Here is a 57671-nt window from a genome sequence, read left to right as displayed (position 1 = left end):
TGGCTACCTGAACCCACGCTTGCCAGCATGCACACGAATCGGAGTACACCCATGGAAACGTATTTCTACAATAAAAACATCAACCTCATCGAAGTCCAGCCCGCATTTATCCGCACCGCCATGCGACAGGCCAAGCGTTACCGTTGCGGCATTCGGATCTTGAGCCGGGCGACTGTTACCATCAACCCGACACCCGCGCCGAAACACGCCGTGGTGGATTTTGCCGATTTGGCCGCTTATCCCGAACTGCCGCATTTCCAAATCGGACACGATCTTGAGTCGCCCGAATTCATCAATACGGATGCCCTATACCGATTCGAGCAATTGGAAACCCTGGCAATCGGACAGCCAATCGACATCGACCTCTCTCAACTGCCCGCGCTTAAAGACTTAAGGATGGACTACAACAAAAAATCCGAAATATCGGGCAATGCACCCGTTTGGAACGTTTATACCTATGGTCTTACAAAGGCAAAGACTTAACTGAATTCCAAAACCTGACACGGCTGAAAGATTTATTGCTGATTCGCCCCTCCGTGTGCACATTAAACGGCATCGAAAACCTAACCGCCTTGGAAACAATTGACATCAGCTATGCCCGCAGCCTGAACGATGTATCTGCCCTGTACCGGCTGCAAGAAATACACCAAGTCAAAAACATTGGGCTGCCAGAAAAATTTCATGACGAGGGGTTTTGGCAGCAATAGAAAGTAAAAAAACGGTGGCATAGTAGCTCGGATGATTAGTTTTCAGATAGCCTTAAGCATTTAAAGGGTTACCTGAAAGAAAAACCGCAACACAAAACGAAATTGCAGCGCAGCAAAATAGGTGGCAAGATTTTTGTCCATATTAGGATTCAAAATTCACATTAGCAGTACTCTGCTTGAGTTTTATTAGGATTTTTGGTATACACGAAACGCAGTCCGATCATATTTTTACTGCAGTATCCAACCTTAAGAGAGGTATCCAAAATGCGAGTTTCTCAAAGTGCCCTTGTTGTTTTATCTGCTTTAGCCCTGCTGACTGCCTGCCAGAAAGAACCTGAATTTGCTGGGCCACAAGCGCAGGCTTCTGCCGCCAGCACAACTGTCATGCCCCAAACCGCATCTGATGCATCTAATGCCTCGGCACCTGCCTCCGAGCAGGCATCCGCTGTTTCATCAGCATCATCTACCCTTTCCGCACAGGGCAACAGCCTTTCTTCCCAAGGCAGCAACCTGTCAGCACAAGGCAGCGGTTTGAGCGCTACCGAAACAGGGTTTAATATTAAAATCAATTTGTCGTCGGATGTGCTGTTTGATTTCGACAAAGCCGAACTCAAACCCGAAGCCGATGCCGATCTGCAAAAAGCTGCCGACATCATCCGCCAAAAAGGGCAAGGGGTGATTCTGATTACCGGCCATACCGACAGCAAAGGCTCCGATGCTTACAACCAACGCTTGTCTTTAGCTCGTGCACAGGCAGTAAAAAACTGGTTTGAAGCAAAAGGCTTGCAACAGAATTATCAGCTTGAAGGCCTCGGCGCCACACGCCCCATTGCGCCCAACACCCACCCAGACGGCAGCGACAACCCGGAAGGCCGTGCCCAAAACCGCCGTGTGGAGATTATTGTGAATAAAACCACGCAATTAGGGAATTAAGTTCTCCCCTGCTTTAAGCAATAAGAGGCCGTCTGAAAACAGCTAATCTGTTTCAGACGGCCTTTTTACAGCCTGCGCACATTAAGGCTTATATCGGGTGTGGTAGCCTGGGTTTTCTTCGGGACGCAATTGGTTGGGGAACTGGCGGTCTGTGGTGATATCCACAGCGGTTTGCTGAATCAGCTTATACACTTCGTAGGGATTTTCCACATAACGCAGGGCATTTCTGCCACCGAAGCGGATCGTGCCCCGTTTGAACATGGCTTCCAACACGCCTACATACACCCGCAAATTCTGCACTTCAGGCAGCTCGGCACTGGCAATATCCAGCCCGATCAGCCCGGAAGTGAAATACAGGCGTTTATCGGTGAGCGCATAATCGATGCGGTACCAGTTTAAAAAGCGGTAAACCGGCGAAAAAATTTCGTACCACACCGGAGCCAGATGAAAAAGTATAAAAAATTCACATACGGGAACAAACCGTGCGATGCGGCATTAAACTTGCCGATAAAAAACAAGTCAAACAAGCCCCAGCACAGGGCGAACAGATAAATCAGCGGATTGCCCAATACGTATAAAAAACGGTGCGGCTTGCCCTGCCATAAGATGTTTTCGTTCGGGTCGGTAAAGCATTGAAGCATGTTCCCTCCTGAAGGGTAATGAAGCATGGGTATTGTATCACTCAATCCATACCTTCAATTCCATACTAGCTCACGAAGCCTCACCAAAACTTCCACCCGCATACGGAGGCCGGCCCTCATTTAATCTCATTAAAATCCACTCTTTCAGGTAGCCTTCAGCTGCTAAAGGCTACCTGAAAACAGAATTTCAATGCCATCCAAAAATATGAAACGGCAACGAAATGCCAAAACAGCCGCATAGCCATTCCGACAAATCCGGTTCGCAGGTACAATCCACGTGCTGCGCATCCAATCCAAATACATCCCAAACTTCAGCTTTGTGGAAACTTGCCGCGCTTTGTTTTCAGGTAGCCTCCACTCAGCATAGGCCGCCTCCAACCCATATCAAAGGAACCCCATCATGACCCAAACCATCCTCATCACCGGCTCCACCCGAGGCATCGGCCGTGCGGCCGCTTTGGCCTTGGCGCAAGACGGATTCGACATTGTGGTGCACGGCCGCAGCCGCATGGCGGATGCCGAGGCGGTGGCGGAACAAATCCGTTCGTTAGGGCGGCAGGCACGGGTGCTGCAGTTTGACGTGGCCGACCGCGCCGAATGCCGCCGCGTGCTGGAAGCGGATATTGAAGAGCATGGCGCGTATTACGGCGTGGTGCTGAATGCAGGGCTGACGCGCGACAATGCCTTCCCCGCGCTGGAAGACGAAGATTGGGACCGCGTATTGCGCACCAATCTGGACGGCTTCTACAACGTGCTGCACCCGCTCATCATGCCGATGATCCGCCGCCGCGCGCCAGGGAGGATTGTGTGCATGGCCTCCGTGTCCGGCCTGATCGGCAACCGCGGGCAGGTGAACTACAGCGCGTCGAAGGCGGGGCTGATCGGGGCGGCCAAGGCTTTGGCGGTAGAGCTGGCCAAACGCAAGATTACGGTCAACTGCGTTGCCCCCGGCCTGATCGATACGGAAATTTTGGATGAAAACGTGCCGATGGAGGAAATTTTGAAAGCCATTCCGGCGCAGCGCATGGGGCTGCCTGAAGAAGTGGCGCATGCCGTGCGCTTTTTAATGAGCGAACACGCCGCCTACATCACGCGGCAGGTAATTGCGGTAAACGGAGGATTGTGTTGATGAAAACCAAACGGGTGGTGATTACCGGCGTGGGCGCGGTGTGTGCCTTCGGCCGCGAGTGGCACGAAATCGAAGCCTCTTTCCGCGCAGGCAAAAACGCCGTGCGCCGCATGGAGGCGTGGGATGCCTTCCCCGAGATGGAAACCCGCCTCGGCGCACCGCTGCCTGCCTACGCGCCGCCTGCACATTGGACGCGCAAACAGCTGCGCAGCATGGGCCCCTTGGCGCAATACTGCACCGATGCCGCCGAACAAGCGCTGAAGCAGGCAGGCTTGCTCGGCGACCCCGCCATCCGCAACGGCAGCATGGGTGTGGCTGCCGGCTCTTCCAGCGGTAGCACTGCCGACGTGCTCGACATCGGCCTGCTGCTCGCCCACCAGCCCAACAATTTCAATGCCAACACCTATGTGCGCATGATGCCGCACACCACCGCCGCCAACGTGGCCATCTTCTTCGGCCTCACCGGCCGCCTGATTCCCACCTCCAGCGCCTGCACCTCCGGCAGCCAAGGCATAGGCTACGCCTACGAAGCCATCAAATACGGCAAAATCCCCATGATGCTGGCCGGCGGCGCCGACCAGCTCTGCCCCTCCGAAGCCTACGTGTTCGACAGCCTCTACGCCGCCAGCCGCCGCAACGGCGAGCCCGAACTTACCCCCCGCCCCTACGACACCGCACGCGACGGCCTCGTGCTCGGCGAAGGCGGCTGCATGATGGTGCTGGAAGAATTGGAACACGCCCAAGCACGCGGCGCGCACATCATCGCCGAAATCGTCGGCTACGGTGCCAACTGCGACGGCAGCCACATCACCCGCCCCGAGATGCGCACCATGCAACGCTGCATGGAGCTCGCCCTCGAAGACGCCGCACTGCCGCCCTCTGCCGTCAGCTATGTCAGCGGCCACGGCACGGCCACCGAACAGGGCGACATCGCCGAAACCCAAGCCACCGCCGCCGTGTTCGGCCACGTTCCCATCAGCTCGCAAAAAAGCTACCTCGGCCACACCCTCGGCGCTTGCGGCTCGCTCGAATCCTGGTTTGCCATCGAAATGATGCGCAGCGGCTGGTTCGCCCCCACGCTGAATCTGAACGACATCGACCCCCGCTGCGGCGAAGCCGACTACCTCACCGGCTCCGGCCGCCACATCGACACCGAATACGTGATGAACAATAACTTCGCCTTCGGCGGCGTGAATACGTCGCTGATCTTTAAGCGGTGGTAGCACGGTATTTGAGTCAAGAGGCCACCTGAAACGATTGTGCCTGAGCAGCTGTTTTCAGGTAGCTTTCCCCGCACAAGCCCTAATTTCCGTAAAACCCTGCCAACAAAGTCCCACCGGGGTAAGGATAGGTTAATCAGATGGCGCAAACAGCGACAGTTTCCTAGAATAGCCGCATTTCCCAACAGCTGCCGGAAAGGGCAGGCAGAGCAAAATGAAAAAACCATTGAAATGGACGTTGTGGGCAATGGCTGCGCTGACCGTGGGTGCGGCTGGTTATGCCTTTTTGAATCCAAGCAAGCCGCCAACCACCTATCTCACCGAAGAGGTGAAACGTGCCGACGTGCGCCAAACCGTATCCGCCACCGGCGAAATCTCTGCTGCGCAGCTGGTAGACGTGGGCGCCCAGGCTTCCGGTCAAATCAAGCACTTGTATGTGAAGCTCGGGCAGCATGTGGAAAAAGGCGACCTCATCGCCGAAATCGATTCCACCACCCAGCTCAACACACTGAACACAAACAAGGCCAAGCTGGAAACCTATCAGGCACAGCTCGTATCTGCACGGGTGGCACTGCAAAACGCCGAGCGCAAATACCGCCGCGAGCAGGCCTTGTGGGCGGAAAATGCCACTTCCAAAGAAGAGCTGGAAAGCGCGCAGGGCTCGTATGCCGCCGCCAAGGCGCAGGTGGGCGAGCTGCAATCTTCCATCCGCCAAACCCGCATTGCCATCAACACGGCCGAAGCCGACTTGGGCTACACCCGCATCACCGCGCCGATTTCCGGCACGATGGTTTCAGTGAAAGTGGAAGAAGGGCAAACCGTGAATGCGGCGCAGAGCACACCCGCCATCGGCCAAGTGGCCGATTTGAGCCGCATGCTGAATAAAATGCAGATTGCCGAGGGCGACATAACCCGCGTGAAAGCCGGCCAAACCCTACTGTTCACCACCCTGGCCGACCCCAATAGCGAACGGGAATCCAAGTTGGAGAGCATTGATCCGGGCTTGACTACCATGTCGCAAGGCAGCTACACCACTAGCACCGACACTACCAACACCGCCATCTACTACTACGCCCGCGCCCTCGTACCGAACGAAGACGGTAAGCTTGCCATCGGCATGACCACGCAAAACAACATCGTGATCGGTGAAGCCAAAAACGTGCTCACTGTTCCTGCCACCGCCGTGAAGCAGCGCGGCAGCGAGCGCTATGTGCGCGTGCTGAAAGCGGAAAATCAGGTGGAAGAGCGCACCATTACCGTGGGCATCAGCGATGGCACACTCACCGAAGTGAAATCGGGCGTGACAGAGGGTGAGAAAGTGATCGTGTCGGAGAGCGATGGCACGGTGAAAGAGTGGCAGGGTGGTCCGCCGATGTAATAAGAGGTATCGGACAGCAGATGTGCCTGCAGACTACCCGACACTTTCACCGTACTCCTGTCTTAAGTTAAGGCCACCTGAAACCCTCAACCCAAGCCGTATAGACAATTTAGCTTTGCAGCAACTCCGCGGCGCTCTGTTTCAGCTTCGTTGAAGTTATGCTTTCAGGTGGCTCCTGCCACAACAAAATCCATACGCATATGAACCTAATCGAATGCCGTAATATCAACCGCTATTTTGGTGAAGGCGCCAACCGCGTTCATGTTTTAAAAGACATCAACCTCACCATCCAAAAAGGCGATTTCATCGCCATCATTGGCCAATCTGGCTCCGGTAAATCCACGCTGATGAACATCCTTGGCTGCCTCGACAGCGCCTCTTCCGGTTCGTATCAAATCAATGGTGTGGAAACCGCACAGATGAGCGGTGACGAGCTGGCCGCGCTGCGCCGGCGCAAATTCGGCTTCATCTTCCAGCGCTACAACCTCTTGGGCGCATTGAGCGCGCGCGAAAATGTGGCGCTGCCCGCCGTGTATGCCGGCATGGATCAGAAAGAGCGGTATGAACGTGCCACCCGGCTTCTGGCCGACTTGGGATTGGAAGGCAAGGAAGACAACAAGCCCAACCAGCTCTCCGGAGGCCAACAGCAGCGTGTTTCCATTGCCCGCGCGCTGATGAACGGCGGCGAAATCATCCTGGCCGACGAGCCCACCGGCGCGCTCGATTCGCACAGCGGCGAAATGGTGATGGAAATTATCTGCGGGCTGCACGCCAAAGGCCACACCATTATTTTGGTTACGCACGACCCGAAAATCGCCGCCTTCGCCAACCGCGTGATTGAAATCAAAGACGGCGAAATCATCGCCGACACCAGCAAAAATGCCGAAATCCCACCCAGCAGCGTGGAAAGCCGCACCGAAAAGCAATCTTGGCTGTTTTATAAAGACCAGTTTGTGGAAGCCTTCAAAATGTCGGTGCAGGCCATTATGGCGCACAAAATGCGCTCCCTGCTCACCATGCTCGGCATCATTATCGGCATTGCTTCAGTGGTATCCGTGGTGGCGCTGGGGCGCGGCACGCAGGAGAAAATCCTTTCCGACATCAGCGCTATCGGTACCAACACCATCGGCGTGTATCCCGGCAAAGGCTTCGGCGACCGCCACCGAGGCCGCATCCGCACGCTTACCATTGCCGATGCCGAAGCCATCGGCAAGCAAAGCTATGTCGATAGCGTTACTCCGACGACCACTTCCAGCGCCACCGCCACCTACCGCAACACCAACGTTACCGCCCAGCTCTACGGCGCGGGCGAGCAGTATTTCAACGTACGCGGCATCAAGCTCGATCAAGGCCGGCTGTTTAACCAAGACGACGTGGACACCGCCGCGCAAGTCGTCGTTATCGACCCGAACACCCGCAAACAATTGTTCCCGGAAGGCACCAACCCTATCGGCCAAACCATTTTGTTCGGCAAACGCCCGTTGCGTGTGATCGGCATCAGTGCCGAAGACCAAAGCGGCTTCGGCAGCAACGACAGCCTGCAAATGTGGGCGCCCTACACCACGGTGATGAACCGCATTTCCGGCGAACGCTATATCAGCTCGGTAACCGTAAAAATCCGCGACGATGTGAGCACCTCCGTGGCCGAACAGGGCATCAAAGAGCTGCTGCTGGCGCGGCACGGCAAAGAAGATTTCTTCACCAGCAACAGCGATAGCATCAAGCAGACCATCGAAAAAACCACCGGTGCGATGACTCTGCTGATCTCCTGTATCGCCCTGATTTCATTGGTGGTTGGCGGCATCGGCGTGATGAACATCATGCTGGTGTCGGTAACCGAGCGCACCAAGGAAATCGGCGTACGCATGGCTATCGGCGCGCGGCAGGGCAATATTTTGCAGCAGTTTCTGATTGAAGCCGTGCTCATCTGCCTCATCGGCGGCGCAGCCGGTATTCTGCTTTCATATTTAATCGGCTTGGGCTTCAACGCTCTGGCCAGCGAGTTTGCCATGTCATTCTCCACCTGGTCGATTGTGAGCGCGGTGTGCTGCTCCACCTTCATCGGCGTGCTGTTCGGCTTCATGCCCGCCAAAAACGCTTCCAAGCTCAACCCGATTACCGCCCTGTCGCGCGATTAGAGACCCCCTGGGAGCGTGAGAAGCCACGAAGCTAAAACGCTGCCTGATATTTTCAGGTAGCCTACAACCGGCAACCAAGGCTACCTGAAACCCACCCGACACCCAACCAAGAAACGAGGGTTTATGAACCACACAACCCACCTGCCCATCCGTGCGGCCGCGCTGGCTCTGCTTTTGCTCGCCGGTTGCGCCATCGACCAAACCCCCAACACCCAAATCGGCCTCGCCCAAGCCCGGCGCGAGGGCAGCGTGCAAACCGCCGCCGGCGAAAGCGGCCGCTGCCCCGATCCCGCCGGCTGCGCCTACCAAACCGAAGGCAACTGGTGGCAAAGCTTCGGCGACAGCGGGCTCAACGCCCTGGTGGCGCAGGCCTTGGCCAACAATGTGGATTTGAAGCAGGCCGCCGTCAGCGTGAACAAAGCCCTGTATCAGGCCAACATCCTCGGCGCCAACCTCGTGCCCGAATTCAACGCTTCGCTCGGCGCCAATGCCAACCGCAACCTCGATACCCGCCAAAACAGCCACAGTTACAGCAGCCAGCTCGGCTTAAGCTACGAGCTCGATTTGTGGCGCAAACTCAACGCCGCCGCCTCCGCCCAAGCGTGGGAACAGCGCGCCACCGAGCAAGACTTGGCCGCCACCCGCCTCACCGTAATCAACAATGTGGCCGATGCCTATTTTCAGGTAGCCTATCTCAACGAAGCCATCAAGCTCACCGAAAAAACCATCGAGCAATACAAACAAATCCTGCAAATCGCCCGCAGCAAATACCGCCACGGCCGCGTGGCCGCGATTGAGGTTACCCAGGCCGAGCAATCCCTGCTTGCCGCCGAAAACAGCTTGCTTTCCCTGCAACAGAGCCGCAGCAACACCGAAGCCACCCTGCGCAACCTGCTCAACCTGCGCCCCGGCCAGGCCATGGCCGTGCCGCCCGAATCCTTCCGCCTGCCCGAAGGCGGCAAGCTCGATTTGGATGTGCCCGTCTCCACCCTCGCCGCCCGCCCCGACCTCATCGCCGCCGACTACCGCTTGCAGTCCGCCCTCAAAAGCCAGCAGGCGCAATACCGCAGCTGGTATCCCAGCATCACGCTGAACGCCGCGCTGAGCACCTCGTCCGAACACAGCAAAAACCTGTTCAATGTGCCGATATTGGGCGGCAGCGTCAGCCTCAACCTGCCCTTCCTCAACTGGCGCACCATGCACTGGAAAGACCGCAGCGCCGAAGCCGACTTTGAAAACGCCAAACTCGCCTTCGAAAAAGCCCTCACCACCGCGCTCAACGAAGTCGATACCAACTACCGTCAATACCGCGCCAGCCGCCAAACCCTGGAAAACCAGCGCCGCCGCCACCGGCTCGATGCCGAAAACAGCCGCTACTACCGTGTGCGCTACCAACACGGCCGCAACGAGCTCAAAGATTGGCTTTCCGCGCTGAACACCGAATATTCCGGTGCGCAAAGCCTGCTTGAAGCCCGCTATCAAGCCATGCGTTACGAAAGCATGGTGTATAAAGCCATGGCCGGGCGCTACCGGAAAGCCCCTGCCAAAACGGCACAGCCCGCGCAGTAGGCGGGGTATCAGGATTATCGGCTGAACCACAAAAACCGGGCAGGCACACAGCTGTCCGGTTTTGCTGTTTTCAGGTAGCCTTTGGCCACTGCCACTTTGACGATTGCCCGAAGCCTAATAGGCTGCCTGAAAACCCTATCCCCTCACGGAAGAAAGCAGCAAGCCGCAGGCTTGCATGATCTGGCCGGGAAACCAGCCAAAGGCTACCTGAAAGCGTCAGCGTGGCCAAACCCCACAAAGCAATCTTTTAATCTTTCTCCCGACCGATTTTTTGTAAAATCTGGCAATTTACTTTAAATCTATATAGCTGTTTATTGATTTAAGTCAAATCATCCTTGTTTAAGTGCATTTTTGTACTGAATTTAGGCTTTTCTGTCTAAAACATGGCAAAAATAGCAGCTGGCTCTTGAAAATTTAACGTAATTATTTCCACAAATATGTTAAGCTTATACTGTTTGGTAGTTTAAGACGTTTGTGCCTTATTAATGGTACAACGTCCGATTACCGGATAGGGGGCTGCCGAAGTTGGGCAGTACGGCCTGGCCGGACAGCCGTTTTATTTTTGTTGAATCGGAGTGTTGTTATCATGAACAAACTCAAAAGCTTCCTGATATGGGGTGCTGTGGTGCTGGCTGGCTTGGCCTCCTTTACCACTTTGGCTATCCATCGCGGTGAACAGGTAAGTGCAGTCTGGATGGTAATTGCTGCCGTCTCCGTATATGCTATTGCCTACCGCTTTTATAGCCTCTATATTGCCAAAAACGTAATGCAGCTCGATCCCAACCGGCTCACGCCGGCCGAGCGCCACAACGATGGCTTGGACTATGTGCCGACGCACAAAGGTGTGCTGTTCGGCCATCATTTTGCCGCCATTGCCGGCGCCGGCCCCTTGGTAGGCCCAGTACTAGCCGCGCAGATGGGTTATCTGCCTGGTACGCTGTGGATTATCTTCGGCGTAGTGTTTGCCGGTGCGGTTCAGGACGCGATGGTATTGTTCGTGTCCATGCGCCGCGACGGTAAATCCTTGGGTGATATAGTTAAACAAGAGCTGGGCACCGTGGCTGGCGTGATTGCCTCCATCGGTATTCTGATGATCATGGTGATCATTATGGCCGTGCTGGCGCTGATTGTGGTGAAAGCCTTGATCCACAGCCCGTGGGGTACCTTCACCATCGCCACCACCATCCCGATTGCCCTGTTTATGGGTATCTACACCCGCTATATCCGTCCAGGCAAAATCGGCGAGATTTCCATCGTCGGCTTTATCCTGCTGGTGTTGGCGATTGTGTATGGTAAAAATGTGGCCGAAAGCTCCTTCGGGCATATCTTCGACTTGGAAGGCTTGTCTATCGCCTGGGCGGTAATGATCTATGGTTTTATCGCTTCCGTACTGCCGGTATGGCTGCTGCTCACTCCGCGCGACTACCTTTCCACCTTCTTGAAAATCGGTACCATCATTGCATTGGCCTTGGGCATCATTATTGTTAGCCCGCCGCTGCAAATGCACGCCGTTACCCGCTTTATCGACGGCTCCGGCCCGGTGTTCTCAGGTAGCCTTTTCCCCTTCCTATTCATTACCATCGCCTGCGGTGCGGTATCCGGTTTCCACGCCCTGATTTCTTCCGGCACCACCCCGAAAATGGTGGAAAACGAAGAACACGTGCGTATGATCGGCTACGGCGGCATGATTATGGAAAGCTTTGTGGCTATTATGGCGCTGGCTGCTGCTGCTTCGCTTGATCCTGGTGTGTATTTCGCCATGAACAGCCCGGCTGCCCTCATCGGCACCGATGCTGCCAATGCCGCACACGTGATTACCACCCAGCTGGGCTTCCCGGTAACTGAGGCCACTCTGCTGCATACTGCCAAAGAAGTGGGCGAGCTCACCATCCTGTCCCGTGCAGGCGGCGCGCCGACTCTGGCCGTGGGCATGGCGCACATCATGAGCCGGTTGATTCCCGGCGAAGGCATGATGGCGTTCTGGTATCACTTCGCGCTGCTGTTTGAAGCTCTGTTCATTCTAACTGCAGTGGACGCCGGCACCCGTGTGGCCCGCTTCATGATTCAAGACTTGGGCAGTATCTTCTACAAACCGTTCGGCAACACCGACAGCCTGCCGGCCAACCTGATTGCCACCTTCATAGCCGTGGCTCTGTGGGGCTACTTCCTCTACACCGGGGTAACCGACCCGCTGGGGGGTATTAACTCCCTATGGCCACTGTTCGGTATCGCCAACCAGATGCTAGCAGGCGTGGCCTTGATCCTGTGTACCGTGGTTCTAATTAAGATGAAACGCGACCGCTACATTTGGGTTACTTTGGTACCGTCTATCGGCGTATTAGTGGTAACTTGCTATGCCGGTTGGCAGAAAGTGTTCGATTCCAGCCCGCGCATCAGCTTTATGGCTCACGCTGCCAAATATAAAGCAGCCTTGGCCAACGGCGAAATCCTGGCTCCAGCCAAAACCGCCGAAGAAATGAGCCGCATCGCGTTCAACGACTATGTGAACTCCGGCCTGACCGTGCTGTTCTTGGCTGTGGTGGTAGTTGTGGCTGTTTACGGCTTCCAAGTAGCCATGAAAGCCCGCAAAGTCGGCTGGGCCACCGCCCACGAAATCCCGCCGGTATTCCGTAACGAAACCGCCGGCGCAAACACCGAGTCCGTGAATGAAGCATAAACTGAAACAGCACCTACATCAGGCTTGGAAAACAGCCAAGTTGACCGCCAACCTGATGGTGGGCGTACCGGATTACGCCAACTATGTGGTACGCCAAAGGCGCTATAACCCCAACGCACCGGTGATGACCGAACAGCAGTTTGCAGATTACTGCCGCAAACGCCGCTGTGGCGCCAACGGCGGTCGCTGCTGCTGACTCTAGCTTTAGCGAAACCAAACCGCTTGAAAGGGCATGTCCTTTCAAGCGGTTTTTCTGCATGCTGCGATTGGCGTTCTACGGGCTATGGTAATATGTTGTTATTATTGTTCAAAATATTTTCAAGCCTCTTCGCATTTTGAAAGGGCTGCCTGAAAACACTTTTTGCCTTACTATTGTCCTAGCCTGCAGAGCACATATAGCTGGAGCAACTTGTCACCCATGCAAAAACCACATCAGCCTTGGACATACCGAATGGATTCAAAAAGGCTACCTGAAAACCTCATTATCTACCCTTAAAACCGCACCTCAGGCGGCACTTGGTGTTTGGCGCGGTCGGGAAACTCCAAAAGCTGTGCTGGCTGCCGGTGCCCGAAATAGGCGGCGATAATGCTGTGCGGAAACAGCTGGCGCAGCGTGTTGTAGCCCATGGCTGCGTCGTTGTAGGCCTGGCGGGCGAAGGCGATACGGTTTTCCGTGCTGGTAATTTCCTCGGCCAGCTGGCGCATATTGGCGGCAGCCTGCAAATCTGGATAGGCCTCAAGCTGCACCATCAAGCTGCGCACAGCTTGGGTGAGCAGGGTTTCGGCAGCAGAAAGCTGCGCCACCGCTTCCGCATTTTCCGGCCGCGCACCACCCAGCACGCCAGCGGCCTGATTGCGCGCCTGCGTAACCTGTGTAAAGGTGTCATTTTCGTGTTTCAGGTAGCCTTTGGCGGCAGCCACCAAATTGGGAATCAGGTCATGCCGACGTTGCAGCTGAACGCCGATTTGGGAGAAGGCGTTGCGGTATTGGTTCTGCGAAATCACTAAACGGTTGTACACCATCACGCCCACCACACTCAACGCAGCCGATAAAAGAAGGACAATCCACAACATGAGGCTCTCCTAAGTGTTAAAATTAACATTTCAATATTATCACAAAATTTCGTACGAACAACGATTTGAATGGTTTTCAGGTAGCCTGAACCACAAAATCGCCCTACGCAACCACAGGATAAGCGACCTTGACTGAAAAACTAAATAATGCGGGCTTTAATTACGATTGCTTGGACAAAACAGAAACGCTATTAAAGAAGCCTTGGAAATTGGCTGTCAGCCTAATCAAATTCCTGAATAGATCCCATGATGATGACTATAATCGCTATCGGCGAGGCTCATCCGCATTTAAACGAGCCAGAGCAGACGTTCGAAATGCTCAATAAGGCTCATCAGTCAAGCAAGGCTCACGCATTCAAAGGGCATGATGATGCTTGGGAATTTCATAAACCGTACAACACATAGACCGAATTTCGAGCCTGGAACCCCTGTCAGGCTGCCGGAAAGCTTGATTTTTAGACGGCTTTTGCCTGCCCAACACCACCCGCCGCAAAAATGTACCACGACAAAGAAATCCACAGTCACCACCACAACCCTGCCGCACAAACGCTGCAACTGTTTTTAAAACAACGGAGAAACACTGTTATTCCAAAACGTTGCTTATTTTTAGTTTGAAAACATCCGCCTACAAAATAGATTTTGGATTTGGAAAGTATTACCGTACACCAAATTACGGCAAACAATATTGCCAACTTTCCCACATTGGCGTTTTACCAAACTGCCGACACCCCATACATGTATCTTTCATGGGCTCATCCGCAGGGGATGTAGGTTATATTATCTGTCGCGGCAAGCCATAAGCTATGAGCAAGGTGGACACTTGCTACCCGCACGTTTTGTATTTGGGGCTACCTGAAACCGCATAAGCATAAATGCCCACCCTACAACAATCGGCAATTTGTATCATCTGCCTACACTACACCTGCTTAAACTACAGACATTAAGGAGCCATAATGGAATTATCCGCTGAACAAACTGCCGCCCAACTGCGCTGTCCGCATGATGAAGTGGGAGTGCTGTTCGGGCAGGTGATGAACCTGCGCAACCTGGCCCAAATCATCAGCGCGTTCGCCGCCGCCCGCCTGCGAAACGGCGACAAGATCTTAGAAACCGGCTGCGGCAACGGCGGTCTGCTGGGCTACATCCTGTCGCAGGCGAACGACCTGCACTACACCGGCTTGGAAATTTCGCCATTGATGTGTGAGCAGGCGCAGGCATTCAACGCGCCGTTTATTGCCGCAGGGCAGGCAGATTATTTGCTGTATGACGGCGGCGCGCTGCCCTTTACCGATGCCTCGTTCGATAAAACCGTGTCAGTCAACACCGTCTATTTTGGGGACGATGCGCCGCTCATGTTGTCCGAATTCTGTCGCGTGCTGAAACCCGCCGGCCGACTGTGCCTGAATTTTTGTGAAAAAGAATTCATGTCCAAATTGCCGTTTGCAGCTCACGGCTTCACGTTCTACAACGCCACCGACATCCATGCCCTAACTGACAACCTGCCGTTGCGTTGCTTACTTGAACAGCGCAGCCACGATTGGGCAGTCAGCAAAAGCGGCAAACTGGTACGGCGTGAATTTGTGGATTTGGTATTTGAACGGATGTAGCAGCTGTAGGTCAGATACTTGTATCCGACCTACCGCCTGCAGGCTGCCTGAAACCCCATCTGGAAACCAAATGCAGGCTGCAACCCTGAAACATCCACCCCAAGGACACCCATGACCATCCTCCAAGCCGAAAACCTATCCTTCGCCTTCGGGCATGTCGCCCTGCTCGACAAAGCGTTTTTCCAACTGGCCGCGGGCGACAAAGTCGGGCTTATCGGGCGCAACGGCGCGGGCAAATCCAGCCTGCTGAAAATCCTCGCCGGCGTGCAGAAGCCCGACGACGGCCGGCTCATCCTGCAAAACGGGCTGAAAACCGTGTATGTGCCGCAGGAAAGCTTTTTCGACGGCGCGGCCGCCGTGTTCGACATTGTGTCTGAAGGGCTGGGCAGCCTGCGCGACGTGCTGCGGCGTTACCACGAAATCGGCCGCGAACTGGCCAACAGGCAGAACGACAGCCTAATCAGAGAATTAAACGAACTGCAAAACCAAATCGAAGCGCAAAACGGCTGGCAGTTCGATGCGCTGGTGAGCCAAACCATTGGCGAGCTGGGGCTGCCTGAAAATGAGAAAATCGCCAATTTGTCCGGCGGGCAGAAAAAGCGCGTCGCGCTGGCGCAGGCGTGGGTGCAGAAGCCCGACATCCTGCTGCTGGACGAGCCGACCAACCATTTGGACATCGACGCGATTTTGTGGCTGGAAAACCTGCTGAAAACCTTTGCCAGCAGCCTGATTGTGATTACCCACGACCGCCGCTTTTTGGACAATGTGGCCAACCGCATTGTTGAGCTAGACCGCGGCAGCCTGCGCTCCTATCCCGGCTCGTTCGCCAAATACAGCGAGAAAAAGGCGGAAGAACTGGCCGTGGAAGCCGAACACAACCGCCTGTTCGACAAATTCCACGCGCAGGAAGAGGCGTGGATTCGCAAAGGCATCGAAGCGCGGCGCACGCGCAACGAAGGGCGCGTTAAGCGTTTGGAAGAATTGCGGAAACAACGCGCGGCGCGGCGCGAACGGCAGGGGCAGGTATCGTTCAAGCTCGATTCGGGCGAAAAAAGCGGCAAAATCGTCGCCGAGCTGGAACACGCCTCGTTTGCGTACGACAATAAATTGATTATGAACGATTTTTCCGCCGTGATTCAGCGCGGCGACAAGATTGGATTAATCGGCGCGAACGGCATCGGCAAAACCACGTTTTTAAAGCTGATTTTGGGCGAACTCGCGCCCACCGGAGGCAAAATCCGCCTCGGCAGCAAGCAGGAAGTGGCGTATTTCGACCAATTCCGCAGCGCGCTGAACGAAAACGACACCGTGTTCTACACGCTCGGCCAGGGCAACGATTATGTGGAAATCGGCGGCAAAAAGCGGCACGTGATGGGCTATCTGGAAGACTTCCTGTTCCATCCCGCCCGCGCCCAGTCGCCCGTTTCGTCGCTCTCCGGCGGCGAGCGCAACCGCCTGCTGCTGGCCAAACTGTTCACCCGCCCCGCCAATATTTTGGTGCTGGACGAGCCGACCAACGACTTGGACATCGACACGCAGGAATTGCTGGAAGAACTGCTGCGCGACTACGCCGGCACCGTGTTCCTTGTCAGCCACGACCGCATGTTTTTGGACAACGTGATTACGCAGAGCATTGTATTTGAAGGAGAAGGCCGTCTGAAAGAATACATCGGCGGCTATCAGGACTATGCCGACGCCAAAGCGCGCGAAGAGAAAGTGCAGGCTGCCTCCGCCCCCGCCGCCAAGCCCGAAAGGCCGTCTGAAAAAGACAAGCCCAAGCCCAACCGCACGGCCAAGCTGTCGTACAAAGAACAGCGCGAACTCGACGCCCTGCCCGACGAAATCGCCGCACTGGAAGCCGAACAGGCCGATTTGAACGTCCAACTTTCCGACCCCGAAATCTTCAAAGACTACGAAAAAGCAGGCAGCCTGCAGGCGCGGGCGGAGGAAATTGAAATGCTGCTGCTGGAGAAATTGGAGCGGTGGGAGATGCTGGAAGGGAAGCAGAACGGGGAGAGTTAAGTTTGGCTTCGTTGAAGCTGCGCTTTCAGGTAGCCCTTCCGCCCTTTTGCTACAATCCAGCCTTTCCCACCGCCGCCCAATCATGAAGCTCCTCGCCGTCATTCCCCACTACCGCCACCTCGGCACACTGCCGCAGGTGGTTTCCGCCCTGCGCCATTGCGGTTTACCCGTTTTGGTGGTGGACGATGGCTCGGGCGAAGACTGCCGCGCCGGTTTGGAGGCTTTGCGCGAAGAGGGCGTTCAGGTGGCCTTCCAGCCGGTGAACGGCGGCAAAGGCAGCGCGATGAAATGGGGCTTCAAGCTGGCGGCGGAACAAGGTTTCAGCCACGTTTTGCAGATTGATGCCGATGCGCAGCACAGCTTCGCCGACATCCCGCGTTTTGTCGAAACCGCGCGTGAAAGGCCGCAGGCCGTGGTGTGCGGCCGGCCGGTATACGACGGCGACGTGCCTAAATCGCGCCTCTACGGCCGCAAAATCACCGATTTTTGGAACGTGCTGCACACTTGGTCGTTCGACATCAAAGACGGCATGTGCGGCTTCCGCGTTTATCCGCTGGAGGCCGTTTTGCCCATCCAATACGGCGGCGGCATCATCGGCGAGCGCATGGATTTCGACAACGAAATCCTCATTCGCCTGCATTGGTCGGGCGCGCCCTTCGTGTGGCTGGACACGCCCGTGCGCTACGAAGCGGGTGGCGTATCGCACTTCAACCTGCGCCGCGACAACCTGCTCATCAGCAAAATGCATGCCCGCCTGTTTTGCGGCATGGTTGCCCGCCGCCTCGGCCGCCTTTTCAGACGGCCTCAAGCCGCACAAACCGAACAGGCGCATTGGTCGGCACAGCGCGAACGCGGCCACCGCCTCTTCCTCAAGATTACCGAATGGCTGGTGCGCTACCTGCCCCTGTGGCCGGTGCACGGCATCGCCGCCCTCGTTGCCGCCTATTTCTACCTCACTTCCGCCGCCCAACGCCGCAGCGTGCGCCAATATCAAGGCTACCTGAAAACCAGTTTCCCCACCGTACCGCTGCCCGCGTGTTTCTCCGTATACCGCCAATTCGCCGCCTTCGGCCAAGCCGTGGCCGACCGCTTTGCCGTGTGGCAGCATAAAATTACCGTGCCCGACCTCGTGGTGGAAGACCCCGACAACCTGTATGCCGATATAGACAACCACAACGTACGCGGCCAAATCCTCATCTGCTCGCATCTGGGCAACATCGAAGTGTGCCGCGCCCTCGTCTCCCACCACCAAGGCTTCAAACTCAACGTGCTCGTGCACAACGCCCACGCCGAAGATTTCAACCGCGCCCTCAAAGCCGCCGGTGCCAGCGATTTGCAGCTGATTCAGGTAGCCGAGCTCGACGCCGCCAAAATGCTCCAACTCTCGCAAAAACTCGACGCCGGAGAATGGCTCGCCATCGCCGCCGACCGCACCCCCGTGCGCGGCAACAAAACCGTGCCGGTAAACTTCCTCGGCCACACCGCCCGCCTGCCGCAAGGCCCCTGGCTGCTCGCCGGCCTGCTGCATGCATCCACCAACACCGTCTTCGCGTTAAAAGAACACGGCCGCTACCACCTCTGCCTCAAACGCTTCCGGCCCGCCCCTGGCTGGACAGCCGCCACCCGCAAACAAGTGATCGAAAACATGGCTCAACAGTACGCCGACGTCTTGGCCGCCCACGCCGCGCGCGCCCCCCTGCAATGGTTCAACTTCTACGACTTCTGGAGTAATGCCCCACATGGCTAAACACATCTACTGCCGCCACCACACCGAGATCGAAGTTCCCTTTTTCGACGTAGACGTGATGCAGATCGTCTGGCACGGCCACTATGTCAAATACCTCGAAATCGCCCGCTGCGCCTTCCTCGACGCCATCGGCTACAACTACACCGTGATGCTCAAGCACGGCCACGCCTGGCCCGTGGTAAAGCTCGACCTCAAATACATCCGCCCCGCCCGCTTCGGCCAAAAAATCCGCGTGGAAATAGCCGTAACCGAATACGAAAGCTGCCTGCGCATCGACTACACCCTGCGCGACGCAGAAAGCGGCACCAAACTCACCCAGGCCCGCACCACCCAAGTCGCCCAACGCATCGACAACGGCGAAATGCAGTTCCAAACCCCCGAAAGCTGGCAAAAGGCCGTGCGGCAGTTTGCAGGGTTTGCGCCCTTGGCCAAGGATTGAGGCTACCTGAAACCCCGCGCCCTCCTCACACTGCACGCCTTCCCCGCAAATCCACTATACTATGCTTCCCTTCCCACTTCCCCGCATAACCCCGACACCATGAAAAAACTCCTCCTCAGCCTCCTCCTTTCCCTTGCCGCCCTCCCCGCGCCCGCTTTCAGCACCGCCGAACTTGCCGCACAGCTGCAAGCCCCGCAGAGCGTGCAGGGCGGGTTTACCCAGCAGCGTTTTTTGCGCTCGATAGACAAACCCGTGCAAACCGGCGGCCGCTTCGCCCTGCGCCCCGGCCGCGGCCTGTTTTGGCACCTGCAAAAACCGTTTGAAATGAAACTGCGCGTGCGCCGCAACGGCATCAGCCGCCAAAACGCGCAAGGGCAGTGGCGTGCCAACGGCAGCCAAACCGCGCAGGCCGCGCAAGTGAAACTCTTCATGGCCGTGCTCGGCGGCGACACGGCCGAACTGCAACGCCACTTCAACCTCGCCCTTTCCGGCAACGCCCGGCAATGGCAGCTCGCCCTCACCCCGAAAACTGCTGTAATGCGGCAAGTGTTCAACCAAATCGTCATCAGCGGCGGCCAGCTGGTGCAGAAAGTGGAGCTGGACGAAAAACAGGGCGACCGCATCGTGATGCAGTTTAGCCAGCTGCAAACCAACCGGCCACTCAGCCCCGCCGCCCAACAAGCCTTGGGCGAATAAGCCAAGCCAGAAATCACTTTTAACTACGCGGGAGCTGCGCTTTCAGGTAGCCTTCAAGCAGCGGGATAGATGTTTACAATATCTTGTTTTTTGTTACAATCCGATCATCGGCAATACCCTTTTCCCCCTTTCCAAACAGGAGCGGCAAGATGAAGCAATCAATGATGAACACGGCAGCGGGCGTATTGGCGGCAGTGCTATTGGGCAGTGCGGGCTTGGCTTGGGCACAACCCACACCAGCGCAAATTCAGCAACAACAGTTTCAACAGCAACAGCAAATGATGGATGCGATTCGATCAGACAATATAAGAAATTGTGGAGACGAACATGGGCATGGTTGCCGTCAGCAAAACTCCGGCCCCACCGCCGCCGAAATACGCGCCTGGGAGCAGCGCGAGGCGGAAGTGCAAGCCGAAATCGCGGAACTGCGCCGCACGCCGTTTTACATGGCGATTGCCTATGATTTCGGTACGTTTGAAATCATGTGGGCCGGCGGCTATTATTCTGAACGCCGGGCAGTTGAGGAAAGCTTGGAACAATGCAAAACATCCAATTGCCGGGTATTTGCAACCTTCTCAAACGCTTGCGCCGTGGTTACGCGCCCGGACAGGGGCGCGCGCTCAACAGAAGATTTGTTTGTCGGCATTGATACCGACGACTCAAGAGCCGCGGCCAAATCCATACAAACCTGCGAAGCCCGACATGGGCAAGGGCAATGCAGCTATTTGAACCCGCGTACTAAAAACGGCATGGCTTTCTGCACGGGCTACGATTACAGTATCTACGGCCATCGTTAAGTCGGTTACAGCCAAAAAGGCTACCTGAAATTTCAGGTAGCCTTTTGCCAAGCGTAGCCTGCACAAGTGACTTGCAGCTTCCGCCGCCCATGTGCCACTTCGTTTTATTTTTCGGCCCGCAGGGACTTCGGCCCACCGTTCCAAGCCTAACAGCGGCTGCCTATACGACACTTTTCAGATAGCCCCTAAAGCTGCCTGAAACACCGCCAATCCCTTATCCAACCCAAACCCGAAACCATGTCCATACTCCCGCTTTTAAACCGCTCCCCCGATTCCCCGCTGGCCGAAGGCTGGACAGCCTCGCAGTTTTCCGCCGCCACGCTCTCGCTGGCCGCGCGTTTGCGCGCGCACAAGGTGCGGGCTGCCGCGCTGTGGTTTGACGATGCGGCGCGCTTTGCTTCTGCGCTGCTGGCCGCTTGGCTGGCGGGGGCGGAGGTGTATCTGCCGCCGAATCTGGCGGAGGAAAACCGCCGTTGGGCGGAAGCGGGCGGGGCGGTGTGGTTGAGCGACGTGCCGAAAGTTTCAGACGGCCTCTGGTTGTACGACGGGGCGGCGGAGCAGGCGGCCGCGCCGGCGGAAGCGTTGGAATGGCCGCGTGAAAACGTGCTGTATCTGAAAACTTCCGGCTCTTCGGGCAAGGCGAAGATGGAAACCAAAACGCGCGCGCAGATGCTGGCCGAAGCGGCTGCGCTGGCCGAAAGGCTGCCTGTAAGCTGGCGCGGCCTGGCGGCGGCGGGCAGCGTGAGCCCGCAGCATTTATACGGGCTGACCTTCCGCGTGTTCGTGTCGCTGGCGGCGGGCTGGATAATCGGGCGGCGGCAGTGCGTGTATCCCGAATTGCTGCTGGCCGACTCGCGCCGCGAATGCGTGTGGATTGCCAGCCCCGCGCTGTTGAACCGCTTGGGCGAGGGGCGAGATTGGGCGCGGCTGCGGCAGAATGTGCGCGGCATCATCAGCGCGGGCGGGATGCTGCCGGAGGCCACCGCCGCGCTGCTGCAAGAGAAGCTGGGCTTTGCCCCGCACGATGTGTACGGCAGCACGGAAACCGGCGTGATCGCGCTGCGGCAGGGCGGCGCTTGGGAACTGCTGCCCGAAGTAGAGGCTTCGGTGAACGAAGAAAACATTTTTCAGGTAGCCTCGCCGTGGAGCGGCGGGGTGCGGCAAACCGCCGATGCGGTGCGGCTGGACGGTCGCCGATTGGCGCTGCTCGGCCGCCAAGACCGCATCATCAAGCTGGAAGACAAGCGCGTGTCGCTGGCGCAGCTGGAGCACGATTTGCTCGCCCACGCCTGGGTGGCCGACGCGCATTGCGCCCGCCATCCGCAGCACGGCCGGATTGCCGCCTGGGCGGCACTTTCCGCCGAGGGCATTGCCGCACTGCGCGAGCAGGGGCGCGCCGCCGTGGTGCAAACCCTGAAACAGCATCTGGCCAAAACGCAAGACACCGCCGCGCTGCCGCGCTATTGGCGTTTTGCTGCCGCCTTGCCGCGCAACCCGCAGGCGAAAATCCGCGAGCAGGATTTTCAGACGGCCTTTACCGTGCCGCAAACCGCGCCGCAGTGGGCTTTGCTGCACGCAAACGAAGAAACGCGCGAATATGCGTTTGAAGGCACGGTGCCGCTGGATTTGACATATTTCGGCGGCCATTTCGCCGATTTCCCGCTGATACCCGGCGTAATCGAAGTGCAGTGGGCGATGGATTTGGCGGCACGCTTCGACTGGGGCGGCAAACCGGTGCAACACATCGAAAACCTGAAATACCAACACTTTGTGCGCCCGAACGACACCGTGCAGCTCACGCTGCGGCACGACGCGGCGAAAAACAAAATCCATTTCGCCATCAAACAGGGCGACACGCCTTGCGCTTCGGGCAGGGTGGCGCTGCATGACTAGGCTCGCGTGGCTGTATGCCGTGCTGCTGGCCTTCGCCGCCGCGTGGCTGGGCTGGGGGATAGCGCAAGGAGGCCGCCTGCAAACCGACCTCACCGCGCTGTTGCCCTCCGACGCGCAGGTGGACGCAGTGTGGCGCGCGGCAGACGAAGCGGGCGAAAAACAGCTCAACGGCCAAATCCTGCTCTTGGTGGGCAGCGAAGATGCCGACCGCGCCTTCGCCGCCGCCGAACAGGTGGCCGGCCGCTGGCAGAAAAGCGGCCTGTTCGCCACGGTGGACAGCCGCCTAAACCCCGATTTGGCGCAGCTGCGGCAGGAAATCCGCCGCCTCGGCGTGAACGCCCTGCCGCGCGAACAGCAGCAGCTGCTCTTGCACGACCCCGCCACCTATTTCCAACAACGCGCCGAAGACGCGGCCAACCCGTTTGCCGCGCAAATCGTGCCGCTGGAAGACGACTGGCTCGGCTTCGCCCGCTTCGTGCAGCAAAAACAGCCCTCCGGCCGCCTGCAATGGCACAGCGGCAACGGCATGATGTATAGCGAACAAGACGGCATCACTTGGGTGTGGCTGCGCGCCAGGCTACCTGAAAAAGCCGCCGCCGATCAGGCCGAACGCCTGCTGCCGCTTCTGGCCGATTCCCGCGCCCAAGCCGAGCGCGGCGGCTACCGCCTGCTGGCCGCCGGCGGCGCATTGTTTGCCGCCGAAGCCAAAACCCAATCCGAACGCGAAAGCGGCCTGATGTCCGCCATCGGCCTCACGCTCACCTTCGCCCTGCTGTTGGCCGTGTTCCGCAGCCCGCGCGTGTTTGCGCTGGTGCTGCCGCTGGGCGCGGGCATGCTGCTCGGCGCGGCGGCCGTGGTGGGCGCGTTCGGGCAGATTCACATCCTCACCGTCGTGATCGGCACCAGCCTGGTGGGGATGCTGGTGGATTTCCCGCTGCACTGGCTCACGCCTTCGGTGTTTTCCCCCGACTGGGCGGCCAAAGAAGCCATGCGCCGCGTCCTGCCCGCCTTCCTCGCCGGGCTGGGCATCACCGCCACCGGCTACCTGCTGCTCGCCTTCACTCCGCTGCCCGTGCTGCGCCAAACCGCCGTGTTTTCCGTGGCCGCGCTCGGTGGCGCGTTTGCCGCCACCGTGCTCCTGCTGCCGCCACTGTTTCATGGCTACCGCCCCCGCGCCGCCTGGTTTGCCGCCGCCATGCACAAGCTCGCCGCCGCCCGCCTGCACTGGCTGCTCCTGCCCATCCTGCCGCTGGCCGCCGCAGGCTACCTGAAAACCGATTGGCGCGACGACATCCGCGACTGGGCGGCTCTGTCGCCCCGGCTCATCGCCGAAATGCGCCAAGTGGCCGACATCAGCGGCAACGACACTGGCGGCCGCAGCATTCTCGTGCAGGCCAACAACGCAGACGAACTCTTGCGCCGCAGCGCGCAAGTGGAAGCCGCCCTGCAACCCTTGGTCGGCAAAGGCGAGCTCGGCGGCGTGCAGTCGCTTAACCAATGGCTGCTGCCCGCCGAAGAGCAGCAAGCCCTGCTCGCCCAACTGCGCCGCCTGGCCGAACAGCCCGCCTCCGCCGCCAACCCCATGCTCCAGCTCGGCCTGAAGCCCGACACCATCCAAACCGCCCTGCAGCAAGCCGCCGCGCAGCCCGTCGTCCCCCTTGATCAAGCCTTAAGCGGGCAGACCGCCGAAGCCTGGCGCACCCTCTATCTGGGCAATATCCAAGGCCAAGAAGCCGCCCTCGTGCGCGTGCAAGGCCTGAACGAAGCCGCCGCCGTGCAAACCGCGCTCTCCGCCCTGCCATGCAACCAAGGCGGCACCTGCGCCCGGCTGGTGGACAAACGCACCCGGCTGAACGAACTCTTCCGCCACACCCGCAACCACGCCGCCTGGCTCAAACTCGCCTCCTTCGCCTTGGCCTGGCTCGTGCTGTGGCGCATCTTCGGCGCACGGCGCGGCAGCCTCATCCTCGCCGTGCCGCTGATTTCCGCCGCCGCCACCGTCGGCCTGCTCGGCTGGCTCGGCCTGCCCATCAGCCTGTTCGCCATGTTCGGCCTGCTCTTGGTAGCCGCCGTGGGCGCGGACTACGCCGTCTACGCCCTCACCGCCCGCGAAACCCCCACCGCCAAACTCGGCGGCATCCTCCTCGCCGCCCTCACCACTGCCATCTCCTTCCTGCTGCTCGCCATCAGCACCACCCCCGCCGTCGCCGCCTTCGGCATCACCGTATCACTCGGCGTGGGACTGAACGTATTGCTCTCGGCCCGGCTGCTGAAAAAGGAAGGCGCAGGGCGGGAGGCCGTCTGAAAGGCTACCTGAAACTCACACCCCCCATCCCTAAGGAGACCAAACATGTCCCAATCCTGCGATATCGCCATCATCGGCGCCGGCCCCTCCGGTGCAGTCGCCGCCGCTTTGCTGCTCAAACACGGCTTTTCCGTGTGCGTGCTCGAAAAGCAGCATTTCCCCCGCTTCGTGATCGGCGAGAGCCTGTTGCCGCACTGCATGGAATTCATCGAAGAAGCCGGCTTCCTGCCCGCCGTAGAGGCCGAACCCAGCTTCCAATTTAAAAACGGCGCCGCCTTCACCTGGGGCAACCGTTACACCTATTTCGACTTCACCGACAAATTCACCCCCGGCCCCGGCACCACCTACCAAGTGCGCCGCGAAATCTTCGATAAAATCCTGATCGGAGAAGCCGCCAAACAAGGCGCAGACGTGCGCTTCGGCCACACCGTTACCGCCTTCGACAACAGCGGCGACACCGCCCGCCTCAGCGTGGAAACCGACAACGGCGAAGCCTACGAACTCACCGCCCGCTTCGTACTCGACGCCAGCGGCTACGGGCGCGTCCTCCCCCGCCTGCTCGACCTCGACACCCCGTCCGACCTGCCCATGCGCGAAGCCCACTTCACCCACATCGACGACAACATCGCCGACCCTGATTTCGACCGCAGCAAAATCCTCATCTCCACCCACCCGGTGCACCGCGACGTATGGCTCTGGCTCATCCCCTTCGGCGACAACCGCTGCTCCATCGGCGTGGTCGGCCTGCCCGAACGCTTCGCCGGCCTGGGCGATTCCGAAGCCATCCTGCGCCGCTACGCTGCCGAAATCCCCATGCTCGCGCGCGTGTTGGGTAATGCCCAATGGGAAAACGACTTCCCCTTCCGCCACATCAAAGGCTATTCCGCCAACGTTAAAACCCTGCACGGCCGCCACTTCGCCCTCTTGGGCAACGCCGCCGAATTCCTCGATCCCGTTTTCTCCTCCGGCGTCACCATCGCCATGCATTCGGCCAAACTCGCCGCCGACCTGCTCGCCCGCCAACTCAAAGGCCAAGAAGCCGTTTGGCAGCGTGAGTTCACCGAGCCGCTGATGACGGGCGTAAACGCCTTCCGCACCTATGTGAACGGCTGGTATGACGGCAGCTTCCAAGACGCCATCTACGCCCCCAACCGCAACCCGGAAATCAGCCGCATGATCAGCTCCATCCTCGCCGGTTACGCCTGGGATGGCAGCAACCCCTACGTGGGAAAATCCGAACGCCGCCTCCAAGCCCTGGCCGCAACCGTGGGCGTGCAGCAGTGCGGATAAGCGGGTGAGCTTTCAGGTAGCCTCCAAGCTCGTCTGAAAGGCTACCTGAAAGTCCGCAAACTGGTATTTATGCTCGACAAAACTTAGGCGGTATCACCATATCGCCGTTTTAGGTTCCAGCTCATTTTTCAGGTAGCCTCTTGCCTGCCTCGGCATCATTGGCAAGCATCATTTGAGGCTACCTGAAAGTATTGGCTTCAGTACAAACTAAAACACAAAAGCAGCAGCCTGCACTTGCTACCCAGCAAAGTGCAGGCTGCTTTTTGGTATTTTCAGGTAGCCTTTTCCGTTGCCACTAATCTAATCAGAATTTATAGGTGTACTGCAAGCCTAAGATATGGGAGTGGCTTCTAAATTTGGCAGAGCCGTGGGTGCGGCTGGACACACAGGCTTGCGAGCCGGGGCCGGAGGCTGTGCCGCCGCACCAGCCGTTTACGTTGGCGGAGGTGTTTTTCACGTGCACGTAGCTGTAGGCAAGATTTACGCTGTGTTGCTGATTGATGTCGTATTTGCCGCCCAGAGAGAACCAGAGGCGGTCGGCATCGGGCAGGGTGCTCATACGGGTGTTGGCGCCGTGTACGGGGGATTGGTCGTAGGCGATACCGAAGCGCAGTTGCAGGGGGTCGGTGATTTGGTAAGACGCGCCGAGGGAGAGCTTATAGGTGTTGCGCCATTGGGGGGGGAGGATGGTTCGGTTGCTGCGGGCAAGGCCGCCGGTTTGGGGGTTGGCCACGGTTTTGGTGTTGCCGAAATTCAGCTCGGCACGGTTGAAGCGGGAGTGGCGCGTCCAAGTGGCGTCGCTATAGAGCGACCAGCGCGGTGTGAGTTTGTACATGCCGTGCAGGGAGAAGGATTCGGGGGTAACGATGCGTACGTTGGCTGCTTCGGATTCGGCGTAACCATTGGCGCGGAGGGCGTTGGAAAGTGCGCCGCCCATCGGGGTTTGGAAGGCTGCGCCCACCAGTTTCCATTCGGCATCGCCGCGCAGGTTGTGGCTGACTTTGGAGCGGTAGTTTGCGCCCAAGCTCAGGGAATCGTTCACGTCCCACAGCCAGGCGAGGTTGTAGCCGAAGCCCCAATCGCTGCCTTCCACGCTGGCGTAGCCGTCGGCAAAGCCGTTACGGCGCAGCGGAGGGAAAGCGCCGAAGTTGGCATATTGGCGCAGCTTGGCGGTGGTGTGTTGAGCCACCAGGCCGAGGGCAACGGAATGCTGGTCGTTGATTTTATAGGCAACGGTGGGCTGGATGGCGATGGTTTTCACGCTCAACTCGTTCAGGTTGTAGCGCAAAACGGCGTCATGTTGGTATTCGGTGCCGGAGCCGAAGGGAACGTACATGCCCAAGCCGAGGGCAACGTTATCGTTTAGGCGGTGCGACAAATAAAAATGTGGCGCAACCACTATGCTCTTCGGGCGGATGTTGCCGGAAGTGGCGCCTTGCACAGGTTGGTTGGTGCCGGGGTAGTAGGCTTCGGCATCGCTGTATTTCACGCTGGGGGCAACAAGGTTTACGTTGATGCTGACCTGCGTGCCTTCAAGTTTGGTGAGGCCGGCCGGGTTGTGGAACAGGGTGGAAGGATCGGCGGCTTCGGCGGAGGAAGAGTTGGCCGTGGATTGGCTGCTCACGGACTGGGTACCGAAATGGTAGCCGGAAGCCCAGGCTTGGGTGGAGAAGGCGGCGGCCAGCAACAAGGCGAGGCAGGAGAAATGGCGGGTTATCATGATGTATTCGGTCAAAGAAATAAGATGTTTGTCGATTAACAGGCAAGTTTTCAGGTAGCCTTGATGAAAGAGGCTACCTGAAACGTTACGCCATACAGCTAAACATCTGCATCCGTTGCGGCTTGCTGCCCCGCATACATAATAATGAAGCTGTTTGGCTATTAACGTTGAATAACTATTCTACACGAAACTTCGTGCAGAAATAAAACTCAGCGGCCAAAACAGTACGGGTCTATAATGTTAGAATTGGTAAATTTCCAACAGATTGCCAGAGCTCAACGAAATTTTGCCACATCGTTTTACTTTCTAGGCAGGTGAAGGCATAAAATTGCCGGAATGCAAAAACCTCCCGGCAATTTGCCGGGAGGTTTGGAATTGGTTGCGGGGGCAGGATTTGAACCTACGACCTTCGGGTTATGAGCCCGACGAGCTACCATGCTGCTCCACCCCGCGTCAGGGAAGGCGAACTATACGCGCCTTGGCGGAGCTTGTCAAGTTTTGCGCTTACATGAAGGCTATCGGTTCGCATTACTTGATTAATTTTGTTTGCGCAATTTGGCTGTTCTGTCCAGCAGGCTACCTGAAAGCGATGTCTTGGCAAAGCCAAGGCTGCGCTTCTGCGAAGCTAAAGCGATGATTGGGCGAGGGCAAAGCTGGGTTTCAACGAAGCTAAAACGATGGTTTGGCGATGGCAAAGCTGAGTTTCTAAGGGCGCAAACCTGATTCACTCAAACAGCCGCCCCTGCGCCAAGATTTCCCGCACAGGAGCAAAACTGCGGCGGTGTTCGGGCAGGGCGCCGTGGCGTTGCAGGGCGGCGAGGTGTTCGGCGGTGCCGTAGCCTTTGTGCCGCTCGAAGCCGTATTGCGGATAACGTTCGGCCAGGGCATACATTTCCGCGTCGCGCGCGATTTTGGCCAGCACGGAGGCGGCGGAAATCTGGATGATTTTGCTGTCGCCTTTTATTACGGCTTCGGCCTCGCAGCCCAAATCGGGCGGCACGCGGTTGCCGTCTATCCATGTTTTTTCAGGTAGCCTTCCTAGCCCGTGTACGGCGCGGCGCATGGCCAGCATGGTGGCATGCAGGATGTTGAGCCGGTCGATTTCCTCCACCGAGGCGGCGGCCACGCACCAAGCCAGTGCCTGCTGTTTAATCAACACCGCCAATTCGTCGCGGCGGCGTTCGCTGAGTTTTTTCGAGTCGGTGAGCCCCGGCAAATCGTATTCGTCCGGCAGCACCACGGCGGCGGCAAACACGCTGCCGACCAATGGCCCGCGCCCGGCCTCGTCCACGCCGGCCTGCCAAATCATGGGTTTGCCCCTGCGGCGGCCAATACAGCCGCAGCGGCTTCGGCGGCGGTGTCTTTGCGCAATAAACGGTGCAGTTCGGTGAAATCCTGTTGCAGCGCGGCGGTTTTCTCCGGCGAGCGATACCAATCCAGCAGCGCGGCGGCCAGCTTTTCCGGCTCGGCATCGTGCTGCAACAACTCCGGCACGGCGGCTCGGCCGAGCAGCACGTTGGGCAGCCCCACATAGGGCACTTTGATTTTGTGCTTCACCAGCGCATAGGTGAGCGGTGAGATTTTGTAGCTGATCACCATCGGCCGCTTACACAGCGCCACTTCCAGCGTGGCCGTGCCGCTGGTTACCAGCACCGCATCCGCTGCCGTGCAGGCTTGCGCCGTGCCGCCCGGGAGCAGTTGTAAGGGCAGGCGGCAATACGGCTCGGCGGCGAGCAGACTTTGCAGGCGCGTGCGGGTGGCTTCGGTGGAGTAGGGCAGCAGGAACTGCGCTTCGGGAATTTGCTGCCGAACTAGTTGAGCGGCTTGCAGAAACAGCAGCGCCATATACTCGATTTCGCTCACGCGGCTGCCGGGCAGCAGGGCAAACACAGGCTGTGTTTCAGGTAGCCCCAGCTCGCGGCGTGCGGCGGCGCGATCGGCTTCCAGGGGCAGGGTTTGCGCCAACGGGTGCCCCACAAATCGCGCCCGCCCACCAGCTTGCCGGTATAGCTCCGGCTCCATCGGAAACAGGCACAGCACTTCATCTGCCTGCTGCACGATTTTATACACCCGCTCGCGCCGCCAGGCCCACACCGAAGGGCTCACATAGTGTAGCGTGGGGATGCCCGTGGCCTTGAGCGCGGCAGCCACGCCCAAGTTGAAATCTGGTGCGTCGATGCCCACGAACACATCTGGCCGCTGCCGTTTCATTTCGGCAATCAAGCCTTTGCGGATGCGCCAAATCGCCGGCAGATTTTTCAGCACCTCCACATAGCCGCGCACCGCCAGCGTTTCTTGGTCGAACAAGCTTTTTAGCCCCGCCGCCTGCATACGCGGGCCGCCGATGCCGGTAAACCGAGCCTGCGGGCAGCGCACGCGGACGGCCTCAATCAGGTGTGCGCCGAGTAAGTCGCCCGAAGCCTCGCCGGCACACAGGGCGATAAGGGGGGAAGTGTTCATGGTGGGAGCGGCTGGAAAATGAAGATGCGGTATTGTACCGAAGAATGCGGCTGCGGGCTGCTGGAACGTTGAAGGCTACCTGAAAATTTTAGCTTCGCAGAAACGCCACCTTGGCTTCGCCAAGACCCATTTTAACCTCGTTGAAGCTGGCGCTTTAGCTTCGCAGAAGCTCAGCCTTGGCTGCGCCAAGACATCGCTTTCAGGTAGCCCCAAATCCGTTCAGATAGCTGCAAAAAAAGGCTACCTGAAACCTGCATTCCCGGTTTCAGATAGCCTTTATTCTTAATCCGCCACCCCGTAGCGGTCGCGGTAGGCCTGCACCGGCGCGAGGTATTGCCGGAACTGCGCATCGCCTTGCAAGAGCGCGAGCAAATCGGCCAAGCTGGCAATCGGCACCACCGGCAGCCCGTATTGCCGGCGCACTTCTTGTACTGCCGATTGGCTGCCCGTGCCTTTTTCCATGCGGTCGAGCGCAATTGCCACCCCGGCCGGCGTGGCACCCGCCTGTTCAATCAGGCGCACCGATTCGCGCACCGAAGTGCCGGCGGAAATCACATCATCGATAATCAACACCCGCCCGGCTAGCGGCGCACCCACCAGCGTGCCACCTTCGCCGTGGTCTTTGGCTTCCTTGCGGTTGTAGGCAAAAGGCACATTGCGCCCCGCTTCGGCCAGCATCATCGCCGTGGCCGAAGCCAGCACGATGCCTTTATAAGCCGGGCCGAACAGCATATCGAACTCCACCCCGCTCTCGAGAATCGAACGCGCATAAAACCGCGCCAGCGCAAGGGTGGAGGCGCCATCGTTAAACAGCCCGGCGTTGAAAAAATAGGGCGACAGCCTCCCGGCCTTAGTAACAAACTCGCCAAAGCGCAATACATCCTGCTCCAGCGCAAAGCGCAGGAAATCCTGCCGAAAATCGCTCATGATGCCTTCCCTGAAATCAAGCATTGGAAACGGCGGCATTATAGCCGATTCTGCGACACTCTTCTGCTGATATGAAAAGGCTACCTGAAACCGATGGGCAGCTTTCAGGTAGCCTTTTTGTAGAGCAGAATCGCGCTATTGATGGTTTACCGGTTGTCGATCAGCTGGTTTATCAGGCAGCGGCTGCAATAAGCGGCGGCCGGAAGCGATAAAGCGTTTGCCCATTTGTTCCGAGCCGTATGGGTTGAAATGCTCACTATCAACATAGATGGGCAGGCCATCAACGGTAAAGTCTGAAGGGACCAAATCAGTAAAATCTATCCAGTGTACTTGGGGATATTTGCGGACAATCTCGTAAATGGTTTGGTTAGCTGCTTCCGAGTCTTGACGGATAAATTGCTGCCGTTCGGTTAGCTGCTGGAACAGGCCGATAGATTGCAAATACCTTTTACGGAGAATGCCTGCTCCGGCATTAGGATTGTCTTTCAATACATAAACAGTTTTCTGCCGGTTAAGCAGAAATTGTAGGGTTTTCTCGAAATTTTTCGGGAAATCAGGCTGCTCTAACCGTTGTTGCCAGCGATTAGACAAAATTACTACTTGATATTTATCTAAATCCTGTTCCACTCGATGGCGCATGGCCAAACACCGCTCGCGCCATTCTGGCCGTTCTAAGTTTTTATGTACTGTAGTGGTGTTGTATAGGAAAGCACAGCTACCAGCAGATACGACATATGCTGCCCAACCTTCATGCCTGCCTACTACTTCATAGAAAGTGTTGTAGTGCGCGGTATGTGAATCGCCAACAGCCAGGACGGTTACTGGTTTGTTGCGGTCGCCTTTAACGCAATCATTATTTTCTCCGTCATTACAGATACCTATGTGCCAACCTAAATTTTGATGTTCAGGAGTGCGACGTAGATGTTTATCGTAAGCCGAACGCCCCATATTCACCCCAATCCCCAGCGCGAAATAAACCGCCATCACGCTGGCAAACGCCTTGCCAGACAGTTTTTTGCTGTGCCGAATCGGATTCTCAATCAAGCGGTACGATACCCACGAAGCCAATACCACGCCGGCCATTGACACCAATACCACATTCAGCGGCAATACGCTGTCCATATACGCATAACGCAGCAGCGCCAGCACCGGCCAGTGCCACAGATACAGCGGATAGGAAATCAGGCCGACGGCCACCATCGGCTTCCAAGCGAGCAGCTGGTTGAAACGACTGCCGTTGCCGGCGGCAATCAGCCAGGCAGCAGCGCTGCATACGGCCAAGCGCTCAATATAGCCTTTGCCAGGCAGGAAGCCGTCGGGCAAACACAAACAAACCAGCATAACAATAGCGGCCAACCACGCAGTTGGGTTTAGGCTTCTGCCCGGGGTTTTACAGCGAGCCGGTACCACGGCAGCCAGCGAACCGATTAGTAATTCGTATGCGCGCACTTGCGGCAGGTAGTAGGCATCTGCCTCATAAGGCACCAAGCCGGAGAGCAGGCTGGCGGCAATCATGGCGATAACAGCGTGCACGGTGTATTTGGGCAGATATTTGTGCACCAGCCACATCAAGAGAGGGAAAACAAAATAGAACTGCTCTTCCAAGGAAAGCGACCAGATGTGCAGCAGCGGTTTTTCGGCGGAAGCAATATCAAAATAGCCTCCGCTTTTGGCAAAAAACAGGTTGGCACCGAAAAACAGCGAGGAGCGCAGCGAACGCAGATAGTTAAAAAAATCGTCCGGCATCAGCAGCCATGCGCCCACGGCCGTGCAGGCGGCGAGCACAAACAAGAAGGCGGGCAAAATGCGTTTGGCACGGCGCTGGTAGAAATTGAGCAGCGAAAAGCGTTGCCCGGTTAGCTCCTTGTGGATGATGGAGGTAATCAAATAGCCGGAGATAACGAAGAATATATCCACGCCGAGAAAGCCGCCGGGGAGCAGCTTGGCATGAATATGAAACAGGATAACGGCAATCACTGCCACAGCGCGTAGACCGTCGATATCGGCTCGGTAGGAAAGGCTGCTGTTGGAGGCGGGGAGGCTCATGTTGGTGGATATGGCTGAAAGGTTGGATTGGAATAAAGGCTACCTGAAAGATGGCGGAGATGTTCAGCTTCGTTTTCAGGTAGCCTGTTACCGGATTTTAAGCGGCCTGAGGCTTTTCAGGTAGCCTTAGTCCAATTTTTTAAAGTGGCGGCGACGTTCCAGTTCGCTCAGGTAGCGTTTGCGCAGGCGGATGGATTTGGGGGTGATTTCCACCAGTTCATCGTCGTCGATAAATTCCACTGCGCTTTCCAGCGTGAGCTTAATCGGCGTGGTGAGGCGCACGGCTTCGTCGGTGCCGCTGGCGCGCACGTTGGTGAGCTTTTTGCCTTTGAGCGGATTCACCACCAAATCGTTGTCGCGGCTATGGATGCCGATAATCATGCCTTCGTAGATTTTATCGTTGGGCGACACGAACATGCGGCCGCGTTCTTCCAAGTTCCACAGGGCATAAGCCACGGCTTCGCCTTGCTCTTGGGAAACCAGCACGCCGTTGTGGCGGCCGGGTATATCGGGCTTCACGGGGGCGTAGTCGTCGAACACATGGCTCATCAGGCCGACGCCGCGCGTGAGGGTCATGAATTCGCCTTGGAAGCCGATGAGGCCGCGTGCGGGAATGTGGTATTCGAGGCGGGTGCGGCCATGGCCGTCGCTTTCCATGTTGGTGAGCTCGCCGCGGCGGCGGCCGAGTTCTTCCATCACCGCGCCTTGGTTTTCGTCGGGCACGTCCACAGTCAGATTTTCATACGGCTCGCATTTTTGGCCGTTGATGTCGCGGTACACGACGCGCGGTTTGCCCACAGCCAGCTCGTAGCCTTCGCGACGCATGTTTTCCAGCAGGATGGTGAGGTGCAGTTCGCCACGGCCGGACACGCGGAATACGTCGGCATCGGCAGTGTCTTCCACGCGCAGGGCCACGTTGGTGAGCAGTTCGCGTTGCAGGCGGTCGCGGATTTGGCGGCTGGTAACGAATTTGCCCTCAGTGCCGGCCAGCGGGCTGGTGTTTACCATGAAGTCCATGGTGAGGGTAGGCTCGTCCACGCTCAGCATTGGCACGCCGATGGGGTTGTCTTTGTCGCAAATGGTTACGCCGATGCCGATTTCGTCGATGCCGGAAATCAGCACGATGTCGCCTGCTTCGGCTTCCTGCAGCGGCACGCGTTCCAGCCCGCTGAAACCGAGCAGCTGGTTGATGCGGCCTTGGGCGATTTGTTTTTCGTGGTTCATCACGGCCACGGTTTGGCCGGGGCGGATTTTGCCGTTGAGGATGCGGCCGATGCCGAGGCGACCGGTGTAATTATCGTAGTCGAGCTGGGAGATTTGCAGCTGCAGCGGCGCAGCGGCGCTACCTGAAGGCGGGGGAGTGTATTTGAGGATGGTGTCGAACAGCGGGCGCATGTCGCTGCTCTCGTCTTCTTCGTTCAGCTTGGCAAAGCCGGAAAGGCCGGAGGCATAGACGATGGGGAAATCTAGCTGCTCTTCGCTGGCGCCGAGGTTGTCGAACAAATCAAAGGTTTGGTCGATCACCCAGCTGGCGCGGGCGGTGGGCTTGTCGATTTTGTTGATCACCACAATGGGTTTCAAACCCAGCGCAAGGGCTTTTTTGGTGACGAAGCGGGTTTGCGGCATCGGGCCTTCTTGCGCGTCCACCAACAGCAGTACGCAATCCACCATACCGAGCACGCGTTCGACTTCGCCGCCGAAGTCGGCGTGTCCTGGGGTGTCGACGATGTTGATGTGGTAGCCTTCGTATTCGATGGCGGTGTTTTTGGCCAGGATGGTGATGCCGCGTTCTTTTTCGAGGTCGTTGCTGTCCATCACGCGTTCATCCACGTGTTGGTTGGCGCGGAAGGTGCCGGATTGGCGCAGAAGTTGGTCTACGAGTGTGGTTTTGCCATGATCGACGTGAGCGATGATGGCGATGTTGCGGATGTTTTTCATGGGGTTGTCTGCTGCCTTGTAATCGGATCGGAAATAGAAAAAACCGTGCATTATAGCACGGCGGGGCAAGGGATTTCAGGCCGCCTTTGGGTTGGCCGTTTATTGTTTGGCGGCAAGCACATTCATGCAGGAGCGGTATTCTTCTGCGCCGATGCGTTCGGCGATGCGGTTTTTGGTATCGGCATCGAGCGAAGTTCTTGAATCGGCAGGTACACCACGGGCGCGTTGGGCTTTGCTGACAACCATACTGATGGTACCGTGCACCAGCCTGCGGGATTCGTCACTTTGTGCGGCGGGCGCATACTTCTGGCGCAGGCGGGCTTCCGTGTCGGCAGGCTTTTCGCCTTCCAGCCGTGCCAGGGCGGCATCATGGGAGACGGCTGCCGTGAGTTTGCAGTAGCTTTCCACGTTAGTTACTGATTGCAGCTGCGCTTCGCCTGCAGCTTGGGCGGGCGGTTTGGCGCAGGCAGCTGCGGTGAGCAGGGCGGCGAGGCAGAGGGCGGTTTTCCATGTTTGCATGGTATTTTCCTTGATTTCTATGGTTTATGGGATTGCCCTTCTCAGGCTGCCTTTTCGGTTTTCAGGTAGCCTGATTAGGATTTGAATTGTGGGTTAGTCGATAAACTGCCGCAACATGCTCACTGCCAAATGGCTGAACTGGCGGTATTTATCGGTTTTTTCGATTTTGTCTTTATCGAGCCCGATTTCGATGATAACTCCGGCTTTGTTGCCGTAGAGCACGGTGTTTTCAATTTCGTAGGCGCTGTGGGTTTTGCCTTTGCTATCAGGCGTGGGCACGATGAAGGCCTGCAGCATTTCGCCGCTGGCCAGATTTTGCAGGATCAGGCTTTTCTTCACGTTTTCGGCCACATCACCACTAACATATTGGAAGGGGTTGGTGGCCACATCGGTTACGCCGCGATAGGAGTAGATGTAAACCTTGTGTTCGAGTTTGGGGTTGTTGAGCAGATAGAGTTTGAGCAGAAGCTGACGAAGGTCGGCGGCCATGATGTTTCCCTTTGTGTGCCCGCTATAGCTGCGGTTGGTGGGCATTATAGCCAATCTGCGGAGCAAGCTCTACATGGGCAAGTGATAGCCGAAGCATATTTTATAGTGAATTAAAATAAGAACGCTACTGCGTGGCTCGCCTTGTCCCATTCTCATTTTTATCCACTATACATATGGCGGATTAGCTGAATTTTCGCTACGACGTTTCAGGCAGCTTGCAACGATGCAGCTGAGGCTGCTTGAAAATAAAAAACCTTTGCCAATCAAGGCAAAAGTTTCGTTTTCGTACGCCAATCCGGCTAAGCTTGGCGGATAGGGATGATTTTGGCGGCTTGGCTGAGGCGTTTTTTGCCGCCTTCGCCGTAGTTTTCAGCCACGTAGGTTTCCACAATCTGCAAAAACTCAGCAGCCATCTTGTCGCCCTTAAGCGTTACTTTGCGCTCTCCATCCACATACACGGGGGCAACCGGGGTTTCGCCGGTGCCGGGTAGGCTGATGCCGATATCGGCCAGTTTGCTTTCGCCAGGGCCGTTGACCACGCAACCCATCACGGCCACGTTCAGGCTTTCCACGCCGGGATATTTGTGTTTCCACACCGGCATCTGCATCCGCAGGTGCAGCTGGATATCGCGCGCCAGCTCTTGGAATACGGTGCTGGTGGTGCGGCCGCAGCCCGGGCAGGCGGTTACCATCGGTGTGAAAGAGCGCAATCCCATGGTTTGTAGGATTTCTTGCGCCACAATCACTTCCTGCGTGCGCGAACTGCCTGGCTCGGGGGTGAGCGAGATGCGGATGGTGTCGCCGATGCCTTCTTGCAGCAATACAGACAGCGCGGCAGTAGAAGCCACGATGCCTTTGCTGCCCATGCCGGCTTCGGTAAGCCCCAGATGCAGCGGATAGGCGCAGCGGCTGCCCAAATCGCGATACACCTGAATCAGATCCTGCACGGCACTGACTTTGCACGACAGGATGATTTTGTTTTCAGGTAGCCCCAAATCCACGGCTTTTTGCGCGGATTCCAGCGCAGAAAGCACCAGTACTTCTTTCATCACGGCTTCGGGCGGCAGCGGCTCGGGGCGGTTGCGGTTGGCATCCATCAGACGTTTGGCCAGGCTTTGGTCGAGGCTGCCCCAATTCACGCCAATGCGCACGGCTTTGCCGTTTTCGGCTGCGGTGCGGATTAAAAAGGCGAATTTCTCATCGCCTTTCGTGCCTTTACCCACGTTGCCGGGATTGATGCGGTATTTGGCCAAGGCCTTGCCGCATTCGGGAAACTCGGCCAAGAGGCGTTCGCCGTTGAAGTGGAAATCTCCGATGAGCGGGGTGGGGCAGCCCATGTCGTCGAGCCGGCTGCGGATTTCAGCCACTTTGGCGGCGGCCTGCGGGTTGTTTACCGTAATACGCACCATTTCCGAGCCGGCTTCGCTGAGCTCTTTCACTTGTAAGGCGGTGGCTTCGGCGTCGGCGGTGTCGGTGTTGGTCATCGACTGCACCACCACCGGCGAGCCGGAACCGACGGTGATGTGTTCGATTTCTACCTGATGCGTGCGCCGGCGGGAAGGAAGGGTTGTGTTCATAAACGGGTATGGTTATTGGGCGGCATCGTCTTGGCCGCCGGCAGTGAAGGCGGCGGTTTTTTGGTCGACCATGTGCTCGGCCACATTGATGTCGCGGCCGCTGTAGCTGGCTAAGCTGTTTTTGGCAAAGCCGATGCGTACGCGGTAGGGGCCGTTGCCGGAGAAGCGGTGTTCGCTGCCGGCCGGCACGATTTTGCTTACCAGCATTTGGCCGTCTTTATCGGTTACGGTGAGGAAAGAGCGGAAGCGCAGTTTGAGCACCAATTCGCCCTGAGCCGATTGGATGCCTGCAGCGGCGGCCGATGCAGAAGCGGGGTTTTCTATCGGTTGCGGCTGGCTACCTGAAACCGCGGGCAGGGAGGCGGCGGGCGTGGAGGCTTCTTGCAGCGGCAACACCTGCACATTGCTGCTGTCTAAGTTGGGTGGCAGGATTTGGTTTTCCGGAATGCTGGTTTGGGCATTCTGTTTTTGATGTTCGGTGTTGGACTTCATCTGCCACAACACCACCACGCCCACAATCGCGGCAGCGGCGGCCACGCCGAAAATCCAGCGCGGGAAGGGTTTTTTAATCTGAGCGTTGTGGTAGGTCATCTTCACATTGCCATCTTCTTTGGCCGAGGGGCTTTGGAATTGGCTGGGGGCAACTATCTGCTCCAAATAGCTGTTTAATACGGCTTCGTCCAAATTCAGGTAGCGTCCGTAGCTGCGCAGAAAGCCGCGCACAAACACGGGCTCGGGCAATTTGCTGAAATCGGCGTTTTCCAACGCCTCCACCTGGCGGGCGGGCAGTTTCAGGTGTTCCGACACATCGCCAAGCGACAGCTGTTGCTGTTCGCGGTTGTGGCGCAACAATTTGCCCAGTTCTTCAGCAGCGACCAGCTGGGGGGTTGAGATCTCGGTCATTGGGGTCTTCCTGTGGTAATTTCTTGAAGTTCTGGCGAATACGGATAGTTGGTGCGCAGCTGCGCTTCGTATTCGTAGGCAGCCTGGGTTTGGCCGCGGGCGCGGGCAATCTTCCAGCCCAGCAGCAGATCGTCGGCACCTAGCCGGTCTACCTTACTTTGATATTGGCGGAACTGGCGGTCGGCCTCGCCCAAATTGCCTTCGAGCATGCGCACGCGTGCCATTTCTTTTTGCGCGGGGGCGAAACTCGGGTCGGCGGCTTGGGAGCGTTCCAGATAGGCCATGGCCAGGTTGTATTGCCCCAGGCGGGCGCTACAGATGCCTTTGTTCATGTAGGCTACCTGCGGGCTGGGATAAGTAGGGTCGGCCAGGGCGCGGTCGAAATAAGCCAAGGCCTGGTTTGCACGGCTGCCGGAGTTGCACAAAAACCAACCGTAGTTGTTGTTGATTTCCGCACTGTCGGGCTTGATAGACAGGGCGCGTTGGAAACTTTCTTCCGCTTTCTCCGGCACTTTCAGATATTGATAAATTTCAGCACGCACCAGCCAGGCGTTTTCGTTGCGCGGCTGAGCCTGTAGGGCTTCTTCAATCGCAGACACGGCGGCACGGTAGTCGCGCGAATTCATATATTCGATGGCAAGCTGGGTTTTGATGGCGGCAATTTCCTCTGGCCGGTTGCGCACTTCTTTGTTGCCGGTGTGGATAGTGATGCCGCCGCAGCCGGCGAGCAAAGCGAGTGCCGTCAGGGAGGCAACTAAATTTTTTCTCATGATAATCAACCTTTCGCAACTTGTAATTGCAGCCATTTCTGTTGGCGGCGAGTTTTGTCCTGCACCTGTCCGGCCAGCTGGCCGCAGGCCGCATCGATGTCGTCGCCCCGCGTTTTGCGCACGGTAACCACTAAACCGGCCTGATACAGGATGTCACGGAATACGCGGATATTTTCATCACTGGAGCGGTTGTAGCCGGAATTGGGGAAGGGGTTAAACGGAATTAGATTGAATTTGCAGGGAACGTCTTTAACCAATTCCAACAGCTCGCGGGCGTGTTCGAGTTTGTCGTTTACGCCGGCGAGCATAACATATTCGAAGGTAACGAAGTCGCGCGGGGCTTTAACCAAATAGCGCTGGCAGGCAGCCATCAGCTCTTTGAGCGGATATTTTTTGTTTAGCGGCACGATTTCGTTACGGATGGCATCGTTTGGGGCATGCAGCGATACAGCCAGCGCCACCGGCATGTCTTCTTTGAGCCTATCCATTTGCGGCACCATGCCGGAGGTGGACACGGTAACGCGGCGGCGGCTGAGGGCGTAGCCGTGGTCATCCAGCATAATGGAGAGCGCGGTCACCACATTATCGTAGTTGGCCAGCGGCTCACCCATGCCCATCATCACCACATTGGAAATCACGCGTTCGTCTTTGGGTGTGGCGCCCAATGCTTTGTTGGCCCACCATAATTGGCCGATGATTTCGGCGGTGGAGAGGTTGCGGTTGAAGCCTTGGCGGCCGGTGGAGCAGAAAGTGCATTCCAGCGCACAGCCCACTTGCGAGGAAATGCATAGCGTACCGCGGTCGGTTTCAGGGATGAACACAGTTTCTACGCCGTTGCCGGTGCCCACATCCAACAGCCATTTGCGCGTACCGTCGCGGCTTTCCTGCGCAGCCATCAGCGCGGGCACGCCCACTTGCGCACTCTCGTTGAGCTTGGCACGCAGCGATTTGGCCAGGTCGGTCATTTCATCGAAATCGCCGGCTGCGCCTTGGTGCATCCAGCGCATCACTTGGCGGGCGCGGAAGGGTTTTTCCCCCATTTGGGCGAAATGGGCGGTGAGGCCGGCGATGTCGTAGTTGAGCAGGTTGGTTTTCATATTAGCGCCGCAAATCGGCTGGTTGTGTTCTTGGGTTTTATGATTTATATATAAAGGCTTAAAGGCTACCTGAAAACTGCGTTTCAACACGTTTGAAACTTTCAGGTAGCCTGCAGCTTGGCCGGTTTAACGCGGGCAGATTTCCTGCTCGCTGAAAAAATAGGCCACTTCGATGGCGGCATTGGCCAAGCTGTCGGAACCGTGCACGGCGTTTGCATCGATAGAGGAAGCGAAATCGGCACGGATGGTGCCGGGGGCGGCTTCTTTCGGATTGGTAGCGCCCATCAGCTCGCGGTTTTTGGCCACTGCGTTTTCGCCCTCCAATACCTGTACCACCACCGGGCCGCTAGTCATGAATTTCACCAAATCGGCAAAAAACGGGCGCTCTTTGTGTATGGCATAGAAGCCCTCGGCTTCCTCGCGGGTGAGGTGCTTCATTTTGGCGGCTACGATTTTCAGGCCGTTGCTTTCAAAGCGGCTGTAGATTTTGCCAATGACGTTTTTGGCCACGGCATCGGGTTTGATAATGGAAAGGGTGTGTTCAGTGGCCATTTGGTTCTCCAATCTAATTCGCTATCAACATATCGGCCGCATTGGATTTTTCATCCTACCCAAAGGCGTGCGGCTGGCGGACGGCATTTTAGCAAGTTTTCCGCGCGATTGCTTGTTCGGATACGGATTTTTGCATTTATCGGTTTTGGCTTGGTATATACGGTTTGGAGGCTACCGGAAAACTTATGCAGAATGACGGCGGCTATCCCTATGCTCCGTGCAGCAATTTCCACAGCATCTGGCTGCCAATCACTACCATCAGCGCCCCAAATACCCGCTTCAAGCCGGCAGGCGGCAGGCGGTGTGCCGCTCTCACGCCCAAGGGTGCAAACAGCACCGTGCACACCCCCAACACCACGATGCACGGCACATACCAAAAACCCACTGCACCCGCAGGCAGCCCCGGCACATTCCAACCAGAAAGCAGATAGCCTAGCGCCCCCGCTACCGCAATCGGCCAAGCCAGCACGCTGGAAGTGGCCACTGCCTGATGCACCGGCATGCGGCAATACATCATAAACGGCACCGACAACGACCCGCCGCCGATACCAACCCAGCTGGAAAGCAGCCCAAACAACCCGCCAATCCCCGCCTGCATCCGACTGCTTGGCAGCTTGGCCGCCGGTTTCGGATTGAGCTGAAATAGGTTTTTTGCCGCCATCGAATAGCAAAACACGATGAACAACACCTGCAGGCCGAAGGTGGGAATCCGGTTCGACACCAGCGAGCCCAGCAGGCTGCCCGCCGCCAGCCCGGGCGCCATACGCCGCACAAATTCCCAGCGCACCGCCCCCTGTTTCTGCTGCGCCAGTGCGCTGGAAAAGGTGGTAAACACAATCACTGCCATCGACGTACCCACCGCCAAATGCTGGCCGTGCTCGCCTGTAATGCCCTGCCTGCCCAGCACCCACAGCACAATCGGCACGATAATCATCCCTCCACCGATACCCAGCAACCCAGCCAAAAACCCCGCCGCCGCGCCCACTGCCGCCAGCGGCAGCAACACTTCCATGCTCCACATTGTCTTGTCTCCACTATAAAAACCGCTGCCGGAAAGCAAATCGGCAGCGGCGTTTCATATTTGAATTTTCAGGGGGCCTTTAGCCGTCCAGACCAATCTGGTTTGGCACTGGCCTATCCCTAAATTCAGGCTGTTGCCACTTTTCAGGTAGCCTCTGGTTCTTTTTCCGCTTCCTGTTGCTCTTTCTGCTTGCGGCTGCGCTGCCAAAACCACATCACATAGCCCGATAGGCTGTAGGCCAAAAACAGCAGAAACAGCACCAACGAAGGCTCCCAAGTAATCACCAAAAAGCCGATCACTGCCAAGAGCAGCCCGAAAAACGGCACCTTGCGCCGCACATTGATTTCCTTAAAGCTCCAAAACCGTACCTGCGCCACCATCGAAAGCCCGGCAAACAGTGTGATGATCAAGCACCACCAGCGCGCCAGCGGCAGGCTGCCTAGGCTGTGATCCATCCACACCAGCCCGATTACCAAGGCTGCTGCCGTCGGGCTTGGAATGCCGATAAACCAGCGTTTGTCCACCTTGCCGATTAAAGTGTTGAACAAGGCCAGGCGCAAGGCCGCACAGGCGCAATAGACGAAGGCCACCGAATAGCCGATGCGTCCGAACTCGAAAAGCTGCCACTTATAGGCAATCAGCGCGGGCGCCACGCCGAAGCTCACCATATCGGCCAGGCTGTCGAGCTGTTCGCCGAACGCGCTCTGGCTGTTGGTCCAGCGCGCCACGCGGCCATCCATGCCGTCAAGCAGCATCGACACAAACACCGCCACCGCCGCTGTGTCGTAGAGGCCGTGCATGGATTGGGTGATGGCGAAAAACGCGCAAAATAAGGCCGCCAGTGTAAACGAATTGGGCAGCAGGTAGATGCTGTTTTGGCGGAAGGCTTCAAGGCGGCTGGCGGGCTGTTCGGGGGAGTGTGGCTGGGTCATTTGAGGCTACCTGAAAACTTGATAATTAAGAACCTATTATATACCCATCCCGCTATCGCTGCGCCCACAACAGAAAAACCTGCACCGATAAAGCTGCGGGGAAGACAGCGAAGTGCGTTATAATTCACTCTGTTGAACAATTAATCGGACAATACCGAAAACTTGGCAACATTGCGGGTTTCCATTTTTCAGGTAGCCCTTTGTGAATTAATCCAACACTCAAAATGAGGCACAACACAATGAGCTTGATCGAATTGAAAGTACCCGACATCGGCGGGCACGAAAATGTAGACATCATCGCCGTAGAAATCAAAGCAGGCGACACCATCGCTATAGACGACACCCTGATTACGCTGGAAACCGACAAAGCCACCATGGACGTGCCGGCCGAAGCCGCAGGCGTGGTGAAAGAAGTGAAAGTGAAAGTGGGCGACAAAATCTCCGAAGGCGGCGTGATTGCCGTGATCGAAGCCGCCGGTGCGGCTGCCGCTGCCGAAGCGCCGAAAGCCGCCGCCTCTCCGGCGCCGGAAGCCCCCAAAATCGCTGCGCCCGCACCGCAGGCGGCACAATTTGCCGGTTCTGCCGATGCCGAATACGACGTGGTGGTATTGGGCGGCGGCCCCGGCGGCTATTCCGCTGCATTTGCCGCAGCCGACGAAGGCTTGAAAACCGCCATCATCGAGCAATACAGCACCTTGGGCGGTGTGTGCCTGAACGTGGGCTGTATCCCGTCTAAAGCGCTGCTGCACAATGCGGCCGTGATTGACGAAGTGAAACACTTGGTGAAAAACGGCATCAAATTCGGCGAACCCGAAATCAATGTGGACGAACTGCGCGGCTACAAAGAAAAAGTGATCGCCAAACTCACCGGCGGCTTGGCAGGCATGGCCAAAGCCCGCAAAGTGGACGTTATCCAAGGTAACGGCCAATTCGTGGGCGCGAACCACATTGAAGTGTCGCTCACCGAATCCACCCAATACGAACAAGCCGCCGTAACCGGCGAGAAAAAAACCGTTGCCTTCAAAAACTGTATCATCGCCGTGGGCAGCCGCGTGGTGAAACTGCCCTTCATCCCGGAAGACCCACGCATTGTGGATAGCACCGGCGCGCTGGAACTGCGTCAAAACGGTGGCAAACTGCCGGAGAAAATGCTGGTCATCGGCGGCGGCATCATCGGCTTGGAAATGGGCACTGTGTACAGCACGCTGGGCGCACGCCTGGATGTAGTTGAAATGATGGACGGCCTGATGCAGGGCGCCGACCGCGACTTGGTGAAAGTGTGGGAGAAAATGAACGCCCACCGCTTCGACAACATCATGACCAACACCAAAACCGTGGCCGTAGAAGCCAAGCCTGACGGCATCTACGTAACCTTTGAAGGCGAAAAAGCACCGAAAGAGCCGCAACGCTATGATTTGGTGCTGGTGGCTGCCGGCCGCGCGCCGAACGGCAAACTCTGCTCTGCCGAAAAAGCCGGCGTGGCCGTTACCGAACGCGGCTTCATCGAAGTGGACAAACAAATGCGCACCAATGTGCCGCACATCTACGCCATTGGCGACGTGATTGGCCAACCCATGCTGGCGCACAAAGCCGTGCACGAAGGTCATGTGGCAGCGGAAAACTGCGCCGGCCACAAAGCCTACTTCGACGCACGCGTGATTCCGGGCGTGGCCTACACCGACCCCGAAGTGGCTTGGGTGAGCGTTACCGAAGAAATCGCCAAACGCGACGGCATCAAAATCACCAAAGCCGTATTCCCGTGGGCTGCCAGCGGCCGCGCTATCGCCAACGGCCGCGACGAAGGCTTCACCAAGCTGATTTTCGATGCCGAAAGCGGCCTGATTATCGGCGGCAGCATCGTTGGCACCCACGCCGGCGACATGATCGGCGAAATCTGCCTGGCCATCGAAATGGGCTGCGATGCAACCGACATCGGCAAAACCATCCACCCGCACCCCACCTTGGGCGAAAGCATCGGCATGGCGGCAGAAGTGGCCAACGGCACTTGCACCGACTTGCCGCCGCAGCGCAAGAAGAAATAAGCGTTTGACAGCTTAAATGCTGAATAGAAAAGGCTACCTGAAACTGTATTTAGCAGTTTTCAGGTAGCCTTTTAGTATGGCAGAGGCTACCTGAAAGCACCGTTTCAACGGAGAGGGTTTATTGCTTGGCAGAACCCAAGCTACACAGAAACTTCGCCTTAGCTATGCCAAGACATGGTTTTCAGGTGGCCTTCCCCGCATCCTATCCTTTCTCTCTACAAACAGCCCGATGTTTGACCTAACACAGCACCCGTTGCCACAGCAGCCCGTATAGTTATCGTAAGCAGTTCATCCGCCAGCATTGATTGGCATCTTGCGGACGGCACAGGTCGTCTGAAATCCATCACTTACGGGAGCAACATCATGGCTACACAAAACCGCCTGCTTGAACAACTGCATAACGAACCCTTCGCCCTCTGCTTTTCCGGGCAGGGCTTTGATTGGATAAGCAGCCTGCGCGAGGCTTTGGCCGACGGGGCGCGGGACAGGGCGAACGAAGTGGCTGTCGCTGCCGCCCGAATCTTGAAGCCCGTGGCCGGGCAGATTGCAGCAGCCCGCCCGCAGGGTTTCGAGCCGATAAAATGGGTGGAAAACGGCGCGGACGGCATCGATTTGGTGCGTGCCGCCGTGAGCGTGCCCGGCATTTTCCTGTCACAAATCACCAATCTGCACACGCTGGAAGCGCGCGGGCTGGACAGCGGCAAGGCGGCGGGCGTAATCGGGCATTCGCAGGGCATACTCGGGCGTTATCTGATGCGCGAGCCGCAACACGCCGCCGAACTGCTGGCCTTGGCCGAATTAATTGGCGCGGCGGCCACGTTGCAAGGGCGCGCAACGGGCATGTATCTGCATGACGGCAATCATCCGATGGTGATGGTGCAGGGCGTGAGCCGCGGGCAGCTTGCCGCCGTGATTGACGAACTGTTCCCCGCAGATTCCGCCGACCGCCCGTGTATCGGCTTGCAGAACAGCGCGGACGGCTTTGTCGTCAGCGGCAAGCCCGAATCGGTAGCGCGCGTGTGCGGAGTGTTGTCGGACACGGTGAAAGACGAAAACGGCCAAACGCCCGAAAACCTGCTGTGGCGGCTGGACGTGGAAGTCGGTTTCCACCACCCCGCCATGCTGCCCGCCGTGGCGCAAACAGCCGAATGGGCGGCAGCCTGCGGTTTGGATGCGGAACAGGCGCGCGGCATCGCACAAAATGTGTTGGTCAATCCCGTGGACTGGGTGGCAGAATGCCGCAGCATGGCCGCGCTGGGCGTGCGGCGGATTTTGGAAATCGGCCCCTCCGGCGGCGTGGCCATGCTGACGCAGGCGGTGCTGGACAGGGAAAGGATTGAAGTGCTGGATGTTTCCGGCGCGGAAGGCAAAACGGCGTTGTTTGGCGGATAACGGCGGTTTCTGATTTTTGAAACTGCGGCTGCCGCCAAGTTAAAAAAAAGGCTGCCTGAAAACGAACGAAGTGAGTTTCTGCGCAGCTAAAACGAACAAAGTGAGTTTTAACTTCGTTGAAGCTCACGCTTTCAGGTAGCCTTTATTGATGGGATATTTGAATGGCAGCTTGCTCAAAACGAAACTTCAACGGAGTTGAAAAGCAGCCTGCACATTGGTTTGTTTTAGGTGGGCGGTTTGGGGATGGACGGATAGGCTGTATTGGTATTTGAGGCCGTCTGAAAAGTGGCAGCTTCAACGAAAGTAAATTTGGAAACGGCAAACCGTCAATCAAATAACCGCGTGCGTGCGTACCGCACACACTACGTATTGGCTTTGAAGTTCCGTGTAATTCACAGTAGGGGGTGTGGAGCAACCACGCACGTGGTTGGTTGAGTATGCAGGCTACGGTTGGCTACTCAATAATTTTATAGTTTTTTAATTGTTGAATAGCTTTTTGAAATCGCAATTGTCCAGAAAAAATAATTACCTCATCACCAACACGATTAGATGTTGATTGAGCTAATTGATAGACAACTTGATAATTATTTGAATAAATATTTTTAATGAACTCATGATTGTCATAAGATACAATCCATTTTTTTTTAAGTTTTTCTATAATAATTTTTAGTCTTAAGTGATCTTTATCTTTAAAATAATTCATATATAAATCTGAACCTTTTTGATAATATGGTGGATCGAAATAAATAAAAATATCATCTTTTTTGCGATTTATCTTTTTTACAAAATCTACCCCATCTAAATTAAATAAATGAATTCTCTCCCTAAATAAAGAAATCTTTTGTATTCTATTAATTAAATCCTGTTTATTAAATCTAGCATCAATCTTGTATTTTCCTTGTTGTTTTTGCCCACCAATCACTCCACCTTTTAAAACACCTGATACATTTGTTCTATTAAGGAAAAAAGTTGCTTTAGCTAGACTTATCAAATCGCTAGATGTGTTTTGATAAATAAAACGACACTCATGCCAATTTTCTAAATTTACAGGAACATCTTCAATCCAATCACACAGTTCATTAGGATAATATAGAGTGGTAAACCAAAATGAATAAATAGATTTGTCATAATCATTTAAGTAGACTTTATCAACAAATTCATTGAATAAAAGTTGTAGTGCGAGTCCGCATCCACCTGCATAAGGTTCTGCATAGGAGTATCCAATTAACGAATTTTCGTAAAAAAGTGATGACATAAAAGGAAAAATAGACGTTTTCCCCCCTGGGTATCGCAGAGGGGATGCAAAGGATCTAATAGACATTTAACTATGGCCTCCCATGAGATTTTTCTAAAATTTTACCAATTATTATTGACATGGCTAATAATTGATCTAGGTTTTTTGCTGCTGTATATTGGTGAGCTCCAATTTGTAAGAGCTGGTCTATACTTCCTTCTGTCACATTTTGTGTAGATAAAGTTGTTTTTTCATCTTGAGATAAATTTTCTTTGGCTAATTTGAAATATTTTTGTGTATATTTGTTCAAAGGAATAGATTCTTCTTTTGCAGCAGTTTCAACGATTAATCTCAAAGCCATTCGAATAATGACAGGAAAGCCGTGGCTTAATTTATCTTTTTTATCACAATAAAACTGATAAAGTTCGGTTATATCACGGTACAGATCGCTAACATCTCCATGTCTTAAGAAAAGTATTCCTCCAAAAATAGGTTGGTGCTTTTTCTTTGTTCTGGAAGACTGCCTTTTTTGTGGTTTATTTTCTACGATATTGTCATTTGTTTTTTCTTTAAATTCTTTTAGCTCATTTGAAATATTGCTTGTAATTATTTTCTGATTTTCCGGCTCTAAAACTTCATATGATTTGCCACGATTTTTACGTGTTGAAATAACTTTATTTTGGATCTTCTCAACTAAGTCATTTAATATTTTTACTGTATTCTCATATGAATTCTTAGTAAATAATTTTCCTTCTTTAACAACTAGCCCTAATTTGTTAAGATTTTCTTGAGAAAAAACTTCTTCTTTGACAAATAGTTGATTTAAACTAGGATAGTTTGAAATAATATTTGTAGCTTCATTTAAAACAAGAAAAGAGCTTTTTTCTTTATCTAAATGTTTATGCTGGAAAATATCGCGTTCCAATGGATCCCATGAACCACTGTTAGCATGTTTTCTCCAAATACTTTGTAGTGCAATCTCTTTTGCACATACATTACAAGGAATACTGTCTTCATAAGAAGGAATATTCTTGATTCCATGATTAATATTAACGATCCCCTTAGCTAAAAGCCCTAATGCTACACGCCTATTTCCATCATAAACAACGGGCTTCCCTTCATGATAAACAATTGTTGGCAATTCGCTAAAGTCATAAAAATTTCCCATTGAGTCTGCTAATTTCTGTAATTCCCATTTTCTTGTGTTAGCTAATGCTCTAGAGATAATAGTTTCATTGTTAGAGTTGGGACTGATAGGATCGCGAGGATTCTCACTCCAAAGGATTAATTCTTTTAGCGGAATGTTTTTAATTTCTTGTTTCATATGATTTTATCCATAAAAATAAAAATGTTAATCTAAAATTTGATTACTACTGCTTATAAAACCACCTTCAAATACTTCCCAGTATAACTCCCCTTCACCTTCGCCACCTGCTCAGGGCTACCGCAAGCAATAATCATACCGCCACCATCTCCGCCTTCCGGCCCCAAGTCCACAATCCAATCCGCGGTTTTAATCACGTCCAGATTATGCTCGATAATCACAATCGAGTTGCCTTTGCCTTTCAGACGGCCTATGACTTCCAGCAGCAGGGCGATGTCGGCGAAATGCAGGCCGGTGGTGGGTTCGTCGAGGATATAGAGCGTTCTGCCGGTGTCGCGTTTGGAGAGTTCCAAGGCGAGTTTGACGCGTTGGGCTTCGCCGCCGGAGAGGGTGGTGGCGGATTGGCCGAGGCGGATGTAGCCTAGGCCTACGTCCATCAGGGTTTGCAGTTTGCGCGATACGGTGGGGACGGCATCGAAAAATTCGCGGGCTTCTTCGACGGTCATGTCGAGGACTTGGCTGATGTTTTTGCCTTTGTATTGGATTTCGAGGGTTTCGCGGTTGTAGCGTTTGCCGTGGCAGACTTCGCAGGGGACGTACACGTCGGGCAGGAAGTGCATTTCGACTTTGATGACGCCGTCGCCTTGGCAGGCTTCGCAGCGGCCGCCTTTGACGTTGAAGGAGAATCGACCGACGTTGTAGCCGCGTTCGCGCGAGAGGGGTACGCCGGCGAAGAGTTCGCGGATGGGGGTGAACAGGCCGGTGTAGGTGGCGGGGTTGGAGCGCGGGGTGCGGCCGATGGGGGATTGGTCGACGTTGATGACTTTGTCGAGATGTTCGAGGCCGCGGATGTCGTCGTATGGGGCGGGTTCTTCTTGAGCGCGGTTGAGTTCGCGGGCGGTGATTTTGGCGAGGGTGTCGTTAATCAGGGTGGATTTGCCGCTGCCGGATACGCCGGTGATGCAGGTAATCAAACCGAGCGGCAATTCGAGGGTAACGTTTTTGAGGTTGTTGCCGCGCGCGCCTTTGAGGACGAGCATTCGGTCGGGATTAACGGGGGTGCGTTCAGACGGCACGGCAATGGATTTTTTGCCGCTGAGGTATTGTCCGGTAACGGATTTTTCGCATTTGGCGACGTTTTCGGGCGTGTCGGCAATCAGTACGTTGCCGCCGTGTTCACCCGCGCCCGGGCCCATATCGACGACGAAATCGGCTTCGCGGATGGCGTCCTCGTCATGTTCGACCACAATGACGCTGTTGCCCAAATCGCGCAGGCGTTTGAGGGTGGCGAGCAGGCGGTCGTTGTCGCGCTGGTGCAGGCCGATGGAGGGTTCGTCCAAAACGTACATCACGCCGGTCAGGCCGCTGCCGATTTGGCTGGCGAGGCGGATGCGCTGGGCTTCGCCGCCGGAGAGGGTTTCGGCGGAGCGGGAGAGATTCAGGTAATCCAGCCCGACGTTAATCAGGAAGCCGAGTCGCTCGGTGATTTCTTTGAGGATTTTTTCGGCGATTTGTTTTTTGTTGCCGTCCAAATCCAGCGTTTCAAAGAATTGGTGGGTTTTGGTCAGCGGCCAGGCGGAGACTTCGTGTAAAGGTTCGCCGCTGACGTAAACGTAGCGCGCTTCTTTGCGCAAACGTGCGCCGCCGCAGCTCGGGCAGGCGCGGTGGTTTTGGTATTCGCGCAGTTTTTCGCGCACGGTTTCGCTGTCGGTTTCGCGGTAGCGGCGTTCGAGATTGGGGATGATGCCTTCGAAGGCGTGGCTTCGGTTGAAGGTGGTACCGCGTTCGGACAGGTAGGTGAAATCAATGACTTCTTTGCCCGAGCCGTGCAGCACGACTTTTTTGACTTTTTCAGGTAGCGTTTCCCAAGCAGCCTGCACGTCGAAACCGTAATGCCGCGCCAACGACTGAATCATTTGGAAATAGAACTGGTTGCGCTTGTCCCAGCCGTCAATCGCGCCCGTTGCCAATGACAATTCGGGGTGGGCGACCACTTTTTCGGGGTCGAAGAAATTGGTGTTGCCCAAGCCGTCGCAAGTCGGGCAGGAACCCATCGGGTTGTTGAACGAAAACAGGCGCGGCTCTAATTCGGGCAGGCTGTACGAACACACGGGGCAGGCGAAACGCGCGGAAAACCAATGTTCTTCGCCGCTGTCCATTTCCATCGCCAGCGCGCGCTCGTTGCCGTGACGCAGCGCGGTTTCAAAACTTTCCGCCAGCCGCTGCTTGATGTCCGCCTTCACTTTTACGCGGTCGATGACGACGTCGATATTGTGCTTGATGTTTTTTTCCAGCTTCGGTACTTCGTCAAGCTGATAGACCTCGCCATCCACGCGTACCCGCGCAAAACCCTGCGCCTGCAAGTCGGCAAAGAAATCGACAAACTCGCCCTTACGCTCGCGCACCGCCGGCGCCAGAATCATCACGCGCGTGTCTTCCGGCAGCTTCAACACGGCATCGACCATCTGAGATACGGTCTGGCTCGACAGCGGCAAATTGTGTTCGGGGCAATACGGCGTGCCGACGCGGGCGTACAAAAGGCGCAGGTAATCGTGGATTTCCGTAACCGTACCCACGGTGGAACGCGGGTTGTGGCTGGTGGATTTCTGCTCGATGGAAATCGCGGGCGACAGTCCTTCGATCAAATCGACATCGGGTTTGTCCATCATCTGCAAAAACTGCCGCGCATAGGCGGACAGGCTCTCGACATAACGCCGCTGCCCTTCGGCATACAGCGTGTCAAACGCCAGCGACGATTTGCCGCTGCCCGACAGCCCCGTGACCACCACCAGCTTGTGGCGCGGAATGTCCAAATCGACATTTTTCAAATTATGCGTGCGCGCGCCGCGGATGCGGATGGTGCCGTTGTCGCGGGTGAGGGGGGGATGGTTGTGGTTGCACATAATGAAGTCGGAAAACTCGAATAAAAAGAAACTGCGTATTGTAACACTTTCAGCCCGCCTCTTGCCCTACGCCGCAAACCGGAAAGGCTACCTGAAAGCCGTTTTTCAAGCGCACAACTTTTTCAGGTAGCCTGAATTCCAGCACAGGCTACCTGAAAATGAGCAAAGCGAATTTCGCCAAAACGAGACTTCCGGAGGAAGCCGAGTTTCTGCGGAGCTAAAACAATATTTGGGAGAAACCAAGGCAGGGTTTCTGCCAAGCTCAAAACCCATTTCCGTTTCTCAGGTAGCCTCATCCGGCGGCAAAACCGCGTATAATCGCTTGATTTTTTACTATCCACACAATCATGCCCACCATCCTCTACCCCAAAACCTACGACGTCATCGTCGTCGGCGGCGGCCACGCAGGCACGGAAGCCGCGCTTGCCGCCGCACGCATGGGCGCGCAGACGCTTTTGCTCACACACAACATCGAAACGCTCGGACAAATGTCGTGCAACCCCTCCATCGGCGGCATCGGCAAAGGCCATCTTGTGCGCGAACTCGACGCGCTCGGCGGTGCGATGGCGTTGGCCACCGACAAATCCGGCATCCAGTTCCGCCGCCTGAACGCCAGCAAAGGCGCGGCGGTTCGTGCCACGCGCGCGCAGGCGGACCGTATTCTGTACAAAGCCGCCATCCGCGAAATGCTGGAAAACCAAGAAAACCTCGACCTCTTCCAGCAGTCGGTTGACGACGTAACGCTCGACGGCGACCGCATTTCAGGCGTAATCACCGCGATGGGCGTGGAATTTAAAGCCCGCGCCGTCGTACTGACCGCAGGCACGTTTTTGTCCGGCAAAATCCACATCGGTTTGGAAAACTACGAAGGCGGTCGCGCCGGCGACCCCGCCGCCAAATTGCTGGGCGGACGTTTGCGCGAGTTGAACCTGCCGCAAGGTCGTCTGAAAACCGGCACGCCGCCGCGCATCGACGGACGCACGATTGATTTCTCCCAGCTCACCGAACAGCCCGGCGACACGCCCGTTCCGGTAATGTCCGTGCGCGGCAACGCCGAAATGCACCCGCGCCAAGTGTCCTGCTGGATTACGCATACCAACCTGCAAACACACGACATTATCCGTTCAGGCTTCGACCGCAGCCCCATGTTCACCGGCAAAATCGAAGGCGTCGGTCCGCGCTACTGCCCGTCTATCGAAGACAAAATCAACCGCTTCGCCGACAAAGACAGCCACCAGATTTTCCTCGAACCCGAAGGCCTGACCACCAACGAATACTACCCCAACGGCATCTCCACCAGCCTGCCGTTCGACATCCAAATCGCGCTCGTGCGCAGCATGAAAGGCCTGGAAAACGCCCATATCCTGCGCCCCGGCTACGCCATCGAATACGACTACTTCGACCCGCGCAACCTCAAAGCCAGCCTCGAAACCAAAACCATCCAAGGCCTCTTCTTCGCCGGACAAATCAACGGCACGACCGGTTACGAAGAAGCCGCCGCACAAGGCCTGCTCGCAGGCGCAAACGCCGTGCAATACGTCCGCGGACAAGACCCGCTCCTGCTGCGCCGCGAACAAGCCTACCTCGGCGTATTGGTGGACGACCTCATCACCAAAGGCGTGAACGAACCCTACCGCATGTTCACCAGCCGCGCCGAATACCGCCTGCAACTGCGCGAAGACAACGCCGACATGCGCCTGACCGAAGACGGCTACAAAATCGGCTTGGTGGGTGAAGAGCAATGGCGCATATTCAACGAAAAACGCGAAGCCATCGAACGCGAAATCCAACGTTTGAAAACAACGTGGTACACGCCGCAAAAACTCGCCGAAGACGAACAAATCCGCGTGTTCGGACAAAAACTCAGCCGCGAAGCCAACCTGCACGACCTCCTGCGCCGCCCGAACCTCGACTACGCCGCACTGATGACGCTCGAAGGCGCACAACCCGAGTGCAGGCTGCCTGAAAACGTGATTGAGCAAGTGGAAATTCAAGTCAAATACCAAGGCTATATCGACCGCCAAAACGAAGAAATCGACAGCCGCCGAGATTTGGAAACATTGAGGCTACCTGAAAACATCGATTACAGCAAAGTCAAAGGCTTATCCGCCGAAGTGCAGCAAAAGCTCAACCAGCACAAACCCGAAACCGTGGGGCAGGCAAGCCGAATTTCCGGCGTAACGCCTGCAGCAGTGGCGTTGTTGATGGTGCATTTGAAGCGCGGGTTTAAAGGGGCGAAGTAGGCTACCTGAAAGCGTAGCTTTAATAAAGACTGCCTGAAACTGTGTAAGTATGAATAACCAACATTCCGCATATTGCCCACGCAATGCACACCATGCTTTGCAAGCTGCTTGTATTGTTTGAATAAACCACATAAGGAGGTAAAAAATGAATACTGCCCATTTCCCCAAATTCCTATCGGCTCTGCTGCTTGGCTTTGTTATGCCTGCTCAAGCATATGTAGAGTCAATAACTTGTGGTGGTATCGGCGGTCGTTGCAACATCATACATATAGAAGATTGCATCATGTTGCAGGCAAACGGTAGCCACCATACCGAACGCTGTTCGGTTCACTCCTTTGTAAGTGGATTTTTAGAGCCGAAGCCAACTAGACAAGTTGTCCATGCTGTCCATATGATTAGCTTCGGCAAAAATCCGGCCAACTTTACTTATGATGTCCGAAACAGCGCCAAATTTTATGTGGATAACGCATTCCAATGCAGTGAAAAAACGGATGACGACTATCTCTGCTTCCCCGACACCCGCCCCGATACCGCAATATGTATTAGTTCCGCTATAGTCAATAAAATGCCTTTTGAGCATTGATTTTTAATGCTCTTAAGAAAACATTGCATTGACTTTATGTAAAATTCAGTGGTTGTAAATGAAAAATCAATGCTTGTTCCACTATTTAGATGTGCGGATTGAAGTATGCGAAGAAGTGCGTGCAGCTTCTGCTTCTGGTATCCGCTTCTCCTTTTCAGGTAGCCTGAAAGAAAGGCTCAAAAGAAATTCTTGTTTTAGCAGAATCGCCAAGCCTAACCCTCCACCCACCGCGCTATAATCCGCCGTTTAAAGGCTACCTGAAACCCAATCCCTGTTTTCAGGTAGCCCCACCCTTTTACACACCACCACATCATGCACACCGAACCCACCAAATTCCGCACCGCTTCCTACATCCTGATGGCTGCTGCGCTGCTGGTTATCCTGCACTTCCGCTTCTTGCCGCTGTTGCTTTCCATCATCCTTACCTACATTTTCATCAACCGTACCAACGGCCTGATTCTGTGGATGCGCGGCCGCCTGCTGCCGCACAACACCTTCCTGCACCGCTCGCTCAATGTGCGCAACATCAACCTCGTTTCCGCCACGTTCACCATCAGCCTGGTGCTCTTAGCCATCACCTTGATGGCGCTGGGCGTGTACCGCCTGATTCACAGCGGGCACATCACGGTGATGCTGTCCAAGCTCGCCACCATTCTGGCCAACACCAAAAATAACGGCGAGCTGCCGCCGGCCATTTTGAATATGCTGCCCGAAAATCTGGCCGAAATTAAAGCCGCCGCTGCCGAACTGCTCACCGAATACGGCGCCACGCTCACCCGCATCAGCAAAAACAGCTTTACTTCCTTTGTGTATGTGCTCATCGGCGTGATTATCGGCGCGCTGCTCAGCTTCCACCGCCTCAATACCCGCCGCAGCCGTCATCAGATGCCGCCGTTTAAAGCCCAATTGGTGCGGCGCATTACCAACTTCCAAACCAGCTTCGAGCGCGTGTTTATCGCCCAGGTGAAAATCTCTTTAATCGATACCGCTGTTACCGCCGTGTATCTTTATCTGATCCTGCCCGCCTTCGGCGTGGAGCTGCCTTTCCGGCTCACCGTGTTGGTGATTGCATTTATGGTGGGGCTGGTGCCGGTGGCCGGCAATCTGGTGTCCAACACAGTCATCATCATCCTCAGCCTGGGCGCATCGCTCTATGTGGCCGCAGCTTCGCTGGTGTTTTTGGTGGTGGTACACAAGCTGGAATATTTCCTCAACGCCAAAATCATCGGCTCGCAAATCGAATCGAGCGCATGGGAATTATTGCTGGTGATGGTGGTGTTCGAGCGAATTTTCGGCATCAGCGGCATCATCATTTCGCCAGTGTATTATGCTTATTTGAAGAACGAGCTGAAGCAGGCAGGGCTGATTTAGCCGGATGGGGCTACCTGAAATTCGGCAAGCCGCAGCTATTTAGAGTAAAGAGTAAGAGGCTGCTTGAAAGTTTCAGGTAGCCTCTGCGCTATAATATCCATCCCTCCCCCACGCGAGCCGAATCGTGAGCTTCTTCGAGCGTTTTATTCATGCCTTGCTGTTTGAAACCGGCGCGGTGCTGATTTCCGCCGTGGCCGTGCTACTGTTTGGGCTTTCCCATGCCGGCACGGCGTTTGGCATGAGCGTGGCGGTGTCGGTAACGGCGATGGTGTGGAATTTCCTGTTCAACTGGGGGTTCGACAAAATCTTCACCGGCCGGCGCGAGCGGCGCGGCTGGGGCGTGCGGATGTTGCAAACTGGCGCGTTTGAAGGTGGGCTGTTGTTTTTCACCGCGCCGCTGATTGCCTGGTTTCTGCAAATTACGCTGTGGCAGGCGCTGCTCACCGACATCAGCCTCACCCTCTTGATTGTGCTCTACTCCCTGGTTTACAACTGGGTGTTCGACCACATCCGCGCCTATTGGCTGGCCAATCGGCACAAGGTTTCCTAGCCGCCAGATTTTATTCTTTGTATAGATGGAGTAAAATCCGTCCAACATTCCAACAGGCTACCTGAAACAGCCAAACCCCTTTTCAGGTAGCCCTAATCTTTATCCGAAACCGCAATTTATGGACAACAAACAACAACTGCAAGAAGGCATTGCCGCCCTCGGCCTCAACCTTTCCACCGCCCAGCAGCTTTTGCTGCTCGAACACGCCTCGCTGCTGCAAAAGTGGAACCGCACTTACAACCTCACCGCCCTGCGCCGCAACGACCAAATCATCAGCCGCCACATTCTCGACAGCCTCACCCTGCTGCCCTATGTGAAAGAAGCGAAAACCCTGATGGACGTAGGCTCCGGCGGCGGCATGCCCGGCATTCCCACCGCCATCTGCCGCCCCGATCTGCAAATCACCCTGCTCGACGCCAACACCAAAAAAACCGCCTTCCTGCAGCAAACCGTGATCGAACTGGGCTTGAGCAACGTTACCGTGGCCGCCGGCCGTGTGGAAACCATCTACGATAAAAAAGTGGACGTGGTAACCAGCCGCGCCTTTGCCGAGCTGGCCGATTTTGCCGCACTCACCAAACACCTGCTCAACGAAAACGGCTACTGGGCCGCCATGAAAGGCGTGTATCCCTACGAAGAAATCGAGCAGCTGCCCGCGAATATCGAAGTGGTGTCTGCCGATAAGCTCGACGTGCCCATGCTGGAAGCCGAGCGGCATATGGTGATCATGCGTCCCAAGCGTGCATGAAGCCGAAATTAGCCTGAATATTTCCGTTTCCCCAACCCTTCCCATAGAAAGGCCAGATGATGAGCGCT

Annotated in this window: 47 protein-coding genes, 1 tRNA gene and 1 pseudogene (1 of these 49 only partly in view); 28 read left to right on the top strand and 21 right to left on the bottom strand. The window is 56.1% G+C overall.

Annotation, left to right across the window (positions count from 1 at the left end; all coding sequences use genetic code 11):
* Positions 1–51 precede the first annotated feature (51 nt).
* From A7P97_RS01560 to A7P97_RS01550, 3 genes are all read left to right on the top strand, one after another.
* Positions 52–483: a hypothetical protein gene (locus tag A7P97_RS01560; protein WP_067530039.1), complete on the top strand. Its 432-nt coding sequence runs from the start codon at positions 52–54 to the stop codon at positions 481–483.
* Positions 441–707 (top strand): hypothetical protein, encoded by a 267-nt coding sequence (locus A7P97_RS01555; protein ID WP_125080570.1) that lies wholly within the window; start codon positions 441–443, stop codon positions 705–707. The genes A7P97_RS01560 and A7P97_RS01555 overlap by 43 nt, the downstream gene beginning before the upstream one ends.
* 384 nt (positions 708–1091) lie before the next feature.
* Positions 1092–1640, top strand: coding sequence for an OmpA family protein (locus tag A7P97_RS01550; RefSeq protein ID WP_067530037.1), 549 nt, complete (start codon positions 1092–1094; stop codon positions 1638–1640).
* 81 nt (positions 1641–1721) lie between these two features.
* On the opposite strand, the gene A7P97_RS01545 is transcribed toward A7P97_RS01550, so the two are convergent.
* Complete coding sequence (locus A7P97_RS01545; RefSeq protein ID WP_197474155.1) at positions 1722–2075, bottom strand: PH domain-containing protein; 354 nt, start codon at positions 2073–2075, stop codon at positions 1722–1724.
* 606 nt (positions 2076–2681) lie between these two features.
* Here A7P97_RS01545 and fabG point away from each other — a divergent pair.
* The 7 genes from fabG (at position 2682) to A7P97_RS01510 (ending at position 12588) form a co-directional block, all read left to right on the top strand.
* Positions 2682–3410 carry a 3-oxoacyl-ACP reductase FabG gene (fabG, locus tag A7P97_RS01540; protein WP_067530036.1) on the top strand — a complete coding sequence of 243 codons (729 nt, stop codon included), beginning with the start codon at positions 2682–2684 and terminating at the stop codon, positions 3408–3410.
* Entirely contained in the window at positions 3410–4633 is a 1224-nt protein-coding gene (locus tag A7P97_RS01535; protein ID WP_067530035.1) for a beta-ketoacyl-ACP synthase, read from the top strand. Before fabG ends, A7P97_RS01535 begins: the two co-directional genes overlap by 1 nt.
* A gap of 211 nt (positions 4634–4844) precedes the next feature.
* Positions 4845–6008 carry an efflux RND transporter periplasmic adaptor subunit gene (locus tag A7P97_RS01530; protein WP_067530034.1) on the top strand — a complete coding sequence of 388 codons (1164 nt, stop codon included), beginning with the start codon at positions 4845–4847 and terminating at the stop codon, positions 6006–6008.
* A 200-nt stretch (positions 6009–6208) separates the two neighbouring features.
* On the top strand, positions 6209–8146 hold the full coding sequence (locus A7P97_RS01525) for a MacB family efflux pump subunit (RefSeq protein WP_067530033.1): 1938 nt from the start codon (positions 6209–6211) through the stop codon (positions 8144–8146).
* A 123-nt stretch (positions 8147–8269) separates the two neighbouring features.
* Positions 8270–9715 (top strand): TolC family protein, encoded by a 1446-nt coding sequence (locus A7P97_RS01520; RefSeq protein WP_082887558.1) that lies wholly within the window; start codon positions 8270–8272, stop codon positions 9713–9715.
* Between the two features lie 586 nt (positions 9716–10301).
* Positions 10302–12392 (top strand): carbon starvation CstA family protein, encoded by a 2091-nt coding sequence (locus A7P97_RS01515; RefSeq protein ID WP_067530032.1) that lies wholly within the window; start codon positions 10302–10304, stop codon positions 12390–12392.
* Positions 12382–12588, top strand: a complete 207-nt coding sequence (locus A7P97_RS01510) for a YbdD/YjiX family protein (RefSeq protein WP_067448708.1) — start codon at positions 12382–12384, stop codon at positions 12586–12588. Before A7P97_RS01515 ends, A7P97_RS01510 begins: the two co-directional genes overlap by 11 nt.
* Before the next feature lie 296 nt (positions 12589–12884).
* Here A7P97_RS01510 and A7P97_RS01505 read toward each other — a convergent pair whose 3' ends face one another.
* On the bottom strand, positions 12885–13466 hold the full coding sequence (locus A7P97_RS01505) for a LemA family protein (RefSeq protein ID WP_067448709.1): 582 nt from the start codon (positions 13464–13466) through the stop codon (positions 12885–12887).
* A 953-nt stretch (positions 13467–14419) separates the two neighbouring features.
* Here A7P97_RS01505 and A7P97_RS01500 point away from each other — a divergent pair.
* The 10 genes and pseudogenes from A7P97_RS01500 (at position 14420) to A7P97_RS01460 (ending at position 26262) form a co-directional block, all read left to right on the top strand.
* Entirely contained in the window at positions 14420–15073 is a 654-nt protein-coding gene (locus tag A7P97_RS01500; protein WP_067530031.1) for a class I SAM-dependent methyltransferase, read from the top strand.
* 111 nt (positions 15074–15184) lie between these two features.
* Positions 15185–17095 carry an ATP-binding cassette domain-containing protein gene (locus tag A7P97_RS01495; protein ID WP_067530030.1) on the top strand — a complete coding sequence of 637 codons (1911 nt, stop codon included), beginning with the start codon at positions 15185–15187 and terminating at the stop codon, positions 17093–17095.
* 82 nt (positions 17096–17177) lie between these two features.
* Positions 17178–17624: pseudogene (locus A7P97_RS10540) on the top strand (glycosyltransferase family 2 protein); the annotation flags it as partial.
* A gap of 75 nt (positions 17625–17699) precedes the next feature.
* Complete coding sequence (locus A7P97_RS01490) at positions 17700–18842, top strand: glycosyl transferase family 2 (RefSeq protein ID WP_067530085.1); 1143 nt, start codon at positions 17700–17702, stop codon at positions 18840–18842.
* Positions 18835–19281: a thioesterase family protein gene (locus tag A7P97_RS01485; RefSeq protein WP_067530029.1), complete on the top strand. Its 447-nt coding sequence runs from the start codon at positions 18835–18837 to the stop codon at positions 19279–19281. The genes A7P97_RS01490 and A7P97_RS01485 overlap by 8 nt, the downstream gene beginning before the upstream one ends.
* 99 nt (positions 19282–19380) lie before the next feature.
* The gene (locus tag A7P97_RS01480; protein ID WP_067596295.1) at positions 19381–19977 is read left to right on the top strand and encodes an outer membrane lipoprotein carrier protein LolA; all 597 of its coding nucleotides are present in this window, start codon (positions 19381–19383) and stop codon (positions 19975–19977) included.
* Positions 19978–20126: 149 nt separating this feature from the next.
* Entirely contained in the window at positions 20127–20774 is a 648-nt protein-coding gene (locus A7P97_RS01475) for a DUF4189 domain-containing protein (protein WP_082887556.1), read from the top strand.
* Positions 20775–21011: 237 nt separating this feature from the next.
* The gene (locus A7P97_RS01470) at positions 21012–22667 is read left to right on the top strand and encodes an AMP-binding protein (RefSeq protein ID WP_067530026.1); all 1656 of its coding nucleotides are present in this window, start codon (positions 21012–21014) and stop codon (positions 22665–22667) included.
* The gene (locus A7P97_RS01465) at positions 22660–24972 is read left to right on the top strand and encodes an MMPL family transporter (protein ID WP_067530025.1); all 2313 of its coding nucleotides are present in this window, start codon (positions 22660–22662) and stop codon (positions 24970–24972) included. The genes A7P97_RS01470 and A7P97_RS01465 overlap by 8 nt, the downstream gene beginning before the upstream one ends.
* 45 nt (positions 24973–25017) lie before the next feature.
* Positions 25018–26262 (top strand): NAD(P)/FAD-dependent oxidoreductase, encoded by a 1245-nt coding sequence (locus A7P97_RS01460; protein WP_067530024.1) that lies wholly within the window; start codon positions 25018–25020, stop codon positions 26260–26262.
* A 304-nt stretch (positions 26263–26566) separates the two neighbouring features.
* On the opposite strand, the gene A7P97_RS01455 is transcribed toward A7P97_RS01460, so the two are convergent.
* From A7P97_RS01455 to pssA, 16 genes are all read right to left on the bottom strand, one after another.
* Complete coding sequence (locus tag A7P97_RS01455; RefSeq protein WP_067530084.1) at positions 26567–27982, bottom strand: OmpP1/FadL family transporter; 1416 nt, start codon at positions 27980–27982, stop codon at positions 26567–26569.
* A 376-nt stretch (positions 27983–28358) separates the two neighbouring features.
* Positions 28359–28435: transfer RNA gene (locus A7P97_RS01450), tRNA-Met, on the bottom strand.
* Between the two features lie 271 nt (positions 28436–28706).
* The gene (rnhB, locus tag A7P97_RS01445; RefSeq protein ID WP_067530023.1) at positions 28707–29291 is read right to left on the bottom strand and encodes a ribonuclease HII; all 585 of its coding nucleotides are present in this window, start codon (positions 29289–29291) and stop codon (positions 28707–28709) included.
* Positions 29288–30442, bottom strand: coding sequence for a lipid-A-disaccharide synthase (lpxB, locus tag A7P97_RS01440; RefSeq protein WP_067596294.1), 1155 nt, complete (start codon positions 30440–30442; stop codon positions 29288–29290). Before lpxB ends, rnhB begins: the two co-directional genes overlap by 4 nt.
* 282 nt (positions 30443–30724) lie before the next feature.
* Positions 30725–31369 (bottom strand): orotate phosphoribosyltransferase, encoded by a 645-nt coding sequence (gene pyrE / locus A7P97_RS01435; RefSeq protein WP_067596293.1) that lies wholly within the window; start codon positions 31367–31369, stop codon positions 30725–30727.
* A 135-nt stretch (positions 31370–31504) separates the two neighbouring features.
* Positions 31505–33415, bottom strand: coding sequence for an acyltransferase family protein (locus tag A7P97_RS01430; RefSeq protein ID WP_067530020.1), 1911 nt, complete (start codon positions 33413–33415; stop codon positions 31505–31507).
* 126 nt (positions 33416–33541) lie between these two features.
* Complete coding sequence (gene typA / locus A7P97_RS01425; RefSeq protein WP_067530083.1) at positions 33542–35353, bottom strand: translational GTPase TypA; 1812 nt, start codon at positions 35351–35353, stop codon at positions 33542–33544.
* Positions 35354–35452: 99 nt separating this feature from the next.
* Positions 35453–35872 carry a hypothetical protein gene (locus A7P97_RS01420; protein ID WP_067530019.1) on the bottom strand — a complete coding sequence of 140 codons (420 nt, stop codon included), beginning with the start codon at positions 35870–35872 and terminating at the stop codon, positions 35453–35455.
* 93 nt (positions 35873–35965) lie between these two features.
* Complete coding sequence (locus A7P97_RS01415) at positions 35966–36361, bottom strand: hypothetical protein (RefSeq protein WP_067440095.1); 396 nt, start codon at positions 36359–36361, stop codon at positions 35966–35968.
* A 299-nt stretch (positions 36362–36660) separates the two neighbouring features.
* Positions 36661–37938 (bottom strand): flavodoxin-dependent (E)-4-hydroxy-3-methylbut-2-enyl-diphosphate synthase, encoded by a 1278-nt coding sequence (gene ispG, locus A7P97_RS01410; protein ID WP_067530018.1) that lies wholly within the window; start codon positions 37936–37938, stop codon positions 36661–36663.
* 12 nt (positions 37939–37950) lie between these two features.
* Positions 37951–38841 (bottom strand): helix-turn-helix domain-containing protein, encoded by an 891-nt coding sequence (locus A7P97_RS01405; protein ID WP_067530017.1) that lies wholly within the window; start codon positions 38839–38841, stop codon positions 37951–37953.
* Positions 38838–39611 (bottom strand): type IV pilus biogenesis/stability protein PilW, encoded by a 774-nt coding sequence (pilW, locus tag A7P97_RS01400; protein WP_082887555.1) that lies wholly within the window; start codon positions 39609–39611, stop codon positions 38838–38840. The genes A7P97_RS01405 and pilW overlap by 4 nt, the downstream gene beginning before the upstream one ends.
* 5 nt (positions 39612–39616) lie before the next feature.
* Positions 39617–40708, bottom strand: coding sequence for a 23S rRNA (adenine(2503)-C(2))-methyltransferase RlmN (gene rlmN, locus A7P97_RS01395; protein ID WP_067530016.1), 1092 nt, complete (start codon positions 40706–40708; stop codon positions 39617–39619).
* Positions 40709–40834: 126 nt separating this feature from the next.
* The gene (gene ndk, locus A7P97_RS01390) at positions 40835–41260 is read right to left on the bottom strand and encodes a nucleoside-diphosphate kinase (protein WP_067530015.1); all 426 of its coding nucleotides are present in this window, start codon (positions 41258–41260) and stop codon (positions 40835–40837) included.
* Between the two features lie 208 nt (positions 41261–41468).
* On the bottom strand, positions 41469–42281 hold the full coding sequence (locus A7P97_RS01385; RefSeq protein WP_067448741.1) for a sulfite exporter TauE/SafE family protein: 813 nt from the start codon (positions 42279–42281) through the stop codon (positions 41469–41471).
* A 143-nt stretch (positions 42282–42424) separates the two neighbouring features.
* Positions 42425–43213 (bottom strand): CDP-diacylglycerol--serine O-phosphatidyltransferase, encoded by a 789-nt coding sequence (pssA, locus tag A7P97_RS01380; protein WP_067530014.1) that lies wholly within the window; start codon positions 43211–43213, stop codon positions 42425–42427.
* 239 nt (positions 43214–43452) lie between these two features.
* Between pssA and lpdA the strand changes: the two genes are divergently transcribed.
* Positions 43453–45255: a dihydrolipoyl dehydrogenase gene (lpdA, locus tag A7P97_RS01375; RefSeq protein ID WP_067530013.1), complete on the top strand. Its 1803-nt coding sequence runs from the start codon at positions 43453–43455 to the stop codon at positions 45253–45255.
* Between the two features lie 363 nt (positions 45256–45618).
* Positions 45619–46647, top strand: coding sequence for an ACP S-malonyltransferase (locus A7P97_RS01370; RefSeq protein WP_067530012.1), 1029 nt, complete (start codon positions 45619–45621; stop codon positions 46645–46647).
* 454 nt (positions 46648–47101) lie between these two features.
* Here A7P97_RS01370 and A7P97_RS01365 read toward each other — a convergent pair whose 3' ends face one another.
* Genes A7P97_RS01365 through uvrA form a run of 3 tightly spaced genes read right to left on the bottom strand, consistent with a single transcriptional unit; the run spans position 47102 to position 52108 of the window.
* Entirely contained in the window at positions 47102–47968 is an 867-nt protein-coding gene (locus A7P97_RS01365) for a DNA adenine methylase (RefSeq protein ID WP_067530011.1), read from the bottom strand.
* Between the two features lie 4 nt (positions 47969–47972).
* The gene (locus A7P97_RS01360) at positions 47973–49205 is read right to left on the bottom strand and encodes a hypothetical protein (protein WP_067530010.1); all 1233 of its coding nucleotides are present in this window, start codon (positions 49203–49205) and stop codon (positions 47973–47975) included.
* A 53-nt stretch (positions 49206–49258) separates the two neighbouring features.
* Positions 49259–52108 carry an excinuclease ABC subunit UvrA gene (uvrA, locus tag A7P97_RS01355; protein ID WP_067530009.1) on the bottom strand — a complete coding sequence of 950 codons (2850 nt, stop codon included), beginning with the start codon at positions 52106–52108 and terminating at the stop codon, positions 49259–49261.
* A 347-nt stretch (positions 52109–52455) separates the two neighbouring features.
* Here uvrA and mnmG point away from each other — a divergent pair, with 347 nt between their 5' ends.
* From mnmG to A7P97_RS01325, 6 genes are all read left to right on the top strand, one after another.
* Positions 52456–54351, top strand: coding sequence for a tRNA uridine-5-carboxymethylaminomethyl(34) synthesis enzyme MnmG (mnmG, locus tag A7P97_RS01350; RefSeq protein WP_067530008.1), 1896 nt, complete (start codon positions 52456–52458; stop codon positions 54349–54351).
* Positions 54352–54496: 145 nt separating this feature from the next.
* Complete coding sequence (locus A7P97_RS01345) at positions 54497–54934, top strand: hypothetical protein (RefSeq protein WP_067530007.1); 438 nt, start codon at positions 54497–54499, stop codon at positions 54932–54934.
* Positions 54935–55246: 312 nt separating this feature from the next.
* Complete coding sequence (locus A7P97_RS01340; RefSeq protein ID WP_067530006.1) at positions 55247–56305, top strand: AI-2E family transporter; 1059 nt, start codon at positions 55247–55249, stop codon at positions 56303–56305.
* A gap of 124 nt (positions 56306–56429) precedes the next feature.
* A complete protein-coding gene (locus A7P97_RS01335; protein ID WP_067530005.1) occupies positions 56430–56855 on the top strand; it encodes a PACE efflux transporter in 426 nt (141 codons plus the stop codon).
* 118 nt (positions 56856–56973) lie between these two features.
* Positions 56974–57603, top strand: a complete 630-nt coding sequence (gene rsmG / locus A7P97_RS01330; RefSeq protein ID WP_067530004.1) for a 16S rRNA (guanine(527)-N(7))-methyltransferase RsmG — start codon at positions 56974–56976, stop codon at positions 57601–57603.
* A 59-nt stretch (positions 57604–57662) separates the two neighbouring features.
* Positions 57663–57671 carry the start of a ParA family protein gene (locus A7P97_RS01325; protein ID WP_067530082.1) on the top strand. 765 nt of this gene lie beyond the right edge of the window, so 9 of the gene's 774 nt are visible here — the first part of the coding sequence; it begins with the start codon at positions 57663–57665; its stop codon lies off the right edge, out of view.

This window comes from Eikenella sp. NML070372 (assembly GCF_001648415.1).
GTDB lineage: Bacteria > Pseudomonadota > Gammaproteobacteria > Burkholderiales > Neisseriaceae > Eikenella > Eikenella exigua.
Note: the sequence above shows the minus strand (reverse complement) of the source record. Positions and strands in the feature narration are given on the sequence as shown.

Coding starts and splice junctions, on each gene's coding strand:
- A7P97_RS01560 (WP_067530039.1), top strand. CDS start 52: ATGGAAACGTATTTCTACAATAAAAACATCAACCTCATCGAAGTCCAG.
- A7P97_RS01550 (WP_067530037.1), top strand. CDS start 1,092: ATGCCCCAAACCGCATCTGATGCATCTAATGCCTCGGCACCTGCCTCC.
- fabG (WP_067530036.1), top strand. CDS start 2,682: ATGACCCAAACCATCCTCATCACCGGCTCCACCCGAGGCATCGGCCGT.
- A7P97_RS01535 (WP_067530035.1), top strand. CDS start 3,410: ATGAAAACCAAACGGGTGGTGATTACCGGCGTGGGCGCGGTGTGTGCC.
- A7P97_RS01530 (WP_067530034.1), top strand. CDS start 4,845: ATGAAAAAACCATTGAAATGGACGTTGTGGGCAATGGCTGCGCTGACC.
- A7P97_RS01525 (WP_067530033.1), top strand. CDS start 6,209: ATGAACCTAATCGAATGCCGTAATATCAACCGCTATTTTGGTGAAGGC.
- A7P97_RS01520 (WP_082887558.1), top strand. CDS start 8,270: ATGAACCACACAACCCACCTGCCCATCCGTGCGGCCGCGCTGGCTCTG.
- A7P97_RS01515 (WP_067530032.1), top strand. CDS start 10,302: ATGAACAAACTCAAAAGCTTCCTGATATGGGGTGCTGTGGTGCTGGCT.
- A7P97_RS01510 (WP_067448708.1), top strand. CDS start 12,382: ATGAAGCATAAACTGAAACAGCACCTACATCAGGCTTGGAAAACAGCC.
- A7P97_RS01505 (WP_067448709.1), bottom strand. CDS start 13,466: ATGTTGTGGATTGTCCTTCTTTTATCGGCTGCGTTGAGTGTGGTGGGC.
- A7P97_RS01500 (WP_067530031.1), top strand. CDS start 14,420: ATGGAATTATCCGCTGAACAAACTGCCGCCCAACTGCGCTGTCCGCAT.
- A7P97_RS01495 (WP_067530030.1), top strand. CDS start 15,185: ATGACCATCCTCCAAGCCGAAAACCTATCCTTCGCCTTCGGGCATGTC.
- A7P97_RS01490 (WP_067530085.1), top strand. CDS start 17,700: ATGGATTTCGACAACGAAATCCTCATTCGCCTGCATTGGTCGGGCGCG.
- A7P97_RS01485 (WP_067530029.1), top strand. CDS start 18,835: ATGGCTAAACACATCTACTGCCGCCACCACACCGAGATCGAAGTTCCC.
- A7P97_RS01480 (WP_067596295.1), top strand. CDS start 19,381: ATGAAAAAACTCCTCCTCAGCCTCCTCCTTTCCCTTGCCGCCCTCCCC.
- A7P97_RS01475 (WP_082887556.1), top strand. CDS start 20,127: ATGAAGCAATCAATGATGAACACGGCAGCGGGCGTATTGGCGGCAGTG.
- A7P97_RS01470 (WP_067530026.1), top strand. CDS start 21,012: ATGTCCATACTCCCGCTTTTAAACCGCTCCCCCGATTCCCCGCTGGCC.
- A7P97_RS01465 (WP_067530025.1), top strand. CDS start 22,660: ATGACTAGGCTCGCGTGGCTGTATGCCGTGCTGCTGGCCTTCGCCGCC.
- A7P97_RS01460 (WP_067530024.1), top strand. CDS start 25,018: ATGTCCCAATCCTGCGATATCGCCATCATCGGCGCCGGCCCCTCCGGT.
- A7P97_RS01455 (WP_067530084.1), bottom strand. CDS start 27,982: ATGATAACCCGCCATTTCTCCTGCCTCGCCTTGTTGCTGGCCGCCGCC.
- rnhB (WP_067530023.1), bottom strand. CDS start 29,291: ATGATTTGGCAGGCCGGCGTGGACGAGGCCGGGCGCGGGCCATTGGTC.
- lpxB (WP_067596294.1), bottom strand. CDS start 30,442: ATGAACACTTCCCCCCTTATCGCCCTGTGTGCCGGCGAGGCTTCGGGC.
- pyrE (WP_067596293.1), bottom strand. CDS start 31,369: ATGAGCGATTTTCGGCAGGATTTCCTGCGCTTTGCGCTGGAGCAGGAT.
- A7P97_RS01430 (WP_067530020.1), bottom strand. CDS start 33,415: ATGAGCCTCCCCGCCTCCAACAGCAGCCTTTCCTACCGAGCCGATATC.
- typA (WP_067530083.1), bottom strand. CDS start 35,353: ATGAAAAACATCCGCAACATCGCCATCATCGCTCACGTCGATCATGGC.
- A7P97_RS01420 (WP_067530019.1), bottom strand. CDS start 35,872: ATGCAAACATGGAAAACCGCCCTCTGCCTCGCCGCCCTGCTCACCGCA.
- A7P97_RS01415 (WP_067440095.1), bottom strand. CDS start 36,361: ATGGCCGCCGACCTTCGTCAGCTTCTGCTCAAACTCTATCTGCTCAAC.
- ispG (WP_067530018.1), bottom strand. CDS start 37,938: ATGAACACAACCCTTCCTTCCCGCCGGCGCACGCATCAGGTAGAAATC.
- A7P97_RS01405 (WP_067530017.1), bottom strand. CDS start 38,841: ATGACCGAGATCTCAACCCCCCAGCTGGTCGCTGCTGAAGAACTGGGC.
- pilW (WP_082887555.1), bottom strand. CDS start 39,611: ATGAGAAAAAATTTAGTTGCCTCCCTGACGGCACTCGCTTTGCTCGCC.
- rlmN (WP_067530016.1), bottom strand. CDS start 40,708: ATGAAAACCAACCTGCTCAACTACGACATCGCCGGCCTCACCGCCCAT.
- ndk (WP_067530015.1), bottom strand. CDS start 41,260: ATGGCCACTGAACACACCCTTTCCATTATCAAACCCGATGCCGTGGCC.
- A7P97_RS01385 (WP_067448741.1), bottom strand. CDS start 42,281: ATGTGGAGCATGGAAGTGTTGCTGCCGCTGGCGGCAGTGGGCGCGGCG.
- pssA (WP_067530014.1), bottom strand. CDS start 43,213: ATGACCCAGCCACACTCCCCCGAACAGCCCGCCAGCCGCCTTGAAGCC.
- lpdA (WP_067530013.1), top strand. CDS start 43,453: ATGAGCTTGATCGAATTGAAAGTACCCGACATCGGCGGGCACGAAAAT.
- A7P97_RS01370 (WP_067530012.1), top strand. CDS start 45,619: ATGGCTACACAAAACCGCCTGCTTGAACAACTGCATAACGAACCCTTC.
- A7P97_RS01365 (WP_067530011.1), bottom strand. CDS start 47,968: ATGTCTATTAGATCCTTTGCATCCCCTCTGCGATACCCAGGGGGGAAA.
- A7P97_RS01360 (WP_067530010.1), bottom strand. CDS start 49,205: ATGAAACAAGAAATTAAAAACATTCCGCTAAAAGAATTAATCCTTTGG.
- uvrA (WP_067530009.1), bottom strand. CDS start 52,108: ATGTGCAACCACAACCATCCCCCCCTCACCCGCGACAACGGCACCATC.
- mnmG (WP_067530008.1), top strand. CDS start 52,456: ATGCCCACCATCCTCTACCCCAAAACCTACGACGTCATCGTCGTCGGC.
- A7P97_RS01345 (WP_067530007.1), top strand. CDS start 54,497: ATGAATACTGCCCATTTCCCCAAATTCCTATCGGCTCTGCTGCTTGGC.
- A7P97_RS01340 (WP_067530006.1), top strand. CDS start 55,247: ATGCACACCGAACCCACCAAATTCCGCACCGCTTCCTACATCCTGATG.
- rsmG (WP_067530004.1), top strand. CDS start 56,974: ATGGACAACAAACAACAACTGCAAGAAGGCATTGCCGCCCTCGGCCTC.